The sequence below is a fragment of the Burkholderia seminalis genome, from assembly GCF_001718535.1.
In the GTDB taxonomy this organism is placed as follows: domain Bacteria; phylum Pseudomonadota; class Gammaproteobacteria; order Burkholderiales; family Burkholderiaceae; genus Burkholderia; species Burkholderia seminalis.
In genome coordinates, this window is the sequence record NZ_CP013398.1 from 570199 (window position 1) to 626761 (window position 56563).

55 protein-coding genes (2 of these 55 running past the window's edge) are annotated in these 56563 nt (G+C 67.4%); 34 read left to right on the top strand and 21 right to left on the bottom strand.

Annotation, left to right across the window (positions count from 1 at the left end; genetic code table 11):
- Together WJ12_RS02560 and WJ12_RS02565 are read right to left on the bottom strand one after the other, a co-directional pair.
- A protein-coding gene (locus WJ12_RS02560; RefSeq protein ID WP_034186371.1) for a CNP1-like family protein crosses the window boundary here: on the bottom strand, nt 1-353 show its 5' portion. It extends 256 nt beyond the left edge of the window; 353 of the gene's 609 nt are visible here — the first part of the coding sequence; the start codon lies at nt 351-353; its stop codon lies beyond the left edge, outside the window.
- Between the two features lie 13 nt (nt 354-366).
- Nucleotides 367-1014 (bottom strand): RNA pyrophosphohydrolase, encoded by a 648-nt coding sequence (locus WJ12_RS02565; RefSeq protein WP_034186372.1) that lies wholly within the window; start codon nt 1012-1014, stop codon nt 367-369.
- 218 nt (nt 1015-1232) lie between these two features.
- Here WJ12_RS02565 and WJ12_RS02570 point away from each other — a divergent pair, with 218 nt between their 5' ends.
- Both WJ12_RS02570 and WJ12_RS02575 read left to right on the top strand, forming a co-directional pair.
- Complete coding sequence (locus WJ12_RS02570; protein ID WP_049030429.1) at nt 1233-2969, top strand: proline--tRNA ligase; 1737 nt, start codon at nt 1233-1235, stop codon at nt 2967-2969.
- 21 nt (nt 2970-2990) lie between these two features.
- Nucleotides 2991-3593: a MarC family protein gene (locus WJ12_RS02575; RefSeq protein ID WP_034186374.1), complete on the top strand. Its 603-nt coding sequence runs from the start codon at nt 2991-2993 to the stop codon at nt 3591-3593.
- 82 nt (nt 3594-3675) lie between these two features.
- On the opposite strand, the gene WJ12_RS02580 is transcribed toward WJ12_RS02575, so the two are convergent.
- Nucleotides 3676-4227: a hypoxanthine-guanine phosphoribosyltransferase gene (locus WJ12_RS02580; RefSeq protein WP_034186375.1), complete on the bottom strand. Its 552-nt coding sequence runs from the start codon at nt 4225-4227 to the stop codon at nt 3676-3678.
- A gap of 95 nt (nt 4228-4322) precedes the next feature.
- On the bottom strand, nt 4323-5690 hold the full coding sequence (gene ffh, locus WJ12_RS02585; protein WP_034186376.1) for a signal recognition particle protein: 1368 nt from the start codon (nt 5688-5690) through the stop codon (nt 4323-4325).
- Between the two features lie 89 nt (nt 5691-5779).
- On the opposite strand from ffh, the gene WJ12_RS02590 reads away from it, so the two are divergent.
- The 7 genes from WJ12_RS02590 (at nt 5780) to WJ12_RS34260 (ending at nt 13719) form a co-directional block, all read left to right on the top strand.
- Entirely contained in the window at nt 5780-6673 is an 894-nt protein-coding gene (locus tag WJ12_RS02590; protein ID WP_034186377.1) for a cytochrome C assembly family protein, read from the top strand.
- Between the two features lie 13 nt (nt 6674-6686).
- Entirely contained in the window at nt 6687-7004 is a 318-nt protein-coding gene (locus tag WJ12_RS02595; RefSeq protein WP_059558063.1) for a PP0621 family protein, read from the top strand.
- Nucleotides 7001-7591 (top strand): 1,6-anhydro-N-acetylmuramyl-L-alanine amidase AmpD, encoded by a 591-nt coding sequence (ampD, locus tag WJ12_RS02600; RefSeq protein WP_034186379.1) that lies wholly within the window; start codon nt 7001-7003, stop codon nt 7589-7591. Before WJ12_RS02595 ends, ampD begins: the two co-directional genes overlap by 4 nt.
- 456 nt (nt 7592-8047) lie before the next feature.
- Nucleotides 8048-11053, top strand: a complete 3006-nt coding sequence (locus WJ12_RS02605) for a ribonucleoside-diphosphate reductase subunit alpha (RefSeq protein WP_059558061.1) — start codon at nt 8048-8050, stop codon at nt 11051-11053.
- A 365-nt stretch (nt 11054-11418) separates the two neighbouring features.
- The gene (locus tag WJ12_RS02610; RefSeq protein ID WP_034186381.1) at nt 11419-12630 is read left to right on the top strand and encodes a ribonucleotide-diphosphate reductase subunit beta; all 1212 of its coding nucleotides are present in this window, start codon (nt 11419-11421) and stop codon (nt 12628-12630) included.
- Nucleotides 12631-12713: 83 nt separating this feature from the next.
- Nucleotides 12714-13040 (top strand): hypothetical protein, encoded by a 327-nt coding sequence (locus tag WJ12_RS34255; RefSeq protein WP_080287729.1) that lies wholly within the window; start codon nt 12714-12716, stop codon nt 13038-13040.
- Between the two features lie 28 nt (nt 13041-13068).
- A complete protein-coding gene (locus tag WJ12_RS34260) occupies nt 13069-13719 on the top strand; it encodes a histone H1-like DNA-binding protein (RefSeq protein WP_034186382.1) in 651 nt (216 codons plus the stop codon).
- A gap of 213 nt (nt 13720-13932) precedes the next feature.
- On the opposite strand, the gene WJ12_RS02620 is transcribed toward WJ12_RS34260, so the two are convergent.
- The 10 genes from WJ12_RS02620 to WJ12_RS02665 form a co-directional block, all read right to left on the bottom strand.
- Nucleotides 13933-14406 carry an outer membrane lipoprotein gene (locus WJ12_RS02620; protein WP_034186383.1) on the bottom strand — a complete coding sequence of 158 codons (474 nt, stop codon included), beginning with the start codon at nt 14404-14406 and terminating at the stop codon, nt 13933-13935.
- Between the two features lie 19 nt (nt 14407-14425).
- Complete coding sequence (locus WJ12_RS02625; protein WP_034186384.1) at nt 14426-15364, bottom strand: carbohydrate kinase family protein; 939 nt, start codon at nt 15362-15364, stop codon at nt 14426-14428.
- A gap of 85 nt (nt 15365-15449) precedes the next feature.
- Nucleotides 15450-15953: a thiol peroxidase gene (tpx, locus tag WJ12_RS02630; protein WP_034182673.1), complete on the bottom strand. Its 504-nt coding sequence runs from the start codon at nt 15951-15953 to the stop codon at nt 15450-15452.
- 74 nt (nt 15954-16027) lie between these two features.
- Nucleotides 16028-17377, bottom strand: coding sequence for a zinc-ribbon and DUF3426 domain-containing protein (locus WJ12_RS02635; RefSeq protein ID WP_059558057.1), 1350 nt, complete (start codon nt 17375-17377; stop codon nt 16028-16030).
- A 45-nt stretch (nt 17378-17422) separates the two neighbouring features.
- Nucleotides 17423-18325, bottom strand: a complete 903-nt coding sequence (gene prmA, locus WJ12_RS02640) for a 50S ribosomal protein L11 methyltransferase (RefSeq protein WP_034186386.1) — start codon at nt 18323-18325, stop codon at nt 17423-17425.
- A 2-nt stretch (nt 18326-18327) separates the two neighbouring features.
- Nucleotides 18328-19695, bottom strand: coding sequence for an acetyl-CoA carboxylase biotin carboxylase subunit (accC, locus tag WJ12_RS02645; RefSeq protein ID WP_034186387.1), 1368 nt, complete (start codon nt 19693-19695; stop codon nt 18328-18330).
- Between the two features lie 87 nt (nt 19696-19782).
- On the bottom strand, nt 19783-20256 hold the full coding sequence (gene accB, locus WJ12_RS02650; RefSeq protein WP_034186388.1) for an acetyl-CoA carboxylase biotin carboxyl carrier protein: 474 nt from the start codon (nt 20254-20256) through the stop codon (nt 19783-19785).
- Between the two features lie 66 nt (nt 20257-20322).
- Nucleotides 20323-20775, bottom strand: a complete 453-nt coding sequence (gene aroQ, locus WJ12_RS02655; protein ID WP_059558055.1) for a type II 3-dehydroquinate dehydratase — start codon at nt 20773-20775, stop codon at nt 20323-20325.
- A gap of 194 nt (nt 20776-20969) precedes the next feature.
- The gene (locus WJ12_RS02660; RefSeq protein ID WP_059558054.1) at nt 20970-21521 is read right to left on the bottom strand and encodes a TlpA family protein disulfide reductase; all 552 of its coding nucleotides are present in this window, start codon (nt 21519-21521) and stop codon (nt 20970-20972) included.
- A 7-nt stretch (nt 21522-21528) separates the two neighbouring features.
- Nucleotides 21529-22173 (bottom strand): hypothetical protein, encoded by a 645-nt coding sequence (locus WJ12_RS02665; RefSeq protein WP_034186444.1) that lies wholly within the window; start codon nt 22171-22173, stop codon nt 21529-21531.
- 247 nt (nt 22174-22420) lie between these two features.
- Here WJ12_RS02665 and mpl point away from each other — a divergent pair, with 247 nt between their 5' ends.
- From mpl to WJ12_RS02755, 18 genes are all read left to right on the top strand, one after another.
- Nucleotides 22421-23806, top strand: a complete 1386-nt coding sequence (gene mpl / locus WJ12_RS02670) for a UDP-N-acetylmuramate:L-alanyl-gamma-D-glutamyl-meso-diaminopimelate ligase (protein WP_034186390.1) — start codon at nt 22421-22423, stop codon at nt 23804-23806.
- Nucleotides 23803-24372, top strand: coding sequence for a YqiA/YcfP family alpha/beta fold hydrolase (locus WJ12_RS02675; protein ID WP_034186391.1), 570 nt, complete (start codon nt 23803-23805; stop codon nt 24370-24372). The genes mpl and WJ12_RS02675 overlap by 4 nt, the downstream gene beginning before the upstream one ends.
- A gap of 80 nt (nt 24373-24452) precedes the next feature.
- On the top strand, nt 24453-26540 hold the full coding sequence (locus tag WJ12_RS02680) for a ribonuclease catalytic domain-containing protein (protein ID WP_059558052.1): 2088 nt from the start codon (nt 24453-24455) through the stop codon (nt 26538-26540).
- Nucleotides 26537-27403, top strand: a complete 867-nt coding sequence (gene aroE / locus WJ12_RS02685) for a shikimate dehydrogenase (RefSeq protein WP_034186393.1) — start codon at nt 26537-26539, stop codon at nt 27401-27403. The genes WJ12_RS02680 and aroE overlap by 4 nt, the downstream gene beginning before the upstream one ends.
- A gap of 14 nt (nt 27404-27417) precedes the next feature.
- On the top strand, nt 27418-28155 hold the full coding sequence (mtgA, locus tag WJ12_RS02690) for a monofunctional biosynthetic peptidoglycan transglycosylase (protein ID WP_059558051.1): 738 nt from the start codon (nt 27418-27420) through the stop codon (nt 28153-28155).
- Nucleotides 28156-28579: 424 nt separating this feature from the next.
- Nucleotides 28580-30190: a S10 family peptidase gene (locus WJ12_RS02695; RefSeq protein WP_059558049.1), complete on the top strand. Its 1611-nt coding sequence runs from the start codon at nt 28580-28582 to the stop codon at nt 30188-30190.
- An 82-nt stretch (nt 30191-30272) separates the two neighbouring features.
- Entirely contained in the window at nt 30273-30674 is a 402-nt protein-coding gene (locus tag WJ12_RS02700) for an EF-hand domain-containing protein (protein WP_034186396.1), read from the top strand.
- 349 nt (nt 30675-31023) lie between these two features.
- Nucleotides 31024-31923, top strand: a complete 900-nt coding sequence (locus tag WJ12_RS02705) for an IclR family transcriptional regulator (protein WP_034186397.1) — start codon at nt 31024-31026, stop codon at nt 31921-31923.
- On the top strand, nt 31920-32945 hold the full coding sequence (locus WJ12_RS02710; protein WP_034186398.1) for a 2-dehydro-3-deoxygalactonokinase: 1026 nt from the start codon (nt 31920-31922) through the stop codon (nt 32943-32945). Before WJ12_RS02705 ends, WJ12_RS02710 begins: the two co-directional genes overlap by 4 nt.
- Before the next feature lie 22 nt (nt 32946-32967).
- Nucleotides 32968-33645 carry a 2-dehydro-3-deoxy-6-phosphogalactonate aldolase gene (locus WJ12_RS02715; protein WP_034186399.1) on the top strand — a complete coding sequence of 226 codons (678 nt, stop codon included), beginning with the start codon at nt 32968-32970 and terminating at the stop codon, nt 33643-33645.
- Nucleotides 33645-34424, top strand: a complete 780-nt coding sequence (locus tag WJ12_RS02720; RefSeq protein WP_069245730.1) for an SDR family oxidoreductase — start codon at nt 33645-33647, stop codon at nt 34422-34424. The genes WJ12_RS02715 and WJ12_RS02720 overlap by 1 nt, the downstream gene beginning before the upstream one ends.
- A 102-nt stretch (nt 34425-34526) precedes the next feature.
- A complete protein-coding gene (locus WJ12_RS02725; protein ID WP_049030988.1) occupies nt 34527-35522 on the top strand; it encodes an arabinose ABC transporter substrate-binding protein in 996 nt (331 codons plus the stop codon).
- Between the two features lie 68 nt (nt 35523-35590).
- Nucleotides 35591-37102: an L-arabinose ABC transporter ATP-binding protein AraG gene (araG, locus tag WJ12_RS02730; RefSeq protein ID WP_069245537.1), complete on the top strand. Its 1512-nt coding sequence runs from the start codon at nt 35591-35593 to the stop codon at nt 37100-37102.
- Nucleotides 37103-37171: 69 nt separating this feature from the next.
- Entirely contained in the window at nt 37172-38188 is a 1017-nt protein-coding gene (gene araH / locus WJ12_RS02735; RefSeq protein ID WP_034186402.1) for an L-arabinose ABC transporter permease AraH, read from the top strand.
- Nucleotides 38189-38216: 28 nt separating this feature from the next.
- Nucleotides 38217-39014: an SDR family NAD(P)-dependent oxidoreductase gene (locus WJ12_RS02740; protein WP_034186403.1), complete on the top strand. Its 798-nt coding sequence runs from the start codon at nt 38217-38219 to the stop codon at nt 39012-39014.
- Nucleotides 39015-39065: 51 nt separating this feature from the next.
- Nucleotides 39066-40127 (top strand): aldose 1-epimerase, encoded by a 1062-nt coding sequence (locus tag WJ12_RS02745; protein WP_034186404.1) that lies wholly within the window; start codon nt 39066-39068, stop codon nt 40125-40127.
- Nucleotides 40128-40166: 39 nt separating this feature from the next.
- The gene (gene pyrF / locus WJ12_RS02750; protein WP_034186405.1) at nt 40167-41009 is read left to right on the top strand and encodes an orotidine-5'-phosphate decarboxylase; all 843 of its coding nucleotides are present in this window, start codon (nt 40167-40169) and stop codon (nt 41007-41009) included.
- A gap of 195 nt (nt 41010-41204) precedes the next feature.
- Entirely contained in the window at nt 41205-42263 is a 1059-nt protein-coding gene (locus tag WJ12_RS02755) for a hypothetical protein (protein ID WP_034186406.1), read from the top strand.
- Nucleotides 42264-42298: 35 nt separating this feature from the next.
- On the opposite strand, the gene WJ12_RS02760 is transcribed toward WJ12_RS02755, so the two are convergent.
- From WJ12_RS02760 to thiL, 3 genes are read right to left on the bottom strand one after another with little or no spacing between them, the layout of a single operon-like run.
- A complete protein-coding gene (locus WJ12_RS02760; RefSeq protein ID WP_069245538.1) occupies nt 42299-42799 on the bottom strand; it encodes a CinA family protein in 501 nt (166 codons plus the stop codon).
- Nucleotides 42800-42830: 31 nt separating this feature from the next.
- The gene (locus WJ12_RS02765; RefSeq protein WP_034186408.1) at nt 42831-43376 is read right to left on the bottom strand and encodes a phosphatidylglycerophosphatase A family protein; all 546 of its coding nucleotides are present in this window, start codon (nt 43374-43376) and stop codon (nt 42831-42833) included.
- Nucleotides 43366-44364: a thiamine-phosphate kinase gene (gene thiL / locus WJ12_RS02770; RefSeq protein ID WP_059558041.1), complete on the bottom strand. Its 999-nt coding sequence runs from the start codon at nt 44362-44364 to the stop codon at nt 43366-43368. The genes WJ12_RS02765 and thiL overlap by 11 nt, the downstream gene beginning before the upstream one ends.
- A 134-nt stretch (nt 44365-44498) precedes the next feature.
- Between thiL and WJ12_RS02775 the strand changes: the two genes are divergently transcribed.
- From WJ12_RS02775 to WJ12_RS02790, 4 genes are all read left to right on the top strand, one after another.
- The gene (locus WJ12_RS02775) at nt 44499-46841 is read left to right on the top strand and encodes an NADP-dependent malic enzyme (protein ID WP_269465996.1); all 2343 of its coding nucleotides are present in this window, start codon (nt 44499-44501) and stop codon (nt 46839-46841) included.
- 376 nt (nt 46842-47217) lie between these two features.
- A complete protein-coding gene (locus WJ12_RS02780; protein WP_034186411.1) occupies nt 47218-47649 on the top strand; it encodes a guanyl-specific ribonuclease in 432 nt (143 codons plus the stop codon).
- Between the two features lie 16 nt (nt 47650-47665).
- Entirely contained in the window at nt 47666-48229 is a 564-nt protein-coding gene (locus WJ12_RS02785; protein ID WP_034186412.1) for a barstar family protein, read from the top strand.
- 210 nt (nt 48230-48439) lie between these two features.
- Nucleotides 48440-49147 (top strand): hypothetical protein, encoded by a 708-nt coding sequence (locus tag WJ12_RS02790; protein WP_049028426.1) that lies wholly within the window; start codon nt 48440-48442, stop codon nt 49145-49147.
- Nucleotides 49148-49225: 78 nt separating this feature from the next.
- Here WJ12_RS02790 and WJ12_RS02795 read toward each other — a convergent pair whose 3' ends face one another.
- From WJ12_RS02795 to speE, 3 genes are all read right to left on the bottom strand, one after another.
- Nucleotides 49226-49993, bottom strand: coding sequence for a 16S rRNA (uracil(1498)-N(3))-methyltransferase (locus WJ12_RS02795; protein ID WP_059558087.1), 768 nt, complete (start codon nt 49991-49993; stop codon nt 49226-49228).
- Between the two features lie 17 nt (nt 49994-50010).
- Complete coding sequence (locus WJ12_RS02800) at nt 50011-50427, bottom strand: VOC family protein (RefSeq protein ID WP_034186414.1); 417 nt, start codon at nt 50425-50427, stop codon at nt 50011-50013.
- A 118-nt stretch (nt 50428-50545) separates the two neighbouring features.
- Nucleotides 50546-51403, bottom strand: coding sequence for a polyamine aminopropyltransferase (speE, locus tag WJ12_RS02805; RefSeq protein WP_059558038.1), 858 nt, complete (start codon nt 51401-51403; stop codon nt 50546-50548).
- A gap of 215 nt (nt 51404-51618) precedes the next feature.
- Between speE and tkt the strand changes: the two genes are divergently transcribed.
- Both tkt and gap read left to right on the top strand, forming a co-directional pair.
- Nucleotides 51619-53691: a transketolase gene (gene tkt / locus WJ12_RS02810; protein ID WP_069245539.1), complete on the top strand. Its 2073-nt coding sequence runs from the start codon at nt 51619-51621 to the stop codon at nt 53689-53691.
- Nucleotides 53692-53778: 87 nt separating this feature from the next.
- Nucleotides 53779-54789, top strand: a complete 1011-nt coding sequence (gene gap / locus WJ12_RS02815; protein WP_006485712.1) for a type I glyceraldehyde-3-phosphate dehydrogenase — start codon at nt 53779-53781, stop codon at nt 54787-54789.
- Between the two features lie 96 nt (nt 54790-54885).
- On the opposite strand, the gene WJ12_RS02820 is transcribed toward gap, so the two are convergent.
- Nucleotides 54886-55767, bottom strand: a complete 882-nt coding sequence (locus WJ12_RS02820) for a LysR family transcriptional regulator (RefSeq protein ID WP_059558037.1) — start codon at nt 55765-55767, stop codon at nt 54886-54888.
- 151 nt (nt 55768-55918) lie between these two features.
- Between WJ12_RS02820 and WJ12_RS02825 the strand changes: the two genes are divergently transcribed.
- Nucleotides 55919-56563, top strand: the 5' portion of a protein-coding gene (locus tag WJ12_RS02825) for an SDR family NAD(P)-dependent oxidoreductase (protein ID WP_034186418.1). Its footprint extends 129 nt past the window's final position; only the first 645 of its 774 coding nucleotides appear in the window; the start codon lies at nt 55919-55921; its stop codon lies off the right edge, out of view.

The following is a 56563-nucleotide window of genomic DNA, read 5'->3' on the forward strand; positions in this document are numbered from 1 at the left end:
GCGCCGGCCGGGCTCGTGATGACGACCGCGTAGCGCACGACGCCATCGGAGCCGACGTCGAGCGACTTCGCGTCGACGAAGAACTTGAGCGGCGTGTTCTGCGATACGTTGAACGGCAGCAGGTCGCCCGTTTGCGGCAGCGGCGGCAGCGTGTCGACCGTGTTTTCCTTCCAGTTCCCCTGGCGGTCCAGCAGATAGACGAACTCGCTGTCATCCTTGTTGGACGGCGCTTTCGAATTCGCGCAGCCGGCCAGGGCAGCCATCGCGGCGATCGATGCGAGCGCGAGAGCAATCGCTTTCAATATGCATTCCTCGTAAAAAAAGGGCGCGACACCATGGTCGCGCCCGGTCATGCAGTCCGACTCGTCATTTGCCGACGATCACGTGGGGCGGCATCTCGTCGAGCGTGCTCGCCTCCACTTCGATCTCCGAACACACTACCGATGTGTCGACAATCGTCAGCGTCTGCTGGGCCTGTACGCCAATGACGCGCGGATAGCGCGACATTCGCGGCCCGCGCGGCTTCTCGGCTCGCTGCGCCGGGCGGCGCAGGAAGCGCGACAGTTCCGTCAGCGCCAACTGATAGACATCCCGCTTGAACTCGATCACCGCATCGAGCGGTACCCAGTACTCGTTCCAGCGCCACGCATCGAACTCCGGGTGATCGGTCGCGCGCAAGCAAATGTCGCAATCGCGTCCAACCATCCGCAGCAGGAACCAGATCTGCTTCTGGCCGCGGTAATGACCGCGTACTTCGCGTTTGATGAACTTGTCAGGCACCTCGTAACGCAACCAGTCGCGAGTGCGGCCGATTATCTTGACGTGTTCCGGATGCAGGCCCGTTTCCTCGTGCAGTTCCCGGTACATCGCCTGCATGGGGGTCTCGCCGTACTTGATCCCACCTTGAGGAAACTGCCAGGAATGCTCGCGGAGCCGCTTGCCCCAAAACACCTCGTTGCGCGCGTTCAAGAGGATGATGCCGACGTTCGGGCGAAAGCCTTCACGATCCAGCATACAACCACCTTCGAATCCTTTAAAATTGCTTTGATTATAAACAGATAACGGGCGCTGCGCACCGTGACGGAGCGAAACCGCGCGGGGTGCACCGACTGAATTGTCCCTGATTAGTCTGCTACGTCATCTGCGCCATCGTCGTTCGTCGCGCGCAGCTTTTTCACCTTGAAACTTTTTCGGGCGCCCCGCCTGGGGGCGCCGTTTTTGGAACCGTCCGCATGAAAGCTTCCCGTTTCTTTATCGGCACCCTGAAAGAAGCTCCCGCCGACGCGGAGATCGTCAGCCACAAGCTGATGGTCCGCGCCGGCATGATCCGTCGCGTCGCCGGCGGCATCTATAACTACCTGCCGGTCGGCTTGCGTTCGATTCGCAAGGTCGAGGCGATCGTGCGCGAGGAAATGAACCGGGCGGGCGCCATCGAGCTGCTGATGCCGGCCGTGCAGCCTGCCGAGCTGTGGCAGGAATCGGGCCGCTGGGAACAGTACGGCCCCGAGCTGCTGCGCTTCAAGGACCGCAAGGACAACGACTTCGTGATCGGGCCGACGCACGAGGAAGTCATTACCGACATCGCGCGCAACCAGATCAAGAGCTACCGGCAGATGCCGGTGAACTTCTACCAGATCCAGACGAAGTTCCGCGACGAGATCCGTCCGCGCTTCGGCGTGATGCGCGGCCGCGAATTCATCATGAAGGACGCGTATTCGTTCGACAAGGACGCGGCCGGCCTGAACGAGTCGTATCGCAAGATGTACGACGCGTACGTGCGCATCTTCACGCGCCTCGGCCTCGAGTTCCGCGCGGTCGCGGCCGACAGCGGCTCGATCGGCGGCAATTTCTCGCACGAGTTCCACGTGATCGCCGACACCGGTGAGGACGCGATCGCCTACTGCCCGACCTCCGACTTCGCGGCGAACATCGAAGCGGCCGAAGCGCTGCCGCTGATCGCCGAACGCGCGGCGCCGGCGCAAGCGCTGGAAAAGGTCGCGACGCCCGGCAAGGCGAAGTGCGAAGCCGTTGCCGAACTGCTGGCGATCCCGCTCGAGCGCACGATCAAGTCGATCGTGCTCGCGACCGACAACGAAGGCGCCGAGCCGACGATCTGGCTGGTGATGCTGCGCGGCGACCACGACCTGAACGAGATCAAGGTGTCGAAGCTGCCGGGCCTGAAGAACCACCGCTTCGCGACCGAACAGGAAATCGTCGAGTGGTTCGGCACGCCGCCGGGCTACCTCGGCCCGGTCGGCACGAAGAAGCCCGTGAAGGTGATCGCGGACCGTACGGTCGCGAACATGAGCGACTTCGTCGTCGGCGCGAACGAGGTCGACTATCACATCGCCGGCGTGAACTGGGGCCGCGACCTGCCGGAGCCGGACGTCGCCGACGTGCGCAACGTGAAGAAGGGCGACGCGTCGCCGGACGGCAAGGGCGTGATCGACATCTGCCGCGGGATCGAGGTCGGCCACGTGTTCCAGCTCGGCACCAAGTATTCGGAAGCGATGGGTGCGACGTTCCTCGACGAGTCGGGCAAGCCGCAGCCGATGCTGATGGGCTGCTACGGCGTCGGCGTCACGCGCATTCTCGGCGCGGCGATCGAACAGAACTTCGACGACAAGGGCATCATCTGGCCCGAGTCGATCGCGCCGTTCGAAGTCGTGCTGTGTCCGATGGGCTATGACCGCAGCGAGATGGTGCGCGAGACGGCCGACAAGCTGTACGCGGAACTCGTCGCGGCCGGCATCGACGTGATCCTCGACGACCGCGGCGAGCGCCCGGGCGTGATGTTCGCCGACTGGGAACTGATCGGCGTGCCGCATCGCCTGGTGATCGGCGAGCGCGGCCTGAAGGAAGGCAAGATCGAGTACCAGGGCCGCCGCGACGCCGAAGCGACGCTGTTGCCGGCCGACGCGGCTGCGGCGACGGTCGCGGAGAAGATCCGCGCCGCGCTCGCCCGCTAAGCTCGGCGCCCGGGGGACACGATGGAATACACGTTCCTGTCGGCCACCGTGCTCCTGGTGCTGATCACCGATCCGCTCGGCAACATCCCGCTGTTCATTTCGGCGATGCGGGACGTGCCGCGCGAGCGGCGCGTGAAGCTGATCCTGCGTGAAGTGGGGATCGCGTTCGTGATCCTGCTGTTCTTCATGGTGGTCGGCGACCGCTTCCTGCGGATGATGAGCCTCACCGACCTGTCGCTGCGGCTCGGCGGCGGGATCGTGCTGTTCCTGATCGCGCTGCGGATGATCTTCCCGCACCCGGACGGCGCGCTCGGCAGCGATCCGCGCGCGGGCGGCGAACCGTTCATCGTGCCGCTCGCGATTCCGGCACTCGCCGGGCCGTCCGCGCTGGCGACGGTGATGCTGCTGACGTCGCAGGCGCCCGGCAAGATGCTCGAGTGGGCCGGCGCGCTGACGGTCACGATGCTCGTCTGCGCGATCACGCTGGTGCTGGCCGAGCGGATCCAGCAATGGCTCGGCGAGCGGACGGTCGCGGCGTTCGAGCGGCTGATGGGCCTCGTGCTCGTCGCGATCTCGGTCGAGATGCTGCTGGCCGGCATTCGCGCGTTCGTGCACCAGTTGTAGGGCAGGCCGCGTACGCACGAAAAAAAGCGGCGCGCCGGGAAACCGGCGCGCCGCTTTTCTTATGGGGCCGGCAGGGCGGCGATCAGACGTCGGCGGTCAGCGCGCGGATCGTCGGCAGGTTGCGCCAGTAGCCCTTTGCGTCCATCCCGCAGCCGAACACGTAGCGGTCCGGCACCGAGAAGCCGCAGAAGTCGGGGTGCAGCGGCTTCGCCTTCGCGAGCGTCTTCTCGCACAGCACGGCCGACATGAAGCGCTGCGCGCCCATGTCGAGGATCCGGTCGCGGATCGCGGCCATCGTCTCGCCCTCGTCGAGGATGTCGTCGAGCACGAGCACGATCCGGTCCTTCACCGATTCGCGCGGCGCGACGCGCCAGTGCATTTCCGGGCTGCCCTGCGTCGTGTTGCGGTAGCGGGTCAGGTGGATGTAGTCGAATTCGAGCGGGAAATCGAGATGCGGCAGCAGCATCCCGGTAAACACCGCGGCGCCGCCCATCACCGAGAGAACGAGCGGGAACGCGTCGCCGATCTCGGCGCGGATCGCGTCGGCCATCTTGGAGATCGACGCGTTGACGGCATCGGCCGACACGATCTCTTCGGAGTGGTTGAAAATGTGGAGGGCTTCTTCGCGGTTCATGTGTTCTGGCGGGCAGTCGGTATACAAATAAGAATGAAGCAGAACGGCGGGCGCGCGCTACAGCAAAAACCCGCGCGCCCGGCCGGCGGGCGGAATCAGCGCATGCCGGGCATCATGCCCTTCAGGCCGCGCATCATCTTCTGCATGTTGCCGCCCTTCAGCTTCTTCATCATCGTACGCATCTGATCGTACTGGTTCAGCATCCGGTTGACTTCCTGCACCGGCACGCCCGCGCCGGCTGCAATGCGGCGCTTGCGCGTCGCCTTGATGATTTCGGGTTTGGCGCGCTCGGCCGGCGTCATCGAGCTGATGATGCCTTCCATCCGGCGGATCTGCTTTTCGGCCTGGCCCATGTCGGCCCCGGCGGCCGCCTGCTGGAACTGCGCGGGCAGCTTGTCCATCAGCGACGACAGGCCGCCCATGTTCTTCATCTGCGAGATCTGCGCGCGGAAATCGTTCAGGTCGAAGTCGCCGCCTTTCTTGACCTTGTCGGCCAGCTTCTGCGCGGCCTGCACGTCGACGCCGCGCTGTGCCTCCTCGACGAGCGCGAGGATGTCGCCCATGCCGAGGATCCGGTTCGCCATCCGGTCGGGGTGGAACACTTCCAGGCCGTCGAGCTTCTCGGCGACGCCGACGAACTTGATCGGCTTGCCCGTGATGTGGCGCACCGACAGCGCGGCGCCGCCGCGCGAGTCGCCGTCGAGCTTGGTCAGCACGACGCCGGTGAGCGGCAGCGTGTCGTTGAACGCCTTCGCGGTGTTGACCGCATCCTGGCCGAGCATCGCGTCGACGACGAACAGCGTTTCGGCCGGCTTCAGCGTGCCGTGCAGCGCGGCGATTTCCTGCATCATCGCCTCGTCGATACCGAGGCGGCCGGCCGTGTCGACGATCAGTACGTCGTGGTAGTGGCGCTTCGCCCAGTCGACGGCCGCAATTGCGATGTCGACGGGTTTCTGGTCGGGCGTGGACGGGAAGAAGTCGGCGCCGACCTGTTCGCTCACCGTTTTCAGCTGCATGATCGCGGCCGGGCGATACACGTCGCACGACACGGTCAGCACCTTCTTCTTGTACTTCTCGCGCAGCAGCTTCGCGAGCTTGCCGGCGGTCGTGGTCTTGCCCGCGCCCTGCAGGCCGGCCATCAGGATCACGGCGGGCGGCGTGACCGCGAGGTTCAGCTCGGCGGCCTTGCCTTCGTAGTCGCCGCCGATCACGGCGGTCAGTTCCTTCTGGACCACGCCGACGAGCGCCTGGCCCGGCGACAGGCTGCTGATCACTTCTTCGCCGAGCGCCTTTTCCTTGACCTTGGCGATGAATTCGCGGACGACGGGCAGCGAAACGTCGGCCTCGAGCAGCGCGAGACGCACCTCGCGGAGCATCTCCTGCGTGTTCGCCTCGGTGAGCCGGGCCTCGCCGCGCAGCGTCTTGACGACGCGCGCCATCCGTTGAGTGAGATTGTCGAGCATGGGGAGCGATGGACAGTGGGGCCCGAAGGCGCGGCGGAACCGAACAAAGGGAGCCGTCGCGGGAAGGGGGCCTAGTGTAAACTTCGAACATGGATATTGTACTGTATGCCCTCACCGCATTCCTGTACGGCGGCCTCGCCGTCGCAGGCTGGCGCACGCACCGCCAGGGTGCGACGCCGCTCGTCGCGAGCGTGCCGGCCGTGCCGGTTCCCGCGTCCGCCGCGTCGGGGATGAGCGGGGCCGGCCGCGCGCTGCTGTTCGCCGCGCTCGTCGCGCACGGCGTACTGCTCCACATGACGATCTTTCCGAACGACGCGATGGTGTTCGGCTTCGCGTTCGCGCTGTCCGCGATGTTCTGGCTCGGCGCCGGCATCTACTGGATCGAGAGCTTCTTCTTCCCGCTCGACAGCCTGCGCCTGCTGGTCTTGCCGCTCGCGTGCGGCGCGTCGCTGCTGCCGCTCGTGTTCGGCGGCGTGCGGGTGCTTCCTTATGCCGCGGCACCGCTGTTCAAGCTGCACTTCCTGATTGCGAACATCGCGTACGGGCTGTTCGCGATCGCCGCGCTGCACGCGATCCTGATGCTGATGGTCGAGCGGCGGCTGCAGTCGCTGCGCAGCGGCGGGCGCGACGGCTCGACGGGCTGGATCGCGAGCTGGCTCGAAACGCTGCCGCCGCTGCTCACGCTCGAGAAGCTGCTGTTCCGCCTGATCGGCGCCGGCTTCGTGCTGCTCACGCTGACGCTCGCGTCGGGCATCCTGTTCAGCGAGCAGATCGACGCGCGCGCGCTGCGGCTCGACCACAAGACCGTGTTCGCGATCCTGTCGTGGCTGATGTTCGGCGGCCTGCTGGTTGCCCGCAAGACGTCGGGCTGGCGCGGCCGCGGCGCCGCGCGCTGGGTGCTCGTGTCGTTCGCCGCGCTGCTGCTCGCGTATGTCGGCAGCCGGTTCGTTTTCGAGGTGCTGCTGCACCGTTCCGTGGTTTGACCGCAGGTTTCCGATGCGACAGATTCTTCTCCTGATCCTTCTCTTCTTCGCGGGTTCGTGGCTCGCGCGCAAGCTGCGCCACGCGCAGGAGCATGCGCAGGCGCGCACCGGCCGCGGCGCCGGTTATGACGGCGCGTCCGGCACCGGCGGCCCCGGAGCCGCGCGGCCGAACGGCGACGCGCGATCGCTGCCCGAGCCGATGGTGCGCTGCGCCGAATGCGGCGTGCATGCGCCGAAGGGCGAAGCGGTCGCCGCGGGCGGCGACTACTTCTGCAGCGCCGAGCACGCGCAGCGCCACGCCGCGCGCGCGAACGGTCGCGACGTGCGATGAGCGACGCGCCGACGTTGTCGGTCGACGCGAACGGCTGGGTGCGCGAAGCGCGCCATGCGCCGTCGCCGAACTTCGAGAGGCGGCCCGCGGGCGCGGTGCCGACGCTCGTGGTCGTCCACAACATCAGCCTGCCGCCCGGCGAATTCGGCGGCGACGCGATCGAGTCGCTGTTCCTGAACCGCCTCGACTGCGATGCGCACCCGTATTACCAGCGCCACCTGCGCGGCGTGCGCGTGTCCGCCCATTTCCTGATCCGCCGCGGCGGCGAGCTCGTGCAGTTCGTGTCGTGCGACGAGCGCGCGTGGCACGCGGGCTCGTCCGAGTTCTTCGGCCGGACGCGCTGCAACGACTTCTCGATCGGCATCGAGCTCGAAGGCGCGGACGACGTGCCGTTCGACGACGCGCAATACGCGGTGCTCGCCGCGCTGTCCCGCGCGCTCGCCGCGCGTTACCCGGTCGACGCATTCGCCGGGCACTCGGACGTCGCGCCGGGCCGCAAGACCGACCCGGGCCCGCACTTCGATTGGCAACGCTTCGCGAGCGATGCCGGTTTTTCCGCCGAATACTTTCCTTTCCGTCAGCACTGATCGCGGGGTTTTTTGAGCGGAGAAAGTTTTTTCTCCGACCAATGCCTTGTCGTGTCTGCGCGTGAGCGATGTCAAGACCTTCACCGCAAATTATCCGTTTTGACCTCGTCCGAATGTCCACTATACTTGGTGCCAGTTGAGCAGTTCTGTACTAGATATAGTGTGTGTCGCAGGGGAAAACCCGAGCGGCACCGGCCGGCGGGCAACGCCGGCGGACAGGGTTCTCAGGGCGGCGCGTCAGGCCGGGCGGTCCGGGCGTCGCGATCAGCGCAGCGAACATCGACGGGGCAGGGTAGACATGACGAAGCACACGACCGGCCAGGTTGTCGCGCATCGACCGAACCGGCTTCCCCGGCGCATCGCTCGCCTCTTACCGCTCGCGCACCGCGTTGCGCAGCGTTCGTTTTAATCCGCGGTTCTTTCTCTCCGCACCATCCAACACCAGGAGCTTTGCACATGCAAACCACCGACAACGCGACGTCCCAGTACGAGAGCGCCTCGAGCCGTCCGCTCGGCGGGACCGACCAGGGCGCGAAGGCGCTCGCGCCGCAGGCCACGTTCGCCGACTACAAGGTGATCCGCCGCAACGGCAGCGTGGTGTCGTTCGAACCCTCGAAGATCGCGATCGCGGTGACCAAGGCTTTCCTGGCCGTCAACGGCGGGCAGGGCGCGGCTTCGGCGCGCGTGCGCGAGCAGGTCGAACAGCTGACGCACAACGTCGTGCGCGCACTCGTGCGCAGCCGCCCGAACGGCGGTACGTTCCATATCGAAGACATCCAGGACCAGGTCGAACTCGCGCTGATGCGCGGCGGCGAGCACAACGTCGCGCGTGCGTACGTGCTGTATCGCGAGAAGCGTCACCTCGAGCGCCAGCATGCGGGCGAGGACGCAGCGGCAGCGGGCGGCGAGTCGAGCACCGGCATCAACGTCGTCGACAACGGCGTCACGCGCCCGCTCGACCTGAACGCGCTGCGCGCGCTGATCGTGTCGGCATGCGACGGCCTCGGTGCTGCGGTTAACCCTGACCCGATCGTCGCGGAGACGGTGAAGAACCTGTACGACGGCGTGCCGATGAGCCAGGTCTACGACTCGGCGATCCTCGCGGCGCGCACGATGATCGAGAAGGACCCGGCCTACAGCCAGGTCACGGCCCGCATCCTGCTGCACACGATCCGTCGCGAGATCCTCGGCGAGGAAGTCGTGCAGGCCGAGATGTCGACCCGCTACGCGGAATACTTCCCGCAGTTCCTGAAGCGCGGCGTCGACGCCGGCCTGCTCGACGACAAGCTGCTGCAGTTCGACCTGAAGCGCCTCGGCGAAGCCCTCGACGCGAACCGCGACCTGCAGTTCGGCTACCTGGGCCTGCAGACGCTGTACGACCGCTACTTCCTGCACGTCGAAGGCACCCGCATCGAAATGCCGCAGGCATTCTTCATGCGCGTCGCGATGGGCTTGTCGCTGAACGAGATCGACCGCGAAACGCGTGCGATCGAGTTCTACAACGTGCTGTCGAGCTTCGACTTCATGAGCTCGACGCCGACGCTGTTCAACTCGGGCACGCACCGCTCGCAACTGTCGTCGTGCTACCTGACGACGGTCGCGGACGATCTCGACGGCATCTATGAAGCGCTGAAGGAAAACGCGCTGCTGTCGAAGTTCGCCGGCGGCCTCGGCAACGACTGGACGCGTGTGCGCGCACTCGGCTCGCATATCAAGGGCACGAACGGCAAGTCGCAAGGCGTGGTCCCGTTCCTGAAGGTCGTGAACGACACGGCCGTCGCGGTGAACCAGGGCGGCAAGCGCAAGGGCGCGGTCTGCGCGTACCTCGAATCGTGGCACCTCGACATCGAGGAGTTCCTCGAGCTGCGCAAGAACACCGGTGACGACCGTCGCCGTACGCACGACATGAACACGGCGAACTGGATTCCCGACCTGTTCATGAAGCGCGTGATGGAAGGCGCCGACTGGACGCTGTTCTCGCCGTCGACCTGCCCGGACCTGCACGACAAGTTCGGTGCCGACTTCGAGAAGGCTTACACGGCTTACGAAGAGAAGGTCGCGCGCGGCGAGATCAAGCTGTTCAAGAAGATCCCGGCGCAGCAGCTCTGGCGCAAGATGCTCGGCATGCTGTTCGAGACGGGTCACCCGTGGATCACGTTCAAGGATCCGTGCAACGTCCGCTCGCCGCAGCAGCACGTCGGCGTCGTCCACTCGTCGAACCTGTGCACGGAAATCACGCTGAACACGAGCGACACCGAAATCGCGGTGTGCAACCTCGGCTCGGTGAACCTCGTCGCCCACCTGGTGAAGCAGGCCGACGGCAGCTACGCGCTCGACCACGACAAGCTGAAGCGCACGATCAGCGTCGCGATGCGCATGCTCGACAACGTGATCGACATCAACTATTACGCGGTGCCGAAGGCGCGTAACTCGAACCTGAAGCACCGCCCGGTCGGCATGGGCATCATGGGCTTCCAGGACTGCCTGCACCTGCTGCGCACGCCGTACGCGTCGGAAGCGGCGGTCGAGTTCGCCGACCGGTCGATGGAGGCGGTCTGCTACTACGCGTACTACGCGTCGACCGAGCTGGCCGAAGAGCGCGGCCGCTACTCGAGCTACCGCGGCTCGCTGTGGGATCGCGGCATCCTTCCGCAGGACACGCTGAAGCTGCTGACGGAAGCGCGCGGCGGCTACGTCGAGGTCGACACGTCGGAGTCGCTCGACTGGACGACGCTGCGTTCGCGGATCGCCGCGCACGGCATGCGCAACTCGAACTGCGTCGCGATCGCGCCGACGGCGACGATCTCGAACATCATCGGTGTGTCGGCCTGTATCGAGCCGACCTTCCAGAACCTGTACGTGAAGTCGAACCTGTCGGGCGAATTCACGGTGGTGAACGAGTACCTGGTGCGCGACCTGAAGGAACGCGGCCTGTGGGACGAAGTGATGGTCGCCGACCTGAAGTACTTCGACGGCATGCTGTCGCGCATCGACCGCATCCCGGCCGACCTGCGCGCGATCTACGCGACCGCGTTCGAAGTCGACCCGACGTGGCTGGTCGAAGCGGCATCGCGTCGCCAGAAGTGGATCGACCAGGCGCAGTCGCTGAACATCTACATGGGCGGCGCGTCGGGCAAGAAGCTCGACGAGGTCTACAAGCTCGCATGGCTGCGCGGCCTGAAGACGACCTACTACCTCCGCACGATGGCGGCGACGCACGTCGAGAAGTCGACGGTCGCACACGGCGCGCTGAACGCCGTGCCGACGGGCGGCGCGGGCAACGGCGGTTCGGGCAGCGGCGGCGCGCAAGGCGCGGCAGGCGGCTTCGGTGCGGCGGGTGGCGATGTGTCGTCGGGCGCGATCAATGCAGCGCCGGCACTCGCGCCGGTCGAGGCGGACGGTCCGGTGTGCACGATGCGTCCGGGCGATCCGGGCTTCGACGAGTGCGAAGCGTGCCAGTAACGCAGTGCGCCTGACCTGAGAAGCAGGCAAAGGCGGCGCACACGACGACCGATCGAGGTTGAAGTGTGCGCCGCTCTCAACTAAAAAAATGATAAGGAATCTGTAACGCGCCACCTGCGTTGCAGGCAGTGACAAGCGATCGAAACATCCCCGACGGCGTCGCGTTTCGATCGGCGTTCGATGCGTCGGGCGCACCTCGCGATACATGCGCAACTCACTTCGCGCGCTGCATGAACGACGATGCGTTGCTCAAAGTGTTGTATCGAGGTCGCAACGCGAATCGAAAAAAGGATTTTTCGTGAGCGAACCCTTTTATCGCTCAGGAAAAGATGGTACAAACCGTTCTAAATTGATGGTGAGAATTTATGCTCAACTGGGATGACGAGAAGACTGCCGTAACCCCCGCGAGCGGAGCGCAGCAAAACGCGTTGCGCACCTCCGCCGGGATGGCTGTCGGAATGCAGGCCGCTGCGCCTGCCGCCCATCAGGTCCGTGACATTTTCGAAGGCGATCTTGCGGTGCCGCCGCAAGCATCGGCTGTTCCCGCCGGCGGTACGGAAGCGCGGGTCAATGTCGCCGACAAGCGCATCATCAACGGCCAGACTGACGTGAATCAGCTGGTGCCGTTCAAGTACAAGTGGGCGTGGGAAAAGTATCTGGCCGGTTGCGCGAACCACTGGATGCCGCAGGAAATCAACATGTCCCGCGACATCGCTCTGTGGAAGGACCCGAACGGTCTGACCGAGGACGAGCGCCGCATCGTGAAGCGCAACCTCGGCTTCTTCGTGACGGCCGATTCGCTCGCGGCGAACAACATCGTGCTCGGCACGTACCGCCACATCACGGCGCCCGAGTGCCGGCAGTTCCTGCTGCGCCAGGCGTTCGAGGAAGCGATCCACACGCACGCGTACCAATACATTGTCGAATCGCTCGGTCTCGACGAAGGCGAGATCTTCAACGCGTACCACGAGGTCACGTCGATCCGCGCGAAGGACGAATTCCTGATCCCGTTCATCCACACGCTGACGGACCCGGCCTTCAAGACCGGCACGCTCGAAGCGGATCAGAAGCTGCTGAAGTCGCTGATCGTGTTCGCCTGCATCATGGAAGGCCTGTTCTTCTATGTCGGGTTCACGCAGATCCTCGCACTCGGCCGCCAGAACAAGATGACGGGTGCTGCAGAGCAATATCAGTACATCCTGCGCGACGAGTCGATGCACTGCAACTTCGGCATCGACCTGATCAACCAGATCAAGCTCGAGAATCCGCATCTCTGGACCGCGGAATTCCGCGCCGAGATCCGCGAGCTGTTCAAGCAGGCTGTCGAACTCGAATACCGCTACGCCGAAGACACGATGCCGCGCGGCGTGCTGGGTTTGAACGCGTCGATGTTCAAGAGCTACCTGCGTTTCATCAGCAACCGCCGTTGCCAGCAGATCGGCCTCGATCCGCTGTACCCGAACGAGGAAAACCCGTTCCCGTGGATGAGCGAGATGATCGACCTGAAGAAGGAACGCAACTTCTTCGAGACGCGTGTGATCGAGTATCAGACGGGGGGCGCGCTGTCCTGGGAATAACCCGCAGCAGCGAACCCGTCACATGATGTGAGCAGCCGGCGGCCTCTCGGCCCCGGCCCAAGGTTTAGGAGCAAGAACGCCTGATGCAAAGCATGCCCGGTGCCTTAACGGCCCAACGATACGACAGGCACTTTGCGAACCCTTCAGTGGGATGGGCAAACTTCCCTCCGGATAAAGCGGACGGCCGTGTGGCGGTCCGCTTGATCAAGCGATTAGGGGTAGCGGCGCGCGGTGCGCCGGCTACCGACTTGATTTGGCGCGCGAGGCCGAGTGGTCACGCGCGCCATACCGTATTCATTAGCGTAAGCGCGCGGTATCTGCGTACGCCGATGAATAGCCCGCTTCGAAGCGCACGTCCTGAACAGCGTCCGCGGGAAGCGGGTTTTGACGAAGGGTGTAGTTTGAACTGACTCTCATCTGAACCTGAAGGAGAACAACATGGCTACTGCCAAGAAGAAACCGGCTGCTAAGAAGGTTGCTGCCAAGAAGACCGTTGCGAAGAAGGCTGCTGCTCCGGCGAAGAAGGCCGCTGCAGTGAAGAAGGTCGCAGCGAAGAAAGTCGCCGTGAAGAAGGTTGCTGCGAAGAAGGCAGCACCGGCGAAGAAGGCCGCAGCGAAGAAGGTCGCAGCCAAGAAGGTCGCAACGAAGAAGGTTGCAGCCAAGAAGGTCGCAGCAAAGAAAGTCGCCGTGAAGAAGGTTGCTGCGAAGAAGGCGGCACCGGCGAAGAAGGCTGCTGCGAAGAAAGTTGCAGCGAAGAAGGTCGCCGTGAAGAAGGTTGCTGCGAAGAAGGCAGCACCGGCTAAGAAGGCTGCTGCGAAGAAGGCGGCACCGGCGAAGAAGGCTGCCGCGAAGAAGGCTGCGCCTGCGAAGAAGGCTGCCGCGAAGAAGGCTGCGCCTGCCAAGAAGGCTGCCCCTGCGAAGGCGGCTGCTGCGCCGGCGAAGAAGGCTGCTGCACCGAAGAAGGCCGTCGTGAAGAAGGCTGCGCCGGCAACGACCGCGTCGACCGCATCGGTTGCGCCGGCATCGGGCGTGAAGACCGCGCTCAACCCGGCAGCGGCATGGCCGTTCCCGACCGGCAGCCGTCCGTAATCGCGGCTGACCAGCACCACCCGGACACTCACGTGGTGTCCGCGGGTTGAGTAGCGCTACTCAATCAGTCCCGCCATCTGGCTCAGGTGGCGGGATTTTTTTCGTCCGTACTCGCCGAGGTGCTGGCTGCGGCGAGTACGGACGAAAAAAAACGCATGTGCAGCGTCGCACATGCGTTCGACCGCGGCTTGCGCCGCGTGCTGAGGATACCGGTTAGTGCGTGACGCGCGTGACGCCGCCGCTCGACAGCAGTCGTACGCGCTCGCCTGCACGGAACGCTTCGCCGCTGGCCGCCTGCGTGATCGAGCGCAGATCGCCGTTGTCGAGGCGCACGGTGATTTCGACACCGTTCGCCGTGCTGAGGTTTTCGCCCACGGCGTTACCCGCGACCGCGCCGACGAGGCCGCCCGCGATCGCCGTCAGGATCGAGCCCTTGCCGCCGCCGATCGCGCTGCCTGCGACCGCGCCGAGTGCGCCGCCGCCGAGCGTGCCGATCGCGCTGCCGCCGCCGTCGGACTGGATGCGTACCGCGCGGACGCTTTCGACCGTGCCCATGCGGACCGTCTGTTCGCGCTGCGCCTGGCCGACGCTATAGACATCGGCGGAACCGGGTGCCGTGAAGCAGCCGGCGAGCGTCAGCGTGGCCGTCAGCATGGCCGCGAGCGTGAGGGTTTTGTTCGTCAACATCTTTGCTCTCCCACAATATTCATTTGAGACTGTAACCGAATGCAGTCTCGAAGCGTGCGTCGATTTCCGCGCGCGTCAGTACGTAACTCTGGGGCCCCTGGTGGGCGATCTTGAGCGAGCCCATCAGGCTGGCGAGGCGCCCCGTGGTCGCCCAGTCGAGGCCATGCTCGATGCCGTACAGCAGGCCGCCCCGGAAGGCGTCGCCGCAGCCGGTCGGATCGGCGATGCGCTCGGCCGGTACGACAGGAATCTGCTCCGTGCCCTGCTTGTGGCGGATGGTCGCGCCGTGCTCGCCACGCGTAATGACGAGGGCGTCGACCCGGCTGGCGATTTCATCTTCGGACCATCCCGTCTTGTCGCTCACCAGCTTGGCCTCGTAGTCGTTGACCGCCACATAGGTCGCAAGTTCAATGCTGCGGCGCAGCGTCGCACCGTCGAACAGCGGCAGACCCTGGCCCGGGTCGAACACGAACGGCACACCGGCCTTGGCCAGTTCTTCCACGTGCTGCACCATCCCGTCGAAGCCGTCCGGGCCGACGATCGCGAGCTGGATGTCCGGCGCGTCGCCCGCATGGTTCAGGTGCGACTGCATCATCGCGCCCGGGTGGAACGCGGCGATCTGGTTGTTGTCGAGATCGGTCGTGATCATCGCCTGCGCCGTATACGTATCGGGCAGCACGCGAACGTGGTCGCGGCGCAGGCCGAGCTGGTCGAGCCGGTCGAGATACGGCTGCGCGTCGAGCGCGCCCATCGTCCCCATCATGCGCGCATCGCCGCCCAGCAGGTGCAGCGCATACGCGATGTTGCCCGCGCAGCCGCCGAATTCGCGGCGCATCGTCGGCACGAGGAAGCTCAGGTTGATGAGGTGCACCTGGTCGGGCAGGATGTGCTCGCGGAACCGCCCTTCGAAGGTCATGATGGAGTCGTAGGCGATCGAGCCGCAAATCAGCGTAGCCAAGGTGTGCGTTCCTGTAGAAATGAGGGACCCTGCGCGACAACGCCGCGCGAAGGGCGCGGCGCGGCAGGGGAAAGCGGTAGAAAGCTTACTTCAGTGCGGCGAGCGCTGCATCGTAGTTCGGCTCGTCCTTGATTTCGCCGACGAGTTCCGCGTGGATCACCTTGTCCTGCGCGTCGAGCACGACGACGGCACGGGCGGTCAGGCCGTTCAGCGGGCCGCTCGTCACGTCGACGCCGTACGCGTTCGCGAACGCGCGGCCGGTGCGGAACGTCGAGGCCGTCACGACGTTGGCGAGACCCTCGGTCGTGCAGAAGCGCGTGGCGGCGAACGGCAGGTCGGCGGACACGACGACCACGACCGTGTTGTCGAGCGACGACGCGGCTTCGTTGAACTTGCGGGTCGACGTCGCGCAGGTCGGCGTGTCGAGGCTCGGCACGATGTTCAGCACTTTGCGCTTGCCGGCGAAGCTGGCGAGCGACAGGTCGGCGAGGTCCTTGCCGACCAGCTTGAAATCGGCGGCTTGGGCGCCGACGGCCGGGAACGTGCCGGCGAGATCGATCGGGTTGCCACCCAGCGTAACTTTGCTCATGTTCGTGCTCCGAAATAGCGCGCCGCTTGAGGCGCGCGGGTTGAGACGGGCGCGCATGCGCGCGCCGCGGTGCGTCACGGATAGAAGATCTGGACGCGGAAATTCGAGGCGGGCGTGCCGTTCGTTTCGAGGCGGACGACCATCGTCTGCGTGGTGCCGGGCGGCAGCCCGGCGTCGATCGGCGTGCCCGGACGCACGTAGTCGCGCGGTGCGAGCACGCGGCGCACGGTGACGCGATTGGCGTCGTCGAGCAGCGTGAGTTCGAGCGACGGGTACGCGAGCGCGACGCGGTAGCGGTTCGTCAGCGGTACCTTCAATTCGAGTTCGCGCGGCCCGTCGAGCTGGCGCAGGTCGGTCGCGTCGAGCCGCAGGCCGTCGATCGCGCGCGGCGGCGCGACCGTGCAGCCGAGCGGCGCGCAAGCCTGCCGGAACCAGCCCTGCGTGACGGGCCAGTCGATCATCAGCGTTTCGCGTTGCCACCACGCGAGCTGCGTGACGAGCAGCACGGCCAGCACCGCCGCGACGAGGCCGCCGAAGAAACCGCCGAGCATCCCGCGCTGCTGCGGCGCGCGCGTCTCGCGCGTGACGGCGAAGTGCGGGCGGTCGTCGTCGGACAGTGCGGCCGGGAATGGTGCCGCCGGCTCGGCTGCCGCCGCGGGCGCGGCCTGATCATGACGGGGGAACGCGTCGGATCCGGTTGCGGGTTCGGGTTCGGGTTCGGTGACGGCCGGCGCCGGCGTGAACGCAAAACGCGGCTCGCGCGGTGCGCGTTCGTCGTCCGGCACGGCGAAGTGCGCGTGGCCGGCGGGTTCGGCGGCATCGGGCGTGGCTTGCGGTTCCGACGGGAGGTGGGCGACGAAGCGCGGCTCGCGCGGGTCGCGCTCGATCGGCGCGGGCAAGGCAGCGGTGTCGTGTTCCGTCGGCTGCGAATGCGGTTCGGCCGGTTGCTCGACGCCAGTCGAAGCGGCGTCGAGTTCGGTCGGGGACGGGAACGGCACGGGCGTGCCCGACAGATGAACGACGCCGGCTTCCGCGGCCGGGAGCGCGAGCGGCACCAGCGGCTCGACGCGGACGGTCTCGACGCTGTGCTGCAGCGACGGATCGACGCCGGCGTCGAGCCACGGCGCCCACATGTCCCAGCCTTCCGGCTTGTAATCGGTGTGGGACGGCGACGCGGCCGGCGCGTCGGCGGTGAACAGCCGTGCGGGCGGGGCCTGATGATGCGCGTCGCCGTGGTCCGGCGCCGCAGCCGCGTCGGTCAGGGCCGGTTCGGGCTGCGGCGCGTGCCCGGGAACGAGCGATTCGGACGCGTTGAAGACTTCGTGGCAATGGCCGCAGCGCACGAGCCCGTCATGCAGCGAGAGCTGTTCCTGCTGCAGCCGGAAGACGGTTTCGCAATGAGGGCAGCGCGTCGCAAGAAGCATGTCGAGCCGGGCGGCCTGCTGGCCAGAGTGAAGGACAGCGCTATTCTAATGGCTTTCCCGCCGGGTTCCGGCGAGGCATACCCAACCTTCGTGTTCACGCCAGACCGAGATGTCGACGTAGCGCGCGTAGACGGCCGCGACTTCGTCCGCCTGGCGTGCGAGCACGCCCGACAGCGCGATGCGCCCGCCCGGTTTGACCTTCGATGCGAGCATCGACGCCATCAGCTTCAGCGGGTTCGACAGGATGTTCGCGACGACGATGTCGAACTCGCCGTCCGGGCATGCGTCGGGCAACCCGTACGTGACTTCCGCACGGTTGCGCTCGCTGTTCTGCCGCGCCGATTCGACGGCTTGCGGATCGATGTCGATGCCGATGACGGGGTTCGCCCCGCATTTCTTCGCGAGGATCGCGAGAATGCCCGAGCCGCAGCCGTAGTCGAGCACCGACTGGCCGGGCTTCACCGACTGTTCGAGCCACTCCATGCACAGACGGGTAGTGGGGTGGCTGCCGGTGCCGAATGCGAGGCCCGGATCGAGTTCGAGGACGAGCGCATCGGGATCGGGCGCGTCGTGCCACGACGGCACGACCCAGATCCGCTCGCCGATCGGGATCGGCTCGAACTGCGATTGCGTGAGCCGCACCCAGTCCTGTTCCTCGACTTCGCGGACGACGAACTTCGGCGTTTCGGCGATGCCGATCTCGTTCGCGGCCGCGGCGAGCAGCACGGCCGGCTCATGGTCGGCCGACAGCAGCGCGACCACGCGCGAGTGCTGCCACGCGGTGCGGTCGGGCACGAGGCCCGGCTCGCCGAAGAGCGGCTGTTCGTCGGGCGTGTCGGCGTCGGCGTCCTCGACGGACACCGACAGCGCGCCGAGGTCGAGCAGCGCGTCGGACAGCGCCTCCGCATGCTCACGGGCCAGTTCGACGACGAGTTCGCGATAGCTCATGCTTACGCTTCTTCCGGTGCGACCTGCTGCTTCTGCGCGAGCCGGTTTTCGAGATAGTGGATGCTGGTGCCGCCTTCGACGAACTTCGAGTCGATCATCAGCTCGCGGTGCAGCGGGATGTTGGTCTGGATGCCTTCGACGACCATTTCCGACAGCGCGATGCGCATGCGGCGGATCGCCTGCTCGCGCGTCGCGCCGTAGGTGATCAGCTTGCCGATCATCGAATCATAGTTCGGCGGCACGAAATAGCCATTGTAGGCATGCGAGTCGACGCGCACGCCGGGGCCGCCCGGCGTATGCCACGACGTGATCCGGCCCGGCGACGGCGTGAACTTGAACGGATCCTCGGCGTTGATCCGGCATTCGATCGCATGTCCGCGGAACTGGATGTCGCGCTGGCGCAGCGCGAGCTTCTCGCCGGCCGCGATGCGGATCTGTTCCTGCACGATGTCGACGCCCGTGATCAGCTCCGATACCGGGTGCTCGACCTGCACGCGCGTGTTCATCTCGATGAAGTAGAACTCGCCGTTTTCGTACAGGAATTCGAACGTGCCCGCACCGAGGTAGCCCATCTTCTTGCAGGCGTCCGCGCAGCGGTCGCCGATGCGGTCGATCAGGCGGCGCGGAATGCCGGGCGCCGGCGCTTCCTCGATCACCTTCTGGTGGCGGCGCTGCATCGAGCAGTCGCGCTCGCCCAGCCAGATCGCGTTCTTGTACGCGTCCGACAGCACCTGGATCTCGATGTGACGCGGGTTCTCGAGGAACTTCTCCATGTACACCTGCGGGTTGCCGAACGCACGGCCGGCTTCCTCGCGGGTCATGTTGACCGCGTTGACGAGCGCAGCCTCGGTGTGCACGACGCGCATCCCGCGCCCGCCGCCGCCGCCGGCCGCCTTGATGATGACCGGATAGCCGATCGCGCGCGCAATCTTGACGATCTCCTTCGGATCGTCCGGCAACGCGCCTTCCGAGCCCGGCACGCACGGCACGCCGGTCTTGATCATCGTCTGCTTCGCGGTGACCTTGTCGCCCATCATCCGGATCGTTTCCGGGCGCGGGCCGATGAACGTGAAGCCCGACTGCTCGACGCGCTCCGCGAAATCGGCGTTTTCCGACAGGAAGCCGTAGCCGGGGTGGATCGCCTCGGCATCGGTGACTTCCGCGGCGCTGATCAGCGCCGGCATGTTCAGGTAGCTCAGGTTCGACGGAGCCGGGCCGATGCAGACGGCTTCGTCCGCGAGGCGCACGTACTTGGCTTCCTTGTCGGCTTCCGAGTAGACGACCACCGTCTTGACGCCGAGCTCGCGGCACGCGCGCTGGATGCGCAGCGCGATTTCACCGCGGTTGGCAATGAGGATTTTTTCAAACATAGCGAGTATTCGTCTCTTCGAGGGGCGCGCGAACGGCGCCAGGCGAGCATCTCGGCGGCGCGCGGCCGGGACGGCCGCGCGGCGGGCTTAGCCGATCACGAAAAGCGGCTGGCCGTATTCGACGGCCTGGCCGTTCTCGACGAGGATTTCCTTGATCACGCCGGCCTTGTCCGACTCGATCTCGTTGAGCAGCTTCATCGCTTCGATGATGCAGATGGTCTGGCCTTCCTTGACCGTGTCGCCGACCTGGACGAACGGGTCCGCGCCCGGCGACGGCGCGCGATAGAACGTGCCGACCATCGGCGACGTCACGACGTGGCCTTGCGGTGCGGCCGGTGCGGCGGGGGCGCCCGCGGCCGGCGCGGCAGCGCCTTCGGTCGGCAGCGCGGCCGACGGAGCGGGCGCGCTGACTTGCGGGGCATACCCAGCCGTCGGCTGCACGTAGACCGGCGGTGCGTTCTTGACGATGCGCACCTTGCCTTCGCCTTCCGTCACTTCCAGCTCGGAGATGCCGGATTCGGAAACGAGGTCGATCAGAGTTTTCAGCTTACGAAGATCCATCGGGAATTCCCCTTTCAATACGTGAAAGCGCCGGTTAGGGGCCGGCGCTGAATCTAGATCGCGAAATCAGCCGCGCGACGTGCCTTGCAGCTTGTCCAGCGCGTACTCGAGCGCGTACAGATAACCTTTCCAGCCGAGCCCGCAGATCACGCCTTCGGCCTGGTCGGAAAAGTAGGAGTGGTGCCTGAACGCTTCGCGGCGATGCACGTTCGACAAGTGAACCTCGACGAACGGGATGCCAACGCCGGCGAGCGCGTCCCGGATCGCAACGCTCGTGTGCGTGTACGCGGCCGGATTGATCAGGATGAAATCGGTCTGTTCCTCCCGCGCGGCCTGGATGCGGTCGACCAGCGCACCTTCATGGTTACTCTGGAACGACGACAACTCGGCGCCGGCTTCCCGGGCGCGCGCGGCAAGCGCCTGATCGATCTGAGCGAGCGTGACGCGGCCGTACACCTCCGGTTCCCGGGTGCCGAGAAGGTTCAGGTTGGGGCCGTGCAGCACCAGCAATCGTGTCATGGTCGCTTCTATTTCTGCGGAATTGCGCGAACTTTAGCGCTATTTAGAGAAATTTGTCTAGTTTTGCCGAACGGCCGGGCGCGACGGACCTGCAAGAATTACCGGCATGGAGGCAAAGTATCGGCGAATTCACGCGAAATTGCGGCGATCGACAGGCAAATCGCCGCCAACGTGCGGGCCGCCGTTCGGGCCGGTTACAGCGCGTCGAGCGTCTTTTTCAGCTCGGCCGGCTGGATTTGTCCCAATTTTGTCTCGCGAATCTTGCCGGTTTCGTCGATCACGACCGTAAACGGCAGCGCGCCGGCGGTATTTCCAAAATTACGGGCCAGATCGGCGCCTGCGTAACCGCTGACGAAGACCGGATAGTCGACCTTCACCTTCTGCAGGAAGTTCTTCACGTTCTGCTCGGAATCGACGCCGATCCCGATGAAACGGATGCCTTTCTGCTTGTACTGGTGCGACAGTGCGACGAGCTCGGGCATTTCCTCGACGCAGGGGCCGCACCACGATGCCCAGAAATTGACGACGACCTTCTGGCCCTTGAAAGCGGCCAGCGAGGCCGGCTTGCCGTCGGTGCCCGTTAGCGACGACGCCCACAGCTGGTCGACCGGGTTGCCGTGCGCGGCGGGCGCGGCGACGGCGACGCCGTCGTCGGCACTGCCGCGGAACCAATGGCCGGCGGTCAGTCCGCCGGCGACGGCGGCGGCCGCGACCACCGCGAGCGCCAACATGCGTTTCATCATCATCGTTGAATCATTCCGGTTCGGAAGGGGTCTTGCCTGCCTCGACGAGCGCGCGCAGCGCGGCGGCATCGGCGCGGGCGACGCGGCCGCGCGCGTCGGCCTTGACCGCGCCGCGCAGGTCGTCGCTCGCATAGAGCGCGAGATGGATGCCGATCGCGTCCATGTCGCGCCGCGGGCGCCACAGGAAACTGAGCGTCTCGACGTCGGCGCGGCCCGCGAAGTGCCGCGTCTCGGAGACGTCGTACTGGACGTTCTGGTTCAGCAGGTAGATGGCGACGTCCTTCGGGTTGTCGGTGAATGCCTGCAAATGGATATCCGAATGGGCGTTCGCGGTGCCGTTCAGCACGGCGCCCGTCACATAGGGATGGAACTCGGCGAGCCGGCGCATCCAGTCGAGCGCGATCTCGCGCAGGCGGCGCAGTTCGTCCGGCTGGGTATCGCTCTGGAACAGCGCGAGGTATTCGCGCAGTTCTTCCTCGATCTGGTCGTTATCCGGCAGCCATTCGCCGGCAACGCGCGAATCGCCCAGCAACTGGCGCGCGGCCTTGCGCTTCGCGCCGGCATAGTCCAGGCCGTCCTCCGCGATCAGGCGGGCGGCGGATTGGGCGATTTCCTCGCGGACGCGCCGCGGGTCGAGAAGGGATTTGCGAGACATGATCCGGCAATCATACTCGATCGCCGACGGGCCCGAGCACGGGTACGGCGGGCCGCCGCCCGACGCCCGGCCGGGGTTCGCCCGCATCGTTCGGGCCGCCGGGCAGCGCAGGCCGTCAGTTACAATAGCCATCTTTGTGTCGCGGCAAAAGTCGTGGGTCGGCGCCGGTCGCGCGGTCCGTCCGGCGCGCCGCACATGCATCCTTTCCGAATCGACGGCGCCCGGCGGCGCGAAAGCATTCATCTCTATGCACATCCATATTCTTGGCATCTGCGGCACCTTCATGGGCGGTCTCGCCGTACTCGCGCGCGAAGCGGGCCACACGGTGACGGGTTGCGACGCGGGCGTCTATCCGCCGATGAGCACCCAGCTCGAGGCACAGGGCATCACGCTGATCGAAGGCTACGGCGCCGAACAGATCGACCTGAAACCGGACCTGTTCGTGATCGGCAACGTCGTCACGCGCGGTAATCCGCTGATGGAGGCGATCCTCGATCGCGGCCTGCCGTACGTGTCGGGCCCGCAGTGGCTCGGCGAGCACGTGCTCGCCGGCAAGTGGGTGCTCGCGGTCGCGGGCACGCACGGCAAGACGACCACGTCGTCGATGCTCGCGTGGCTGCTGGAGGACGCAGGCCTGAACCCCGGTTTCCTGATCGGCGGCGTGCCGCTGAATTTCGGCGTGTCGGCACGGCTCACCGACTCGAGCTTCTTCGTGATCGAGGCCGACGAGTACGACACGGCGTTCTTCGACAAGCGTTCGAAGTTCGTCCACTACCGGCCGCGCACCGCGGTGCTGAACAACCTTGAATTCGATCACGCCGACATCTTCCCGGATCTCGCCGCGATCGAGACGCAATTCCACCATCTCGTGCGCACCGTGCCGGGCGTCGGCCGGATCGTCACGAACGGCCGCTCGGACGCGCTCGAACGCGTGCTGGCGCGCGGCTGCTGGAGCGAGGTCGAGCGCTTCGGCGTCGACGGCGGCTGGCAGGCGCTGCCGGCCGAGGACGGCGTGCCGGTCGACGAGCGCTTCGCGGTGTACTCGCAGGCCGAGCGCGTCGGCGAAGTCGCGTGGCAGGTGCAGGGCGACCACAACCGGATGAACGCGCTCGCGGCGATCGCCGCCGCGCGCCACGTCGGCGTGCCGCCCGCGCAGGCGGCGGCGTCGCTCGCGTCGTTCCGCAACGTGAAGCGCCGGATGGAAGTGCGCGGCAGCATCGACGGCGTGACCGTCTACGACGATTTCGCGCACCATCCGACCGCGATCGAAACCACGATCGCCGGCCTTCGTGCGCGCATCGGCCGCCAGAATGCCCGCATCCTCGCCGTGCTCGAGCCGCGCTCGAACACGATGAAGCTCGGCGTGATGAAGTCGCAATTGCCGGCCAGCCTCGCCGATGCCGATCTCGTGTTCGGCTACGGCGCCCCGACGGGGCGCGACGCGCTCGGCTGGAATCTCGGCGAGTCGCTGGCGCCGCTGGGCGACAAGGCACGCGCGTTCGACGATCTCCACTTGCTGGTGAAGGCCGTCGTCGAGGCCGCGCGCCCGGGCGACCACGTGCTCGTGATGAGCAACGGCGGCTTCGGCGGCGTGCACCAGAAGCTGCTCGATGCGCTCGGGAGCCGCACGTGATCCTGTATCTGCACGGCTTCCGGTCGTCGCCGGAATCGCAGAAATCGCGGCTGCTCGCCGCGCGCATGGCCGAACTCGGCCGTACCGGCGAGTGGCGGTGCCCGTCGCTGTCGGTGTCGCCGCTCGAGGCGATCGCGGTGGCCGAAGCGGAAGTGGCGGGCGCGCGCGACGTGACCGTCATCGGCAGCTCGCTCGGCGGCTATTACGCGACGTGGCTGGCGGAAAAGCACGGCTGGAAGGCCGTGCTGCTGAATCCGGCCATCGTGCCGCAACGCGATCTCGAGCAGCACCTGGGCGAACAGCCGCTGTGGCACGGCGGCGGCACGATCGTCGTCGAGCGCCGTCACCTGCATGAGCTCGACGCGCTGCGCGTGCCGGCAATCACGCGCGCCGAACGCTACTATCTGTTCGCGGCGACCGGCGACGAAGTGCTCGACTATCGCGAGATGCTGGCGCATTACCCGGGTGCGAAAACGCGCGTGATCGAAGGCAGCGATCACGGGATCAGCGAATTTGCCGACTATGTCGACGACGTTCTCGCATTTTGCGACGGAAAGACGTCATAAATCGGCCCTGTGCCGATCGAATTCCCATCATCATGCGGTGCCGCCGACGCGGCGCCGGGCAGTCTGAACGAGAGTACTGAGTGAACGTTTTCTTCGAGGAATCGGGCAGTTTCAAGGCGGGCAGCGTGCTGTCGCGCCAGGGCGATGCATTTCAGGTCGAGTTGCCCGGCGGGCGGCGCGCGAAGGTCCGCGCGAAAGACGTGCTGATCGAATTCGAGAAGCCGGCCGCGAGCGAGCTGATGCAGGAGGCCGACACGGCCGCGCAGCAGATCGACCTGGATTTCCTGTGGGAATGCGCGCCGGCCGACGAGTTTGCGTATACGGCGCTGGCCGCCGAGTATTTCGGCGCGGCCTACGGCCCGGTCGAGCGCGCGGCGCTGGTGCTGCGGCTGCATGGCTCGCCCGTCTACTTCCGCCGCAAGGGGCGCGGCCAGTATCAGCGCGCGCCGGAAGAGCAGCTCAAGATGGCGCTCGCGTCGCTCGAGCGCAAGCGCCAGCAGGCGCTGGTCCAGGCGCAGTACGAAGAGGAACTGAAGGCCGGCAAGCTGCCGGACGCGTTCGCGGGCAAGGTGCTCGGGCTGCTGACGCGGCCGGACAAGAACGCGATCGAATACAAGGCGATGGAAGCGGCGGCCGGCGCGCGCGGCGTGTCGCCGGCGCGGCTGATGCTCGACTGCGGCGGCATCGCGTCGCCGCGTGCGCTGCACGAGGCGCGCTTCCTCGCGGAATTCTTCCCGCACGGCACGGGCTTTCCGCCCGTCGCGGTCGGCCCGCTGCCGGACGATCTGCCGCGCGCGAACGTCGAGGCATTTTCGATCGACGACATCACGACGACCGAGATCGACGATGCGTTCTCGGTCGAGCACCTGTCCGACGGCCGCGTGCGGATCGGCGTGCACATCGCGGCGCCGGCGCTCGGCATCGTGCGCGGCGACGCGGTCGATGCGATCGCGCGCACGCGCCTGTCGACCGTCTACATGCCGGGCGACAAGATCACGATGCTGCCGGACGACGTCGTCGACGTGTTCACGCTGAAGGAGGGCGATTACCGTCCGGCGCTGTCGCTGTACATCATCGTCAACCGCGAAACGCAGGAGATCGTCGCGAACGAGACGCGCGCCGAGCTCGTGTTCGTGAAGAACAACCTGCGCCACAACACGCTCGACGAGCTCGTCACCGAAGAGACGCTCGCGGCCGGCACCGGCGACTATCCGCACAAGGACGACATCGCCGTGCTGTGGCCGCTCGCGCAGGCGCTGTTCGAGAAGCGCCAGGTCGCCCGCGCGGGCTACGGCCTGAAGCGCGAGGTGCAGCGCAACACCGACTACAACTTCTACGTCGAAGGCGAGCACGTGTCGATCACGCCGCGTCGCCGCGGGTCGCCGCTCGACCTGATCGTGTCGGAGCTCGCGATCCTCGCGAACTCGACCTGGGGCGCGTTCCTGCACGACCACACGGTGCCGGGCATCTATCGCTCGCAGCGCGGCTTCGGCGCGCCGGGCCCGAAGCGCACGCGAATGCAGACGACGGCCGCGCCGCACGAAGGCCTCGGCGTGGCCCAGTACGCATGGAGCACGTCGCCGCTGCGCCGCTACGTCGACCTCGTGAACCAGTGGCAGCTGCTCGCGTGCGTGCAGCATGGCGTCACCGCGAAGCTCGCCGCGCCGTTCAAGCCGAAGGACGCCGACCTGTACGCGGTCGTGCAGGGTTTCGACGATACCTATACGGCCTATGCCGATTACCAGCGCCGCATGGAGTACTTCTGGTGCTTGCGCTGGCTCGCGCAGGAGCAGAAGAAGCAGGTGGTCGCGAGCGTCGTGAAGGGTGATCTCGTGCGCCTGGAGGACATTCCGCTGCTGCTGCATGTGCCGGGGCTCGGCGTGCATGCGCGCGGCACGCGCGTGCTGCTCGACGTGATGTCGCTCGACGAGCTGACGATCGAGGCGTCGGTGCGCCTGCTGAACGTGCTCGACGTGCCGACCGTGACGAGCGGCGACGCGGCCGACGAAGAGGATGACGCCGAAGGCGGCGACGACACGCTGGTCGACGCGGAAGACGCGTCTGCGGAAACCGAAGCCGAAGCGCTGGCCGAAGCGGACGGCGCGGCATCGGAGGCGGGCGGCGAAGCCGCGAACGGCAACGACGGCGAAGAAGGGCGCGCATCATGACCGCGGCGGTGTCGACGAGCGGTGCCGACCGCTATGTCGTGTTCGGCAACCCGGTGGCGCACAGCAAGTCGCCGTTCATCCACGCGCAGTTCGCCGCGCAGACGGGCGAGCCGATCGAGTATGCGCACCGGCTTGCGCCGGTCGACGGCTTTGAAGCCGCCGTGCGCGCCTTCGTCGCCGAAGGCGGCCGCGGCGCGAACGTGACGGTGCCGTTCAAGCTCGAGGCGCATGCGCTGGCCGACTCGCTGTCGCCGCGCGCGGCGGCGGCGGGGGCGGTGAACACGCTGCGCATCGATGCCGACGGCCGTATTCACGGCGACAACACCGATGGCGTCGGCCTCGTGCGCGACATCGAAGCGAATCTCGGCGTGTCGCTCGCGGGCGCGCGCATCCTGCTGCTCGGCGCGGGCGGTGCGGCGCGCGGCGTCGTGCTGCCGCTGCTCGACCGCGCGCCGCTGTCGATCACGATCGTGAACCGCACCGCGAGCAAGGCCGAGGCACTCGTCGGCCAGTTCATGCAGGCCGCGCACGATGCGGGCTGCACGCTCGCGGGCGGCGGCCCCGACGTCGTGCGCGCGGAGCCGTACGACGTGGTGATCAATGCGACGGCCGGCAGCCTCGACGCCGCGTTGCCGGAATGCGACGCGGCCGCGTTCGGCGCGGGCACGCTCGCATACGACATGATGTACGGCGCGCAGCCGACCGTGTTCATGCAGCACGCGGCGTCGCTCGGCGCGCGCACGGCCGACGGGCTCGGGATGCTCGTCGAACAGGCGGCCGAATCGTTCTTCATCTGGCGCGGCGTGCGGCCGGACGGCGCACCGGTGCTGGCCGCGCTGCGCCAGGCGCTCGCGGCGAGCTGACCGGAGCGCGGCACGTGGTGGCGGTGAGCAGCACGCAGCGCACGCGATCGGTGAGCCTCGCTCGCTGGATCGCCTATGCGGGATCGGTGTTCGCGCTCGCGTGGCTCGCGACGCAGCTGTTCTATCTTGTGCAGATCGCGTTGTGGTCGTTCGTGAACCCGGGCTCGACCGCGTTCATGCGCACCGACGCGTGGTGGCTGTCGCGCGCGACGCCGCCCGCGCAGATCCAGCACCAGTGGGTGCCGTACGACCAGATCTCGCGCAACCTGAAGCGCGCGCTGATCGCGTCCGAGGACGCGACCTTCGCGACCAACAACGGCTACGACGTCGACGCGATCCTGCAGGCGTGGGAGAAGAACAAGGCGCGCGGCAGGATCGTCGCGGGCGGCTCGACGATCACGCAGCAACTCGCGCGCAACCTGTTCCTGTCGCGCGAGAAGAGCTACATCCGCAAGGGGCAGGAGCTCATCATCACGTGGATGCTCGAAGCGGTGCTCGACAAGGAGCGCATCTTCGAGATCTACCTGAATTCCGTCGAATGGGGCCGCGGCGTGTACGGCGCCGAGGCGGCCGCACGCTATTACTACAAGGTTCCCGCGAGCCGGCTCGGTGCATGGCAGTCGGCGCGTCTCGCGGTGATGTTGCCGAAGCCGCGCTGGTTCGACGCGCATCGCGGCTCGGCCTACCAGGCACAGCGCGCGGCGGTCATCGCGCGCCGGATGGGGACGGCCGAACTGCCGCAATCGGAGTGAGCGGCGCGAGCGCGCCGTCGCATTGTCCGTTCCGTCGCCCGTGCGCCATTGCTGCGCCGCAGCGCATTCGTGTCGCGCGCATGTCGGGCCACATCCATTAGACGAATTCGTCTATTTCGCTTTCCTGAGCAATGCGGGCGACCGTGCGTTTTTGTTTGCCTGCATGGCACGAATTTCGCCCTTTTTTAGTCGCTGCGGGTAAACGCGAAAGCCGATGAAAGCCACGTGAAATGCAACGTTTCGTGATTCGAAGCATTCCTGAAAGGTGTGCGCCGCACCGTCGGCCGGCCAAATATTTCAAAATTTTTCAAAGCTGACGGGCTCGCGTATATTGGCCAGCGCCTCGGCTCATCGGCCGCAAGCGAGGCGGGGGGCGGCTTATCCGGCTGCTCGACACAAAAAACATCCGAGAAGGAAAGCAACGATGCCAGCGAGCAAAGCGAAGCTGTTGTTGGGGGTAGTGTTTTCTTCGCTGATCCTGACGGCCTGCAACGACGACGTCACATCGTCCGCCGCTGCGAGCGCCGCCAATTCAGCCGATCCCGCCGCTCAGGCGGACCGGGCGTACAACGATCCGAACAGTTATTCGTCGAGTGCGAACGCGTCGCTCGACCCTTCCGCCGCGGTTGAAAAGGCCGCCGTCACGCATCACCAGATCACGCTGAACGGCAAGACGATCCGCTACACGGCCACGGCCGGCCACCTCGTCGCGCGCAATCCGCAGACCGGCGCGCCCGAAGCCTCGTTCTTCTACGTCGCCTACACGGCCGACAACCAGCCCGCGGCGAAGCGGCCCGTCACGTTCCTGTACAACGGCGGCCCGGGCTCGGCATCGGTGTGGCTGCACCTCGGTTCGTTCGGCCCGCGCCGGATCCAGACGGGCGACCCGAACGCGAATACGTCGACGTTCCCGTTCGTCGACAACCAGGAAAGCCTGCTCGACACGACCGACCTCGTGTTCGTCGATGCGATCGGCACCGGCTTTTCCGAAGCGATCGCGCCGAACACGAACCAGACGTTCTGGGGCGTCGACCAGGACGGCGGCGCCTTCCGCGATTTCGTCACGCGCTACCTGACCGTAAACCAGCGCACCGGTTCGCCGAAATACCTGTTCGGCGAATCGTACGGCACGCCGCGCACCGACGTGCTCGCGAACCTGCTCGAGACGGCCGGCGTGAAGCTCGACGGCATCGTGCTGCAGTCGTCGATCCTGAACTACAACACGAACTGCGACATGGCGAGCGACTACGTCGGCAACTCGAACAACGGGTCGAGCCCGGTGAGTTGCGCGGGCTTCGTGCCGTCGTACGGGGCCGTCGGCGCGTACTATCAGCTCGACAATCCGAACCCGTCGAACCTGCCGCAGTATGCGGACCAGATGCGCCTGCTGACGGCCGGCAGCTACGCGCCCGCCGTGAACGCGTACCTCGCGAGCCATACGCCGCCGCCGCCGAACCTCGTGACGACGATGGTGAATGCGACCGGCGTGAAGCAGTCGCTGTGGAATGCGGACTTCAACGTGATCCCGACCTTCTTCGACAACAGCTTCCAGCTGTCGCTGGTCCCGGGCACGCTGATCGGCCGCTACGACGCGCGCGTGAACGTGCCCGTGTCGAGCCCGCTCGCGGCGGACGGCGATCCGTCGAGCTCGTTCATCACGAAGCCGTTCACCGACACGATCGGCCGCTACCTGCCGAACGAACTGAAGTACACCGCGCAGTCGGCCTACTCGGTGAGCAGCAACGCGATCAACACGTGGGACTGGACGCACGACGGGCTCGCGATGCCCGACACGATTCCCGACCTCGCCGCGGCGCTGACGCTGAACCCGCAGCTGAAGGTGCTGTCGTTGAACGGGTATCACGACATCGCGACGCCGTTCTACCAGACCGAGCTCGACCTCGCGCGGCTCGGGACGCAGCCGAACCTGACGATCAAGGACTATCAGGGCGGACACATGGTCTATCTCGACGATACGTCGCGTCCGCAGGAGAAAGCCGACCTCGTGACCTTCTACAACGCGGCCGCGCACTGATGCAGCGCCGGGCCGGCGTCGGGCGCCCGCGATGGCGCCGTCCGCCGGCCGTCGACGACCTCATTCCAGACTGGAGCCTGATATGAAGAACCGTTTCATCGTCGTTGCCGCGGCGCTCGCATGGGTCGGCGCCGCAGCATCCGTATCCGCGTTCGCGCAGGCGAGCGATGCCGCCGCACCGGCGCGTGCGCGCCAGGCGCAGCTCGGCGATCCGTACGTGCCGCCGGCCGCGCGCCGCGCGACCGCCGGCACGCAGACGACCGGCGCCGCGCTGCATGCGCAGGTGGTGCGCAAGCTCGCGAGCCAGTTCAGCGCGGCCGACACGCAGAACACGGGCTCGATCACCGAGTCGCAGGCGCGCGCGGCCGGCCTCGGCTATGTCGCGAATCACTTCCGGCAGATCGATGCGGGCGGCAACGGCCGCGTGTCGTTCGCCGACGTGCAGCGCTACATGCAGGCACGCAGCACGAGCAGCCAGCAGTAAGCGCGGCGGATCGTGAACCAACGGGGGCGGAACCCGCGACACGGCGGGTTCCGCCCCCGTGTTCATGGCGCGGCCGTTGCCTCGCACCCGCGGCCGGTTTCCGCCGGATTCTCATTATCTGGACAACGCATTCAAATATTGGAGCCGAGTGCGCGCGCTCCTACAATCCGAAGCACATCGACAGCTTCGGACCCACGCATCGCGCGGCGCCCGTCGCACACGGAGACACCTTCCATGAAGTTCGCCGGGCGCTTTACTCGGTGCATCGACCGCCGCCACGCCGCAGCACGGGACCTCGTTCCGGCGCCGCGCGTGCGGCTTCACCGATTCCGTTGAAGAAGCCCGTTCCATGACCAAGATGCCCGATTCCCTTGCCCTCGACGCCCGGCGCGCGACGCCGGCCGATGTCTCGCTGACCGACAGCATCGGCGCGACCAGCACGCCGCTCGATCTCGCCGCGCAGCAGGCCGGCACGCAGACGCTGCTGCGCGGCCTCGCGATCCTCGAGGCGATCGCGAACGGCGCGCGCGACATGCGTGCGATCGGCGCGGCGCTCGGGACGACGCGCAGCACGACGCACCGTCTCGTCAGCAGCCTCGTGCAGGCGCGCTACCTGCGCCAGGTGCAGGGCGGCTACCTGCTCGGCCCGAAGCTGATCGAGCTCGGCACGATCGCGCTCGAGCAGATGCCGCTCACCGCGGTGGCGCGGCCGCATCTCGAAGCGCTCGCGGAAGCGACGCTCGACACGATCCACCTCGGCGTGCGCGACGGCGACGACGTGCTGTACATCGACAAGATTCCCGGCACGCGCGGCCTCGAGATGCGCTCGCGCGTCGGCCACCGGATGCCGCTCGCGTCGACCGGCATCGGCAAGGCAATGATGCTCGACCTCGATCCGGACCTGTGGCGTTCGCTGTTCGAGGCCGCGCGACGCGCGCTGGCCGGCGTCAATTTCAAGCCCGACAACCGGCCCGAGACGAGCGCGTTCCTGCAGCGCATGGCCCACTACGCGGCCGGCGGCTATACGTTCGACCTCGAGGAGAACGAGGCGTCGATCCGCTGCGTGGCCGCACCGATCCGCGACGCGTCGGGCGCGATCGTCGCGGCCGTGTCGGTCGCCAGCACCATTCCGTACATGCCGCACGACCGGATGGACGAACTGATTCCGCTCGTGCAGCGCGAAGCGCGAGCCATTTCCGCGGAACTGGGCTGGAGCCCGCCGCAGGGTACCCGCAGGATCAAACGATGACCACTTCGACCCGGCCCGCTCCGGACGCCAGCACCGCCTTTCCGTCGCTGATCGCGCTCGACTGGGGCACGACGTCGCTGCGCGCCTACCTGTACGACGCGCGCGGCGCGCTGCTCGACACGCGCAGCCGCGCGGCGGGCGTGATGCATGTGCCGGGCGGCGGCGCGCGCGCGTTCGACGCCGTCTTCGAGGAAGCGTGCGGCGACTGGCTCGACCGCACGCCCGGCCTGCCGGTGCTTGCCGCCGGGATGGTGGGCAGCGCGCAGGGCTGGCGCGAGGCGCCGTACGTCGCGGTGCCGGCCGGCGCCGACGCGCTCGTCGCGGGCCTCATCACGGTGACGACGTCGCGCGGCGCGACGGTCTCGATCGTGCCCGGCGTGATCGCGACGGGCGAACTGCCCGACGTGATGCGCGGCGAAGAAACGCAGATCGTCGGCGCACTCGCGAGCGATCCCACGCTTGGCGCCGATCGTTCAGGGGTACTGATCGGCTTGCCGGGCACGCATGCGAAATGGGCGTGGGTGAAGCACGGGTTGATCGAACGTTTCCAGACCTTCATGACGGGCGAGCTGTTTGCCGTGCTGCGCGATCACACGATCCTCGGCCGCACGATGCGCGCGGGCGCCTCGCCCGACCGCGACGCATTCGTGCGCGGCGTGTCGGTCGCGCGCGGCGCGCAGCGCACCGGGCTGCTCGCGACGATTTTCAGCACGCGCACGCTGGGGCTGACCGACCGGCTCGCGCCCGATGCGCAGGGCGACTACCTGTCGGGCCTGCTGATCGGTCATGAACTCAATGCGCTCGACGCGATGCTCGCGGAGCGCGGCATCGCGCTCGCGGACCAGCCGCTCTTGCTGATCGGCGACGACGGCTTGTGCGCGCGCTACGTCGACGCGCTCGAGGTATTCGGCCATGCGCATGCGCGCGTTGCCGCGCATGCGACCGAGCGCGGCCTGTGGCGCATCGCGTCGCGTGCCGGGCTCGTGCGCGCGGACGGCGAGCCCGTCTGCGCCGACCAATGAACTGCTTGCAGAGGAATCTTCGATGCCGTCCGACCTGACCTTGCCCGCGCCGTACACGCCCCACGCCGCCCTGATGCGCGCGTTCGACGCGTGTCCGCTGATCGCGATCATGCGCGGCATCACGCCCGCCGAGGCGGCCGACCACGGCCGCGCGCTGTACGAGGCCGGCTTCCGGATCGTCGAAGTGCCGCTCAACTCGCCGGATCCGTTCGACAGCATCGCGGCGCTGCGGCGCGCGCTGCCGGACGACGCGATCGTCGGCGCGGGCACCGTGCTGCGTGCCGAGTACGTCGACCGCGTGCAGGACGCGGGCGGCGCGCTGATCGTGATGCCGCACAGCGACGCGGCGGTGATTCGCCGCGCCCGCGAGCGCGGCCTCGCGAGCGCACCGGGCGTCGCGACGCCGACCGAGGCGTTCGCGGCCCTGACGCACGGTGCCGACGTGCTGAAGATGTTCCCGGCCGAACAGCTCGGCGTGCCGGTCGTGAAGGCATGGCGCGCGGTGATCGACCGCGCGGTGCCGCTGATCCCGGTCGGCGGCATTTCGCCCGACAACATGGCGCCGTTCCTCGACGCGGGCGCGAACGGCTTCGGCCTCGGCTCGGCGCTGTACCGGCCCGGCCAGTCGGCCGACACGACGGCGGCGAACGCGCGCGCGTTCCAGGCCGGCTTGCGCGTCGCGCGCGGCGGAGCGGCATGATGGGCCGCCTCGCGGGCAAGGTCGCGATGGTGACGGGCGCGGGCCGGGGTATCGGCGCCGCGATCGCCCGCGCGTTCGTTCGCGAGGGCGCGGCCGTCGCGCTCGTCGATCTCGACTTCCCGCAGGCGCAGCACACGGCCGCCGCGATCGCGCGCGAATTCGACGGCGCACGCGTGTTGCCGCTGCAGGCCGACGTCGCGCGGCAGGACGCGGTGCGCGATGCGCTCGCGCGGACCGAAGCGGCGTTCGGTCCGCTCGACGTGCTCGTGAACAACGCGGGCATCAACGTGTTCGCCGATCCGCTGACGATGACCGACGACGACTGGCGCCGCTGCTTCGCGGTCGATCTCGACGGCGTGTGGCACGGTTGCCGCGCGGCGCTGGAGGGAATGGTCGAGCGCGGCCGCGGCAGCATCGTGAACATCGCGTCGACGCATGCATTCAGGATCATCCCGGGCTGCTTTCCGTACCCGGTCGCGAAGCACGGCGTGCTCGGTCTCACGCGCGCGCTCGGCATCGAATACGCGGCGCGCAACGTGCGCGTGAACGCGATCGCGCCGGGCTACATCGAGACACAGCTCACGCGCGACTGGTGGGACGCGCAACCCGATCCGTCCGCCGCGCGCGCCGCGACGCTCGCGCTGCAGCCGATGAAGCGGATCGGCCGGCCGGAGGAGGTCGCGATGACGGCCGTGTTCCTGGCGTCCGACGAGGCACCGTTCATCAATGCCGCCTGCATCACCGTCGACGGCGGGCGCGCGGCGCTGTACCACGACTGACGCAACGATTCGAAAGACCGCACGTGCGACGGCCGCGCGCACGCTGCGTCGAAACCAACAAGCGGCTGCATCCTGTTCGATGAAAACAAGGAGACACTGGAGATGAAACGCAGAACGTTCGTAACGCTGGCGGCCGCGGCCGCGGTGGTGATGGGCAGCCCGGTCGCGCACGCGGCCGACCCGGTCAAGATCGGTTTCCTGGTGAAGCAGCCGGAAGAGCCGTGGTTCCAGGACGAGTGGAAGTTCGCCGAAATCGCGGCGAAGCAAAAGGGCTTCACGCTCGTGAAGATCGGCGCGCCGTCCGGCGAGAAGGTGATGAGCGCGATCGACAACCTGTCCGCGCAGAAGGCGCAGGGCTTCATCATCTGCACGCCCGACGTGAAGCTCGGGCCGGGTATCGTCGCGAAGGCGAAGTCGCACAACCTGAAGATGATGACGGTCGACGACCGCCTCGTCGACGGCGCGGGCAAGCCGATCGAGTCGGTGCCGCACATGGGGATCTCCGCGTACAACATCGGCAAGCAGGTCGGCGACGGCATCGCGGCCGAGATCAAGAAGCGCGGCTGGGACATGAAGGACGTCGGCGCGATCGACATCACCTACGAGCAGCTGCCGACCGCGCACGACCGCACGAGCGGCGCGACCGACGCGCTGGTGGCCGCCGGCTTCCCGAAGGCGAACGTGATCGCGGCGCCGCAGGCGAAGACCGACACGGAAAACGCGTTCAACGCGGCGAACATCGCGCTCACGAAGAACCCGCAGTTCAAGCACTGGGTCGCGTACGGGCTGAACGACGAGGCCGTGCTCGGCGCGGTACGCGCGGCCGAAGGGCGCGGCTTCAAGGCCGACAACATGATCGGCATCGGCATCGGCGGGTCCGACTCGGCGCTGAACGAGTTCAAGAAGCCGCAGCCGACGGGCTTCTACGGCACCGTGATCATCAGCCCGAAGCGCCACGGCGAGGAAACCTCGGACCTGATGTACACGTGGATCACGCAGGGCAAGGCGCCGCCGCCGCTGACGCTGACGACGGGCATGCTCGCGACGCGCGACAACGTGTCGAAGGTACGCGACGAGATGGGGCTCGCGTCGAAGTAAGCGGCCCGCCGGCTGCCGCGGCGATGCGGCGGCCGGCGGTCGATCGATTTCGGAAGTGGAGAGACGACGTGTCAGCGGCACTGCGTTTTGACAATATCGGCAAGGTATTTCCCGGCGTGCGCGCACTCGACGGCATTTCGTTCGACGTGCAGGCGGGCGAAGTGCATGGCCTGATGGGCGAGAACGGCGCGGGCAAGTCGACGCTGTTGAAGATTCTCGGCGGCGAATACCAGCCCGATGCGGGCAGCGTGCTGGTCGACGGCCAGCCCGTGCAGTTCGCGAATGCGGCCGCGTCGATCGCGGCCGGCATCGCGGTGATTCACCAGGAGCTGCAGTACGTCCCCGACCTGACGGTCGCGGAAAACCTGCTGCTCGGCCGCCTGCCGAACGCGTTCGGCTGGGTGAGGAAGCGCGAGGCGAAGCGCTACGTGCGCGAGCGGCTCGCGGCGATGGGCGTCGACCTCGACCCCGACGCGAAGCTCGGGCGGCTGTCGATCGCGCAGCGGCAGATGGTCGAGATCTGCAAGGCGCTGATGCGCAATGCGCGCGTGATCGCGCTCGACGAACCGACCAGTTCGCTGTCGCATCGCGAGACCGAGGTGCTGTTCAAGCTCGTCGACGACCTGCGCGCGCAGGGCCGCGCGCTGATCTACATCTCGCACCGGATGGACGAGATCTACCGGCTCTGCAATGCGTGCACGATTTTCCGCGACGGGCGCAAGATCGCGTCGCACGAGTCGCTCGGCGACGTGCCGCGCGAACGGCTCGTCGCCGAGATGGTCGGGCGCGAGATTTCGGACATCTACCATTACGCGCCGCGCGCGCTCGGCGACGTGCGGTTCTCCGCCGAAGGCATCGACGGCCATGCGCTGCGCGAACCCGCGAGCTTCTCGGTGCGCGCGGGCGAGATCGTCGGCTTCTTCGGGCTGGTGGGCGCGGGCCGCAGCGAACTGATGCGGCTCGTGTACGGCGCGGACCACCGGCGCGCGGGCGTGCTGACGCTCGACGGCGCGCGCATCGACGTGAAGCGCACCGGCGACGCGATCCGCCACGGCATCGTGCTGTGCCCCGAGGACCGCAAGGAAGAAGGGATCATCGCAATCGCGTCGGTCGCGGAGAACATCAACATCAGTTGCCGCCGCCATTCGCTGCGCGCGGGGCTGTTCATCAACCGCAAGGCCGAAAGCGAAACGGCCGACCGCTTCATCCAGCGGCTGAAGATCAAGACGCCGAACCGGCGCCAGAAGATCCGCTTCCTGTCGGGCGGCAACCAGCAGAAGGCGATCCTGTCGCGCTGGCTGGCGGAGCCCGACCTGAAGGTCGTGATCCTCGACGAGCCGACGCGCGGGATCGACGTCGGCGCGAAGCACGAGATCTACGACGTGATCTACCGGCTCGCGGAGCGCGGCTGCGCGATCGTGATGGTGTCGTCGGAGCTGCCGGAAGTGCTCGGCGTGTCCGACCGCATCGTCGTGATGCGCGAAGGCCGGATTGCCGGCGAGCTGCCGCGCGAACGGGCGAACGAGCACGCGGTGCTGAGCCTCGCGCTGCCGCAGACGAGCGCGGTCGAGGCAGCCTGACGCGACCGGCGACAATCGAATCGAACCTGCGCGGCGCGGGCCGCGCGAAGCAGGAGCAGGAGACACACCATGCAAGTCAACGAAAACCTCGCCAGCGCCGCCGTGAAGCCGACGGCCGACGCGCTGGTTCCACAGCAGGGCGACCGCCAGAAGTGGTGGCAGCACCTGACCGAATACAGCCTGATCGCGATCTTCGCGGTGATGTTCATCACGATGTCGCTGACGGTCGATCATTTCTTCTCGATCGACAACATGCTCGGCCTCGCGTTGTCGATCTCGCAGATCGGCATGGTCGCGTGCACGATGATGTTCTGTCTCGCGTCGCGCGACTTCGACCTGTCGATCGGCTCGACCGTCGCGTTCTCCGGCGTGCTGTGCGCGATGGTGCTGAACGCGACCGACAACACGTTCGTCGCGATCGTCGCGGCGGTCGCGGCCGGCGCCGCGATCGGCTTCGTGAACGGCGCGGTGATCGCGTACCTGCGCATCAACGCGCTGATCACGACGCTCGCGACGATGGAGATCGTGCGCGGGCTCGGCTTCATCGTGTCGAAAGGGCAGGCGGTCGGCGTGTCGTCGGATACCTTCATCGCGCTCGGCGGGCTCACGCTCTTCGGCGTGTCGTTGCCGATCTGGGTCACGCTGCTGTGCTTCATCGCGTTCGGCGTGCTGCTGAACCAGACGGTATACGGCCGCAACACGCTCGCGATCGGCGGCAACCCCGAGGCATCGCGGCTCGCGGGGATCAACGTCGAACGCACGCGCGTCTACATCTTCCTGATCCAGGGCGCGGTGACGGCGCTCGCGGGCGTGATCCTCGCATCGCGCATCACGTCGGGCCAGCCGAACGCCGCGCAGGGCTTCGAACTGAACGTGATTTCCGCGTGCGTGCTCGGCGGCGTGTCGCTGATGGGCGGCCGTGCGACGATCTCCGGCGTCGTGATCGGCGTGCTGATCATGGGCACCGTCGAGAACGTGATGAACCTGTTGAACATCGACGCGTTCTACCAGTACCTCGTGCGCGGCGCGATCCTGCTCGCGGCCGTGCTGCTCGACCAGCTGAAGAACCGCGGCGTACGCGACTGACCGACCGGTTTCCACGGAGACGAACCGCATGACCATCGACACTTCCGCGCACGGCGCGAGCGCCGCGCGATACGCGCGATACCCGAGCCTCGAGGATCGCGCGGTGCTGATCACGGGCGGCGCGACCGGCATCGGCGCGGCGTTCGTCGAGCACTTCGCCGCGCAGGGCGCGCGCGTCGCGTTCGTCGACCTCGACGCGGCCGCGGGCGCCGCGCTGGCGGACAGCCTCGCGCACGTGCGCCACGCGCCGCTGTTCATCCAGTGCGACCTGACCGACATCGACGCGCTGCGCCGTGCGATCGACGCGATCCGCGCGCGCATCGGCGCGATCGCGGTGCTCGTGAACAACGCGGCGAACGACGCGCGCCACGCGATCGGCGACGTGACGCCCGACGCGTTCGACGCGGGCATCGCGGTGAACCTGCGCCACCAGTTCTTCGCCGCGCAGGCGGTGATCGACGACATGAAGCAGCAGGGCGGCGGCGCGATCATCAATCTCGGCTCGATCAGCTGGATGCTGAAAAACGGCGGTTATCCCGTCTACGTGATGGCGAAGGCCGCCGTGCAGGGGCTCACGCGCGGGCTCGCGCGCGACCTCGGCCCGTTCGGCATCCGCGTGAATTCGCTGGTGCCGGGCTGGGTGATGACCGACAAGCAGCGCCGGCTGTGGCTCGACGACGCGGGCCGCGCGGCGATCAAGGCCGGCCAGTGCATCGACGCCGAGCTGCTGCCGGCCGACCTCGCGCGGATGGCGCTGTTTCTCGCGGCCGACGACAGCCGGATGATCACCGCGCAGGACGTGATCGTCGACGGCGGCTGGGCCTGACCCGTTCGCACCGACCTGCATCGTTTCCTCGACGAAGGAAAGGAGTTCGCCATGACCGCCCCGTCCTCGCACGCATCGTCGTCCACCAGCCAGTCGCGCCGCGCGCGCCTGGCCGCCGCCGCGCAGCCGGTCAGCCCCGGCCCGCAGACGGCTGCGTTCGCGCAGGGCGTCGGCGCCGCGCATGCGGCGGCCGTCACGCTGTCGAACGCGTCGTTGCGGCTCGACGTGCTGCCGCACCTCGGCGGCGGCATCGCGCGCTTCGACTGGCGCGGCGACAACGGCGCGCTGATGCCGGTGTTCCGCCGCTGCGAGCACCCGGAGACGGCGACGGACCCGAACGAGCTCGCGTGTTATCCGCTGCTGCCTTACTCGAACCGGATCGGCGACGGGCGCTTCGAATGCGACGGGCGCAAGATCGCGGTGCCGCGCAACCGCCGCGACGAGCCGCTGCCGATCCACGGCGACGGCTGGCTCGCGCCGTGGCAGGTGGACGATGCGACCGGCACGACGCTGCAGTTGTCGCTCGACCGCGCGGGCGGCGCGCCGTATGCGTTCCGCGCGATCCAGTCGTTCGAACTCGACGATGCGACGCTGTCGATCGCGCTGACGATCGAGAACGCGGGGCGCGCGCGGCTGCCGTTCGGGCTCGGCGTGCATCCGTTTCTCGTGCGCGACAGCGTGACCGAGCTGGCCGCGGCGGCCGGCGGGCTGTGGCTGTCCGGCGCCGATTTCCTGCCGGTGCGGCACGTGAGCGTGCCGCCGGCCTGGCAGTTCGGCGTCGCGTATCCGCTGCCGGCCGCGCTCGTCAATCACGCGTTCACCGGCTGGGGCGGCCACGCGACGGTGAGCTGGCCGCGCCGCGGGCTGTCGCTGACCGTCGCGGCGGACGCCGACGCGTACGTGCTCTACACGCCGCCGGGCGAGGATTTCTTCTGCTTCGAGCCGGTCGATCATCCGATCAATGCGGTGAACCTGCCGGGCGGCGCGGCCGCGCACGGGATGACGCTGCTCGCACCCGGCGAGCGCCTCACGCGGCGCTTCGCGTTCACCGTCGAACGCGCCGATGCACGCGGCCATGCCGCGACACGCGAGGGACGCCGGCGACGCGGGTAAAATACGCGGTCTACCAACGGTTTGCCGCGAGTACCCGCCATGTCTTCCCCGCTTACTTTCATCGAATCGCTGCGCGCCGCGTGGCAGCGCACCGACTCGCTGCTGTGTGTCGGCCTCGATCCCGAGCCGTCGCGCTTTCCCGTGCAGTTCGACGGCCAGCCCGACGCGATCTTCGAATTCTGCCGGCAGATCGTCGACGCGACCGCGCCGTACGCGAGCGCGTTCAAGCCGCAGATCGCCTACTTCGCCGCGCATCGCGCGGAAGACCAGCTCGAGCGCCTGATCGCGCACATCCACCTCCAGCATCCGGGCCTGCCCGTGATCCTCGACGCGAAGCGCGGCGACATCGGCAGCACGGCCGAGCAGTACGCGCGCGAAGCGTTCGAGCGCTATCGCGCGGACGCCGTCACGGTGAACCCGTACATGGGCTACGACTCGGTCGAGCCGTACTTCGAGCACGAAGGCAAGGGTGTGATCGTGCTGTGCCGCACGTCGAACCCGGGCGGTTCCGACCTGCAGTTCCTCGAAACGGGCGGGGCCGGCCATCCGGGCCGGCCGCTGTACCAGGTCGTCGCCGACCTCGCGGCGAACAAGTGGAACGCGAGGAACGGCCAGCTCGGCCTCGTGGTCGGCGCCACGTTCCCGAAGGAAATCGAGATCGTGCGCGGGATCGTCGGCGACATGCCGCTGCTGATCCCCGGCATCGGCGCGCAGGGCGGCGACGTGCAGGCGACCGTCAGCGCGGGCCGCACGGCCGACGGCACCGGCATGATGATCAACTCGTCGCGCGCGATCCTGTACGCGAGCAAGGGCGAGGACTTCGCCGAAGCCGCGGCGCTCGCCGCGCAGAAGACGCGCGACACGATCAACGCGCATCGCTGACATGCCGGCCGCCCGTTCGGGCGGCCACCGGCCGCGCCCGCGCCCGCGGGCCGCGCGCCTTCATCGCGTGTGTGCCGCGCTGGCGCACACGAGCAACTTCCCGTCGCTTCCGCACCGCATGCCCGCCGTTCATTCGCGCGATGCTGCCGCTTGTCATCGATCTGTAACGAAAATGTCAAGAAAGGGAGTGACGCCATGCCCAAGCTGTCCCGCCGTGTCCTGAGCGCGTTCGCCGCATCGTGGTGCATGACGTTCGCCCATGCGGCGGACCTGTCGCACTGGCCGGCCGACAGCGCGAAGGCGCTGAACGCGATGATCGCCGCGCACGCGCACCGCGGCGACTACGCGGTGTTCGACGCCGACAACACGACCTACCGCTACGACCTCGAGGAATCGCTGCTGCCGTACCTCGAGAACCGCGGCGTGCTGACGCGCGACACGCTCGACCCGTCGTTGAAGCTGATCCCGTTCAAGGATTCCGCCGACTACCGGGAGTCGCTGACGAGCTATTACTACCGGCTGTGCGAGATCGACGACCTCGTCTGCTACCCGTGGATCGCGCAGGCGTTCGCCGGGCAGTCGCTCGCCGATCTGAAGCGCCACGTCGACGCGATGCTCGCCGACGGCAAGCCGGTTCCGGTCCGCTACTGGCAGGGCGACAAGGTGGTCGACGGCGCGGTGAACCCGCCGCGCTTCTTCCGCGGCATGCAGGAGCTGTACACCGCGCTGCGCGAGAACGGCATCGACGTCTACGTGATGACGGCCGCGCACGAGGAGCTCGCGCGGCTCGTGCTGTCCGACCCGAAGTACGGCTACCACGTGAAGCCGCAGAACGTGATCGGCGTGACGACGCTGCTGCGCAACCCGGCGACCGGCGCGCTGACGACGTCGCGGCTGCAGATCAAGGCCGGCAAGTACGACGAGGCGGCGAACCGCAGCCTGGTGATCACGCCGTTCCTGATGAACCCGATGACGTGGTACGAAGGCAAGCTCGGTTCGATCGTCGGCTGGATCGACCAGTGGAAGAAGCCGGTGCTGGTCGCGGGCGACACGCCGGCGTCCGACGGCTACATGCTGCTGAACGCGACCGACGTCGCGCGCGGCGGCGTGCGCGTGTGGGTCAACAAGAAGGACAAGCAGATGACGCAGATCCGCGCGTGGTCGGACGAATCGGCCGCGAAGCAGAAATCGCTCGGCCTGCCGGTGACGGCGGACAAGAACTGGATCGTCGTGAAGCCCGACGCGATCCAGTAAGCGGCAAGCGGGGCGCGTCGCGCGCCCCGGCCCGGTCAGCCTTCGCGCTCGTCGAGCAGCTTCAGCAGCCCGCGCAGCGCATGCGCGGCCGCCTGCGTGCGGATCTGCTCGCGGTCGCCCTTGAACACGAGCGTCTCGACGTCGGTATGCAGCCGGTTGCTCCAGCCGAACGACACGGTGCCGACCGGCTTTTTCTCGCTGCCGCCGGCCGGGCCGGCGATGCCGGTGACGGACAGCGCGACCTGCGCGCGGCTGTTGCGCAGCGCGCCTTCGGCCATCGCGCGCGCGACGGGCTCGCTGACGGCGCCGTACTTGTCGATCAGGTCGGGCGGCACGCCGATCATCTCGATCTTGGCCTGGTTCGAGTACGTGACGAACCCGCGCTCGAACCACTGGCTGCTGCCGGAAATGTCGGTGATCGCCGCGGCGATCATCCCGCCGGTGCAGGATTCGGCAGTGGCGAGCGTCAGGTGCTCGTCACGCAGCTTGTTGCCTGCGCGGATCGCAAGCTGATGGACGACGGAATCGGTTGGCATGCGCGTCGGGATACGGGAGTCGGGAAATCGGTCAGCCGACGACGGAGCGCCACAGGGCGATCACGAGCAGCGTCATGAACGCGGCGACCAGGTCGTCGGCCATGATGCCGAGCCCGCCTTTCAGGCGGCGGTCGAAATAGCGGATCGGCGGCGGCTTGAGCATGTCGAAGAAGCGGAACGCGACGAACGCCCACAGCTGGCCGATGAAGGTCGCCGGCGTGACGAACAGCATCACGAGCCAGATCGCGACGATCTCGTCCCAGACGACGGCGCCCGGATCGGACCTGCCCGTCTTCCTCGCGGTGAAACCGGTGATCCACGTGCCCGCCGCGAAGCCGACGGCGATCAGCGCCCACCATTCGGGCACCGTCAGGTAGCGGTTGAGCACGACGAACGTCAGCCAGCCGAACAGCGAGCCGAACGTGCCGGGCATGATCGGCGCGAGCCCGCTGCCGAAACCGAGCGACACGATGTGCGCCGGGTGCGACAGCATGAAGCGCGCGGTCACGCGCTGCGGCGCGTCGGGTGCGGCGCCGGTCTCGGCCGCGGCAGGCGCGGGCGTCGGGTCAGTCTGCATGGAAGTGGTCGAAGCCGTGCAACGTGAGAGCGAGGGGCGCGCCGGCGGCGTCGTGCCACGCGATCGCGGGGAGCGCCGACGGCGCGGACATCGCGCGTATTGTACCGATTCGCGTGACCGGCACGCCGGCCGTTGCGCCGGCCGCCTCGACCGCCGCGCGGGCCGCGGCCGGCGCGGTGAAGCACAGTTCGTAGTCGTCGCCGCCCGCCAGCGTGCAACGGCGCTGCACGTCGGGCGGCAGCGTCGCGAGCGCGGCCGAGCGCGGCACCGCGTCGGCGTCGATCTCGGCGCGCACGTTCGAACGCGTCAGGATGTGCTGCAGGTCGCCGGCGAGGCCGTCGGAGAGGTCGAGCGCCGCGTGCGCGACGCCCGCGAGCGCCAGGCCGAGCGCGATGCGCGGCTCGGGCCGCTCGAGCGCGCGCCGGAACGCGGCCGCTTCGGCCGCGCCGGCCGCCCATTCGCCGCGCGCGACGCCGAGGCCCGCGCGGGCGTCGCCGAGCGTGCCGGACACCCACACGTCGTCGCCGTCGCGCGCGGCGTCGCGCCGCAGCGCCGCGTCGGGTGCGACTTCGCCGAACACGGTCACGCACAGGTTCAGCGGCCCGCTCGTCGTGTCGCCGCCGATCAGCTCGCAGCCGTAGCGCTCGGCGAGCGCGAACAGCCCGTTGCTGAAGGCCTCGAGCCACGCCGCGTCGGCGCGCGGCAGCGCGCAGGCGAGCGTGAACGCGCGCGGTTCGGCGCCCATTGCCGCGAGATCGGACAGGTTGACCGCGAGCGTCTTGTGGCCGAGCGCGTCGGGCGCGACATCGGGAAAGAAATGGCGGCCTTCCACCAGCATGTCCGTCGAAATGGCCAGCAATTTCCCGGATCGCGGCGTGATCAGCGCGCAATCGTCGCCGATCCCGAGCGTCGACGCGCGCGCCCCCTGCGCGGCGCGGCGCGTGAAGAAGCGTTCGATCAGCGAAAACTCGGAGAGGGCGGCTGGCACGTCGGGCGATCCGGAACGGTTGAAGGAACGGCATTGTACGAGGCGAACGGCGGCGCTTCTGCACCATCCGGTACATTTTTGTCGCGGCTGTTGCACCCGAATCGCAGGTCTGGCGGCCGATGATTGGCGCTACAATGCCGTCGAACAGTTATTCTAATCCGCCCGTCACGAGACACATGTCCACCCAAGCCTCCTCCAAAGCCAAGCTCCGCGAAGCCGCACTCGACTATCACGAATTCCCGACGCCCGGGAAAATTGCGATCGCCCCGACCAAGCAGATGATCAACCAGCGCGACCTCGCGCTCGCGTACTCGCCGGGTGTGGCGTACGCGTGCGAGGAGATCGTCGAGAATCCGCTCAACGCCGCGCGCTTCACCGCGCGCAGCAACCTGGTCGGCGTCGTCACGAACGGCACGGCGGTGCTCGGTCTCGGCAACATCGGCCCGCTCGCGTCGAAGCCGGTGATGGAAGGCAAGGCCGTGCTGTTCAAGAAGTTCGCGGGCATCGACGTGTTCGACATCGAGCTGAACGAGTCGGACCCGCACAAGCTTGTCGACGTGATCGCCGCGCTGGAGCCGACCTTCGGCGGGATCAACCTGGAAGACATCAAGGCGCCGGACTGCTTCATCGTCGAGCGCGAAGCGCGCAAGCGGATGAAGATCCCGGTGTTCCACGACGACCAGCACGGCACCGCGATCGTCGTGGCCGCGGCCGTCACGAACGGCCTGAAGGTCGTCAACAAGGACATCAAGAAGGTCAAGCTCGTCGCCTCGGGCGCGGGCGCGGCGGCGCTCGCGTGTCTCGACCTGCTGGTCGACATCGGCCTGCCGCTCGAGAACATCACGGTGACCGACCTGGCCGGCGTGGTTTACAAGGGCCGCACCGAGCTGATGGATCCGGACAAGGAGCGTTTCGCGCGCGAAACCGACGCCCGGACGCTGGCCGAAGTGATCGACGGCGCGGACATCTTCCTCGGCCTGTCGGCCGCGGGCGTGCTGAAGCAGGAGATGGTGAAGGGCATGGCCGAGCGTCCGCTGATCCTCGCGCTCGCGAACCCGACGCCGGAAATCCTGCCCGAAGCGGCGCTCGAAGTGCGCCCCGACGCGATTCTCGCGACCGGCCGCACCGACTACCCGAACCAGGTCAACAACGTCCTGTGCTTCCCGTTCATCTTCCGCGGCGCGCTCGACGTCGGCGCGACGACGATCACGCGTGAAATGGAGATCGCGGCCGTCAACGCGATCGCCGAGCTGGCCCAGCACGAGCAGAGCGACATCGTCGCGACCGCGTACGGCATCCAGGATCTGTCGTTCGGGCCCGAATACCTGATTCCGAAGCCGTTCGATCCGCGCCTGATCGTGAAGATCGCGCCGGCCGTCGCGCAGGCCGCGATGGACGGCGGCGTCGCGACGCGCCCGATCGAGGACATGGAAGCCTACAAGCAGCACCTGCAGCAGTTCGTATATCACAGCGGCACGACGATGAAGCCGATCTTCCAGATCGCGCGCGCCGCGTCGGAAGAGAAGAAGCGCGTGGTGTTCGCGGAAGGCGAGGAAGAGCGCGTGTTGCGCGCCGTTCAGATCATCGTCGACGAGAAGTTGGCCAAGCCGATCCTGATCGGCCGCCCGTCGGTGATCGAGCACCGTATCCAGCGCTACGGCCTGCGCCTGACGCCGGGCACCGATTTCACGGTCGTCAACACCGAGCACGACGAGCGCTACCGCGACTTCTGGCAGACGTACTACAAGATGATGGCGCGCAAGGGCATCAGCGAGCAGCTCGCGCGCGTCGAGATGCGCCGCCGCACGACGCTGATCGGCTCGATGCTGGTGAAGAAGGGGGAAGCGGACGGGATGATCTGCGGCACGATCAGCACCACGCACCGCCACCTGCACTTCATCGACCAGGTGATCGGCAAGCGCCCGGGCTGCAGCGTGTACGCGGCGATGAACGGCCTCGTGCTGCCGGGCCGCCAGATTTTCCTCGTCGACACGCACGTGAACGTCGATCCGACCCCGGAGCAACTGGCCGAGATCACGATCATGGCGGCAGAGGAAGTGCGCCGCTTCGGCATCGAGCCGAAGGTCGCGCTGGTGTCGCACTCGAATTTCGGCACGAGCAACGCGCCTTCGGCGAAGAAGATGCGCGATACGCTCGCGATCCTGCAGGAAACCGCGCCGGAGCTGAAGGTCGACGGCGAAATGCACGGCGACGTCGCGCTCGACGCCGCGCTGCGCAAGGAAATCCTGCCGGAATCGACGCTGGAAGGCGAAGCGAACCTGCTGATCCTGCCCAACATCGACGCCGCGAACATCGCGTACAACCTGCTGAAGACGGCCGCCGGCAACAACATCGCGATCGGGCCGATCCTGCTGGGCGCCGCGCAGCCGGTGCACGTGCTGACCGAATCGGCGACCGTTCGCCGCATCGTCAACATGGCGGCGCTGCTGGTCGCCGACGTGAACGCGGCGCGCTGAGCCAAAACGAACGCGCCAGGCCGGTCGAACCGGCGTGGCGCGTCGGGAAAATTGTAAACAAAGGCAAAAAGAGGCGTGCCCGCAACGGGCACGCCGCCGGGCAGGGCGCAAACGCGCTTCCCGCAAGCAACAAGCAGCATCTCTCCACTCCAGACAGCGAGCGCGGCAGGGAGGCAGGTCCTGCCAACAGCGAGATGCCATCCGGATTTTATCCTATGTAAGATAAATGTAGTGTAATTTCGGTAAGAAATGCGCGATTCCGGGTATCGCGACGCTTTCGATTCCCAAACGGACATTGATTCGCGCGGCCAATAACGCTACGCTAACGCCTTTGTTGGTCGTCAACTACTTGATTTAACAGCGGGAACCCTGGTTCATGGCACGCAAGTGGCTCCGCAACGGCGCGCTCGCGTCCGTCTTCGCGATGTTCGCGATGGGTATCGTCGGCACGCCGACGGGCAGTCTGGTTTCCGCCGCTTACGCACGGGAGGCCGTTCCGGCCGACGTGGCCGCCAGCGGGCTCGATACGATTCCGGTTGCCAGTCTTCCGCGCGAGGCCGTGACCACGCTGGGCCTGATCGGCGCGGGCGGCCCCTATCCGTACGAGAAAGACGGCGTCGTATTCGGCAACCGCGAGCGGATCCTGCCGAAGGCGAAGCGCGGCTACTACCATGAGTACACGGTGCCGACGCCGCGTGCCCGCAATCGCGGGGCGCGCCGGATCGTCTGTGGCGGGCCCTTGCGCCGGATCGACAACTGTTACTACACGGGCGACCACTACAACAGTTTTAAACGTATTGTTGAATGACTTCGGGACGAATGGCATGAGCGACTCCATCTACGCGCACGATACGGCGGCGGCGGATCTGTTCGCTGCCGGCGACGGCAATCTGTTTCAGCGCGTGATCCAGCTGCACGCGGCGGCGCAGGCTGGCAGCACGCCGGAGCAACAGGAAGCCGAACCCGGGCTTTCATCGAACGAGGAGCCTATGAGCCTTTTCACGACCGTGCGACCCAATCTCGTGCAGTCGATCCGCGCGTTCCGCGTGCAGGATCTCGCCGACGAAGCCACCCGGCTCGGCCAGCACTTCCTGTTCGCGTATTGCGGCGCCGCGCAGTCGAAGCAGGAAGTGATGGAAACGATCGCGACGTCGTTCCTGTTCCCGAAGCATTTCGGGAAGAACTACGATGCACTGTACGACTGCCTGACCGACCTCGTCGCGAAGGCCGGCGCGCAGCCCGGTTTCGTGATCGTTCTCGAAGGGCTGCCGATCGCGCAGAAATTCGACAAGGAAGGGCGCGAGACGCTGCTCGACGTGTTCCGCGAGGCGGCCGAGTTCTGGGCCGAGCGCAAGGTCGCGTTCCGCGTGTTCTACTCGTTCGCGTAAGCACGCACCGGCCCGCGGCCGATCCGGCAGGAAGCCCGCCTCGAGCGGGCTTTTTTGCGCCTGCGCGATGCGTCCGGGCCGGTGCGCGCGCCGCTTGCCGACATCCGCCTTTCATCCGGCGCCGTTTTTCGGGACAATCCGGTCGGCCCGGCTGTGGCAGCCGCCGTACCGGGTGCGTACAACAAACCATCGAGAGAGGGCTGTCTTCCCATGAATATTTCCCGTTCCGCACGCGCCGTCGTGCTGCCCCTGCTGGTCGCGGCCGGCGCCGCGCATGCCGCGCCGCTGACGCCCGAGCAGACCGTCGACCTTTACATCGGCGCGCTCGTCAACGGCGACGTGTCGAAAGCGCGCGAATTCAACGACGCGGTTCGTGAGAGCTACAGCGGCAAGGACGCGCTCGACATCGGCGTGCTGTCGACGATGGGCGAGTCGATGCGCAGGGACATGGCCGACGGGATACTGGCGCCGATGCCGCCGAAGGCCAGTGCCGCGTTGCGTCCGTCGGTCGAGAGCATGGCCGCCGCGTATCAGCGCGCGCTCAATCGCTCGACATGCAAGACGACCGGGTCATCGCAACAACCGAACCCGGACGTCGAGGGCGCGACGATCGCGACAGTCGAATTCGCGTGTCGCGTGGCCGATGCGGGGCCAGGCGCGAAGGCGCTGGAGGCGAAGCTGGGGCCGAATCGGCGCCTGAAGAGCGAGGCGGCGCGCATTGCGTCGCTCAAGACGATCTTCTCGGGCATCGCGCAGGTGCTGGACGACGCACCGGTGACGCATCCGGTGGCGGGCAAGATCGACATCTACAGCCTCAAGGAAGGCGGCTGGACGACCGGTAGTCCGGGGGACGTGCTGACGCCGGTGGTCGACGCGTTGTCCGATTCGATGCCGCACGGCTCGTCGAGCGACAAGTAACGTGCGACGAACCGCGGCGTCCGCGTCGCGTGCGAGCGGGGAAGGGCCGTGCTGCCTCGCGGCGGCACACCCTGCTCGTCACCACCCGCCCCAACGCGCGGCCAGCGCCGCGAGCACGGCCGCGCCGGCCGTTTCGGTGCGCAATACGCGCGGCCCGAGCGACAGCGCGGTGAAGCCGCGGGCGCGCGCCGCGTTTTCCTCGTCGGGCGACAGCCCGCCTTCGGGGCCGATCAGCAGCGTGACGGCGGCGGCGGGCGGCGTGCCGGGCAGCGACGCGAACGGGATGCTCGCGCGCGGCGACAGCAGCAGCCGCAGTTCGCCGTCGGCCGGTGCGGCCGGCAGCGCGTCGAGCCACGTATGGAAGCCGGCGACCGGCGCGACGCCGGGCACACGGTTGCGTCCGCACTGCTCGCACGACGCACGCACGACGCCGCGCCAGTGCGCGACGCGCTTGTCCGCGCGTTCGCCGGACAGCTTCACGACGCCGCGCGCGGTCGACAGCGGCACGACCGCCGCGACGCCAAGCTCGACGGCCTTCTCGATCACCCAGTCCATCTTGTCGCCGCCGGCGATTCCCTGCGCGAGCGTCACGCGATAGGGCGGCTCGGCTTCGGCCGGTTCGAACGTTTCGATCTGCGCGATCGCGTTGCGCTTGTCGATCTCGACGAGCCGGGCGCGGTACTGGCCGCCGGTGCCGTCGAACAGCGCGAGCACGTCGCCCGGCTGCAGGCGCAGCACCTGGGCGTGGCGCGCGACGTCGGCCGGCAACGCGAGCGTGGCGTCGGCGCGCAACGCGGCGTCGACGAAAAAGCGCGGCACGGCCGCGGTGGTGGTGGCTTCGTTCATGCGTGTTGCGGTGTCGGTCATGCGTCGAGACGGTGTCCAAGCGCCCATCGGTAGCCGTCGAGATCCTCGATCTGCGCGAAGCGGTCGCCCCAGAACTGGTCCTGCGGCGCGCTCAGCGATTTCGCGCCCGCGTCGAGCGCGCGCTGCCAGGTGGCGTCGACGTCGTCGACATACAGATAGAAGGATTGCGGCGCGGTCATGTTCGCGCTTCTCGGCGTGAGCGCGGTCGAGCCGAACGCGCCTTCGGGCGCGAACATCACGATCAGCTGGCCGCGGTAGGTCATCTCGACGTGCATGATCGCACCGTCCTCGTCGTGCACGTCGCGCAGCGCGAAGCCGAAGGCGGCCTTGAAGAAATCGATGGCCGCGCGCGCGTTGCGTACGGCCAGGTAGGGCGTCAACCAAGGCACGTTGGCCGGACGTGGATCGGTCATGAAAATCTCCTGTGGGACCAGGTGGGCGCTGCATCCGGGTCATTCCGGTTCCGCGTTTCGCACGGCGAACCATGCGCAACCCCACGGGAAAAACGGAACGATGCGGCCGCCCGGACGCTCAGCGGCGAACGCCCAGTGTATCGCGCAGCGCGCGCGGCAGGGCAAAGAGGGACGCATGCAACCGCGCATCGTAGTAGCGCAGGTCGTGGACGCGGCGGGCCGCGAGGCGATCGTCGATGTCGTGCGCGAACAGCGCGGCCGCGTCGAGCGTGTCGCTCGCGATCGCCATCAGCCACTGCGAGCCGTACAGCGGCACGTGCGCGGACAACGGATCGACGACCGCGAAGCTCGCGCGCAGGTCGTCGAGCAGCGCGGCGATGCGCGCGGCGTGGAATATCGGCGAGCCGAGGTGCATCGAAATCGCGCCGCACGGCGTGAGAATGCGCTTGAGGCGTGCGTAGAACGCACGCGTGTAGAGGCCGGCCGCCGGCGAATCGGGCGGCGTGAGATCGAACACGACGAGATCGAAATGCTCGACGGTCGACTCGACGAAGTGCGCGGCGTCGCCGATCACGACCTCGACGCGCGGGTCGTCGAGCGCGCCCTGGTGCACGTCGTCGAGATAGCGGCGCGCCATCCCGACCACCTCGTCGTCCAGCTCCGCGATCACGATCCGCTCGATGCACGCGTGCTTGAGCAGCTGGCGGGCCGCGCCGCCGTCGCCGCCGCCGAGCACGAGCGCCTTCTTCGGCGACGGGTGCGCGAGCGCGGCCGGGTGCGTCATGCACTCGTGATACACGTACTCGTCGCCGACCGACGTCATCGGCCGGCCGTCCAGCGTGAACAGGCGGCCGAGCTGCGGGGTTTCCCAGACCTCGATCTGCTGGTGCGAGGACGCGACGCGCGCGAGCCGCCGGGCATTCGGGAAGCCGTAGGTGGCGTGGGGCGTAGGGTGGAAGAGAAGCGTGGTGCTCACGGGCGGACCCTTGGGGCAGGCAGTTCCGACGTCTGAATTATAGGAGGCGGGCGGTTCGACGGAAAACCGTGCCGGAACACTACGCGCCGACAAGGGAAATGTCAGCCCATCTGTTAAAATGACGAGCTTTGCAGCCCCGTCCGTAGGCTCCGTCCGCTTCGCGTCCGTCAGGCGCCGCACCACGCGCCGGGAACGATCGACGCTCGCGCTTCCGGATGCCGCCGTGCCCCCGTTTCCTCGACTCGTTCTCCGGACTCGACATGACGACTTCGTCTCCCGCCTCCACCACCCTGATGGCCAACGCGATCCGTGCGCTCGCGATGGACGCCGTCCAGCAAGCGAACTCCGGTCACCCCGGCATGCCGATGGGCATGGCCGAAATCGGCGTCGCGCTCTGGTCGCGCCATCTGAAGCACAACCCGACGAACCCGCACTGGGCCGACCGCGACCGCTTCGTGCTGTCGAACGGTCATGGCTCGATGCTGCTGTACTCGCTGCTGCACCTGACCGGCTACGACCTGCCGATGGAAGAGCTGAAGAACTTCCGCCAGCTGCACTCGAAGACGCCGGGCCACCCGGAATACGGCATCACGCCGGGCGTCGAGACGACCACCGGCCCGCTCGGCCAGGGCCTCGCGAACGCGGTCGGCATGGCGCTCGGCGAAGCGCTGATGGCTGACGAGTTCAACCGTGACGGCGCGAAGATCGTCGATCACCACACGTACGTGTTCCTCGGCGACGGCTGCCTGATGGAAGGCATCTCGCACGAAGCCTGCTCGCTCGCCGGCACGCTGAAGCTGAACAAGCTGATCGCGCTGTACGACGACAACGGCATCTCGATCGACGGCGACGTGGTGAACTGGTTCCACGACGACACGCCGAAGCGTTTCGAAGCGTACGGCTGGAACGTGATCCCGAACGTGAACGGCCATGACGTCGACGCGGTCGACGCGGCGATCGCGAAGGCGAAGCTGTCGGACAAGCCGACGCTGATCTGCTGCAAGACGGTGATCGGCCAGGGCGCGGCCACGAAGGCCGGCGGCCACGACGTGCACGGCGCGGCGCTCGGCGCGGAAGAAATCGCGAAGACGCGCGAAGCGCTCGGCTGGAAGTGGGAGCCGTTCGTGATTCCGCAGGAAGTCTACGCCGCATGGGACGCGAAGGAAGCCGGCAAACGCGCCGAAACCGAATGGGACGCGACGTTCGCCGCCTATCGCGCGAAGTTCCCGGCGGAAGCCGCCGAATTCGAGCGCCGGATGGCCAACAAGCTGCCGGCCGACTGGGCTGAAAAGGCCGCGGCGATCATCGCCGGCGCGAACGAGCGCGCCGAAACGGTCGCGACCCGCAAGGCGTCGCAGCAGGCGATCGAAGGCCTGGCCGCCGCGCTGCCCGAACTGCTCGGCGGCTCGGCCGACCTGACCGGCTCGAACCTGACCAACTGGAAGGCGTCGAAGGCGGTCCGCGCGAATCCGGAAGGCCCGGGCGTCGTGCTGGGCAACCACATCAACTACGGCGTGCGCGAATTCGGCATGAGCGCCGCGATCAACGGCCTCGCGCTGCACGGCGGCCACAAGCCGTTCGGCGGCACGTTCCTGACGTTCTCCGACTACAGCCGCAACGCGCTGCGCGTGGCCGCGCTGATGAAGGTGCCGTCGATCTTCGTGTTCACGCACGATTCGATCGGCCTCGGCGAGGATGGCCCGACGCACCAGTCGATCGAGCACGTGTCGAGCCTGCGCCTGATCCCGAACCACGACGTGTGGCGTCCGGCCGACACGGTCGAGACGGCCGTCGCGTGGACCCACGCGGTCGCCGCCGACCGACCGTCGAGCCTGATCTTCAGCCGCCAGAACCTCGCGTTCAACCCGCGTACCGATGCGCAGATCGCGAACATCGAGAAGGGCGGTTACGTGCTGAAGGACTGGGACGAAGAGATCGTCGCGCGCAAGATCATCCTGATCGCGACGGGCTCGGAAGTCGAACTCGCGATGAAGGCCGTCGAGCCGCTCGCGCAGCAGGGCATCGCGGCCCGCGTCGTGTCGATGCCGTCGACCAACGTGTTCGACCGCCAGGACGCCGAATACCGTGAGCGCGTGCTGCCGCACGGCGTGCGCCGCGTCGCGATCGAAGCGGGCGTGACGGCCTTCTGGCACAAGTACGTCGGCCTGGAAGGCGGCGTCGTCGGGATCGACACGTTCAGCGAATCGGCGCCGGCCGGCGTGCTGTTCAAGTACTTCGGCTTCACCGTCGAGCACGTCGTCGAGACCGCCAAGGCCGTACTGGCCTGACAACATACGCGACGCGCGCCACCCGTCGCGCGCGTCGCACCGTGAAGCTGCACGAAACGAATTTTTTCAGCCATCAGGAGATAGACCATGACGATTCGCGTCGCAATCAACGGCTACGGCCGTATCGGCCGCAACACGCTGCGCGCGTTTTATGAAAACGGCAAGAAGCACGATCTCGAGATCGTCGCGATCAACGACCTGGGCGATGCGAAGACCAACGCGCACCTGACCCAGTACGACACCGCGCACGGCAAGTTCCCGGGCGAAGTGTCGGTCGACGGCGACTACCTCGTCGTGAACGGCGACAAGATCCGCGTGCTGGCGAACCGCAACCCGGCCGAACTGCCGTGGGGCGAGCTGGGCGTCGACGTCGTGATGGAATGCACGGGCTTCTTCACGACGAAGGAAAAGGCGAGCGCGCACCTGAAGGGCGGCGCGAAGAAGGTCATCATCTCGGCGCCGGGCGGCAAGGACGTCGACGCGACGATCGTCTACGGCGTGAACCACGACGTGCTGAAGGCCGAGCACACCGTCATCTCGAACGCATCGTGCACGACGAACTGCCTCGCGCCGCTCGTCAAGCCGCTGAACGACAAGATCGGCCTCGAAACCGGCCTGATGACGACGATCCACGCATACACGAACGACCAGGTGCTGACGGACGTCTATCACGAAGACCTGCGCCGCGCGCGTTCGGCCACGCACAGCCAGATCCCGACGAAGACCGGCGCGGCGTCGGCCGTCGGCCTCGTGCTGCCGGAACTGAACGGCAAGCTCGACGGTTACGCGATCCGCGTCCCGACGATCAACGTGTCGATCGTCGACCTGTCGTTCATCGCAAAGCGCGACACGACGGTCGAGGAAGTCAACGCGATCATGAAGGAAGCATCGGAAGGCGCGCTGAAGGGCATCCTCGGCTACAACGACGCACCGCTGGTGTCGATCGACTTCAACCACAACCCGGCTTCGTCGACGTTCGACGCGACGCTGACCAAGGTGTCGGGCCGTCTCGTCAAGGTGTCGAGCTGGTACGACAACGAGTGGGGTTTCTCGAACCGCATGCTGGATACCGCTGTCGCATTCGCGAACGCGAAGTAATCCCGCACGTTGCGCGGCCGCCGCGAGGCGGCCTGCGCGGCGAACGAGCCCGGCCGGTTTTTCCGGTCGGGCTTTTTTGTTGCCGCGTTCGGTGGCTCACGCCGCGGTCACCTGCTCGAGCGTGGCGGCGAACGCACGCTTCAGCGGGCTGTCGAGATCGGTCCACGCGAGGCCGATGCCGGTGCGGTGCCCGGCCAGGTCGAGCGGCCGCGCGAGCACGTTCGGCGGCAGCGCGCTCGCGGCTTCCGCCGGGATCAGCCCGATCCCCATGCCCGCCGCGACGAGCGCGAGCATCGTCGTGAATTCGCCGAACTCCTGGGCAATCTCGAGCGTCGTGCCCGCGCGGCTCAGCGCGAGCAGCATGTCGTCGTGAAAGCCGGGCGCGTAGCGGCGCGCGAGCACGAACACCGGCTGGCCGCGCAGCGCGGCCGGCGGGATCGGGTCGTGCACCGCGAGCGGATGATCGAGCGGCAGCGCGACGACGAAGCCTTCTTCCAGGATCACGCGCGTGTCGATGCCCGCATACGCGGCCGGCAGCCGGATCATCCCGAAATCGATCCGCCGGTCGCGCAGTGCGGCGATCTGGTCGGGCGTCGGCATGTCCTTCAGGTCGAGCGCGATCAGCGGATAACGCTCGCGCATCGTGCGCAGCACGGCCGGCAGCAGCGCGGGCAGCACCGACGACACGAACGCGATCCGCAGCGTGCCGATTTCGCCGCGGCTCGACAGCCGCGCCATCTGCTCCGCGCGCGCGGCCTGCTGCAGCGTGGCGCGTGCTTCGGGCAGGAACACGCGCCCGGTGTCGCTCAGTTCGACCTTGTGCCGGTCGCGCTCGAACAGGCGCGCGCCGAGTGCTTCCTCGAGTGCCTTGATCTGCATGCTCAACGCGGGTTGCACGATGCACAGGCGCCGCGCGGCGCGCCCGAAATGCAGCTCTTCCGCGAGCGTGACGAAGGCGCGCAATTGCTTGAGTTCCATGGTCGGCGGGCCCCCGTGGGCGGTAATCAGATTTCATGATAACCGGATCAAAAACAAGCATTGGCGCGGGGCCCGGCCGCCGGTGGAAGATAACGTCGACGCGAGACCGGCCGCGACGGGCAGCCGGCTCCCCTGACATGAGGAGACATCGATGACCCATGCGCTTGACCGGTTCCGCCTCGACGGCCGCCGCGCACTGATTACCGGCTCCGGACGCGGGATCGGGCTGACGCTCGCCCGCGGACTCGCGGAAGCCGGCGCGGCGATCGTCATCAACGATCGCAATGAGGAGAAGGCCGCGACGCTCGCGCGCCGTTTCCGCGACGAAGGCTTCACGGCCGACCATGCGGTGTTCGACGTGGCCGAGCACGCGCAGGTGCGCGCGGCGATCGACGATGCCGAGGCGCGCATCGGCGCGATCGACATCCTCGTGAACAACGCGGGCATCCAGCGCCGCGCGCCGCTCGACACGTTCGATCCGGACGACTGGCATGCGCTGATGCGCGTGAACCTCGACGGCGTGTTCAACGTCGCGCAGGCCGTCGCGCGGCACATGATCGCGCGCGGCCACGGGAAGATCATCAACATCTGCTCGGTGCAGAGCGAACTCGCGCGGCCGACGATCGCGCCGTATGCGGCGACCAAGGGCGCGGTGCGGATGCTGACGAAGGGGATGTGCGCCGACTGGGCGCGCCACGGCATCCAGGCGAACGGCCTCGCGCCCGGCTATTTCGAAACCGAACTGAATCGCGCGCTGGTCGACGACGCGGCGTTCTCGGACTGGCTGTGCAAGCGC

What these genes read in the sequence shown, in the direction of transcription:
- WJ12_RS02660 (WP_059558054.1), bottom strand. Translation starts at nt 21,521, where the DNA reads ATGATGATGAAACGCATGTTGGCGCTCGCGGTGGTCGCGGCCGCCGCC.
- WJ12_RS02590 (WP_034186377.1), top strand. Translation starts at nt 5,780, where the DNA reads ATGGATATTGTACTGTATGCCCTCACCGCATTCCTGTACGGCGGCCTC.
- tkt (WP_069245539.1), top strand. Translation starts at nt 51,619, where the DNA reads ATGCCGCCGTGCCCCCGTTTCCTCGACTCGTTCTCCGGACTCGACATG.
- pyrF (WP_034186405.1), top strand. Translation starts at nt 40,167, where the DNA reads ATGTCTTCCCCGCTTACTTTCATCGAATCGCTGCGCGCCGCGTGGCAG.
- WJ12_RS34260 (WP_034186382.1), top strand. Translation starts at nt 13,069, where the DNA reads ATGGCTACTGCCAAGAAGAAACCGGCTGCTAAGAAGGTTGCTGCCAAG.
- WJ12_RS02745 (WP_034186404.1), top strand. Translation starts at nt 39,066, where the DNA reads ATGACCGCCCCGTCCTCGCACGCATCGTCGTCCACCAGCCAGTCGCGC.
- WJ12_RS02610 (WP_034186381.1), top strand. Translation starts at nt 11,419, where the DNA reads ATGCTCAACTGGGATGACGAGAAGACTGCCGTAACCCCCGCGAGCGGA.
- WJ12_RS02780 (WP_034186411.1), top strand. Translation starts at nt 47,218, where the DNA reads ATGGCACGCAAGTGGCTCCGCAACGGCGCGCTCGCGTCCGTCTTCGCG.
- WJ12_RS02575 (WP_034186374.1), top strand. Translation starts at nt 2,991, where the DNA reads ATGGAATACACGTTCCTGTCGGCCACCGTGCTCCTGGTGCTGATCACC.
- WJ12_RS02595 (WP_059558063.1), top strand. Translation starts at nt 6,687, where the DNA reads ATGCGACAGATTCTTCTCCTGATCCTTCTCTTCTTCGCGGGTTCGTGG.
- WJ12_RS34255 (WP_080287729.1), top strand. Translation starts at nt 12,714, where the DNA reads ATGCAAAGCATGCCCGGTGCCTTAACGGCCCAACGATACGACAGGCAC.
- accB (WP_034186388.1), bottom strand. Translation starts at nt 20,256, where the DNA reads ATGGATCTTCGTAAGCTGAAAACTCTGATCGACCTCGTTTCCGAATCC.
- WJ12_RS02820 (WP_059558037.1), bottom strand. Translation starts at nt 55,767, where the DNA reads ATGGAACTCAAGCAATTGCGCGCCTTCGTCACGCTCGCGGAAGAGCTG.
- WJ12_RS02705 (WP_034186397.1), top strand. Translation starts at nt 31,024, where the DNA reads ATGACCAAGATGCCCGATTCCCTTGCCCTCGACGCCCGGCGCGCGACG.
- ffh (WP_034186376.1), bottom strand. Translation starts at nt 5,690, where the DNA reads ATGCTCGACAATCTCACTCAACGGATGGCGCGCGTCGTCAAGACGCTG.
- araH (WP_034186402.1), top strand. Translation starts at nt 37,172, where the DNA reads ATGCAAGTCAACGAAAACCTCGCCAGCGCCGCCGTGAAGCCGACGGCC.
- WJ12_RS02760 (WP_069245538.1), bottom strand. Translation starts at nt 42,799, where the DNA reads ATGCCAACCGATTCCGTCGTCCATCAGCTTGCGATCCGCGCAGGCAAC.
- WJ12_RS02620 (WP_034186383.1), bottom strand. Translation starts at nt 14,406, where the DNA reads ATGTTGACGAACAAAACCCTCACGCTCGCGGCCATGCTGACGGCCACG.
- WJ12_RS02765 (WP_034186408.1), bottom strand. Translation starts at nt 43,376, where the DNA reads ATGCAGACTGACCCGACGCCCGCGCCTGCCGCGGCCGAGACCGGCGCC.
- aroQ (WP_059558055.1), bottom strand. Translation starts at nt 20,775, where the DNA reads ATGACACGATTGCTGGTGCTGCACGGCCCCAACCTGAACCTTCTCGGC.
- WJ12_RS02720 (WP_069245730.1), top strand. Translation starts at nt 33,645, where the DNA reads ATGGGCCGCCTCGCGGGCAAGGTCGCGATGGTGACGGGCGCGGGCCGG.
- WJ12_RS02695 (WP_059558049.1), top strand. Translation starts at nt 28,580, where the DNA reads ATGCCAGCGAGCAAAGCGAAGCTGTTGTTGGGGGTAGTGTTTTCTTCG.
- gap (WP_006485712.1), top strand. Translation starts at nt 53,779, where the DNA reads ATGACGATTCGCGTCGCAATCAACGGCTACGGCCGTATCGGCCGCAAC.
- WJ12_RS02635 (WP_059558057.1), bottom strand. Translation starts at nt 17,377, where the DNA reads ATGCTTCTTGCGACGCGCTGCCCTCATTGCGAAACCGTCTTCCGGCTG.
- WJ12_RS02790 (WP_049028426.1), top strand. Translation starts at nt 48,440, where the DNA reads ATGAATATTTCCCGTTCCGCACGCGCCGTCGTGCTGCCCCTGCTGGTC.
- WJ12_RS02605 (WP_059558061.1), top strand. Translation starts at nt 8,048, where the DNA reads ATGCAAACCACCGACAACGCGACGTCCCAGTACGAGAGCGCCTCGAGC.
- ampD (WP_034186379.1), top strand. Translation starts at nt 7,001, where the DNA reads ATGAGCGACGCGCCGACGTTGTCGGTCGACGCGAACGGCTGGGTGCGC.
- WJ12_RS02795 (WP_059558087.1), bottom strand. Translation starts at nt 49,993, where the DNA reads ATGAACGAAGCCACCACCACCGCGGCCGTGCCGCGCTTTTTCGTCGAC.
- WJ12_RS02570 (WP_049030429.1), top strand. Translation starts at nt 1,233, where the DNA reads ATGAAAGCTTCCCGTTTCTTTATCGGCACCCTGAAAGAAGCTCCCGCC.
- WJ12_RS02580 (WP_034186375.1), bottom strand. Translation starts at nt 4,227, where the DNA reads ATGAACCGCGAAGAAGCCCTCCACATTTTCAACCACTCCGAAGAGATC.
- WJ12_RS02665 (WP_034186444.1), bottom strand. Translation starts at nt 22,173, where the DNA reads ATGTCTCGCAAATCCCTTCTCGACCCGCGGCGCGTCCGCGAGGAAATC.
- WJ12_RS02565 (WP_034186372.1), bottom strand. Translation starts at nt 1,014, where the DNA reads ATGCTGGATCGTGAAGGCTTTCGCCCGAACGTCGGCATCATCCTCTTG.
- WJ12_RS02700 (WP_034186396.1), top strand. Translation starts at nt 30,273, where the DNA reads ATGAAGAACCGTTTCATCGTCGTTGCCGCGGCGCTCGCATGGGTCGGC.
- WJ12_RS02725 (WP_049030988.1), top strand. Translation starts at nt 34,527, where the DNA reads ATGAAACGCAGAACGTTCGTAACGCTGGCGGCCGCGGCCGCGGTGGTG.
- WJ12_RS02775 (WP_269465996.1), top strand. Translation starts at nt 44,499, where the DNA reads ATGCCGTCGAACAGTTATTCTAATCCGCCCGTCACGAGACACATGTCC.
- prmA (WP_034186386.1), bottom strand. Translation starts at nt 18,325, where the DNA reads ATGAGCTATCGCGAACTCGTCGTCGAACTGGCCCGTGAGCATGCGGAG.
- WJ12_RS02785 (WP_034186412.1), top strand. Translation starts at nt 47,666, where the DNA reads ATGAGCGACTCCATCTACGCGCACGATACGGCGGCGGCGGATCTGTTC.
- WJ12_RS02740 (WP_034186403.1), top strand. Translation starts at nt 38,217, where the DNA reads ATGACCATCGACACTTCCGCGCACGGCGCGAGCGCCGCGCGATACGCG.
- aroE (WP_034186393.1), top strand. Translation starts at nt 26,537, where the DNA reads ATGACCGCGGCGGTGTCGACGAGCGGTGCCGACCGCTATGTCGTGTTC.
- mpl (WP_034186390.1), top strand. Translation starts at nt 22,421, where the DNA reads ATGCACATCCATATTCTTGGCATCTGCGGCACCTTCATGGGCGGTCTC.
- accC (WP_034186387.1), bottom strand. Translation starts at nt 19,695, where the DNA reads ATGTTTGAAAAAATCCTCATTGCCAACCGCGGTGAAATCGCGCTGCGC.
- WJ12_RS02710 (WP_034186398.1), top strand. Translation starts at nt 31,920, where the DNA reads ATGACCACTTCGACCCGGCCCGCTCCGGACGCCAGCACCGCCTTTCCG.
- WJ12_RS02715 (WP_034186399.1), top strand. Translation starts at nt 32,968, where the DNA reads ATGCCGTCCGACCTGACCTTGCCCGCGCCGTACACGCCCCACGCCGCC.
- WJ12_RS02800 (WP_034186414.1), bottom strand. Translation starts at nt 50,427, where the DNA reads ATGACCGATCCACGTCCGGCCAACGTGCCTTGGTTGACGCCCTACCTG.
- WJ12_RS02755 (WP_034186406.1), top strand. Translation starts at nt 41,205, where the DNA reads ATGCCCAAGCTGTCCCGCCGTGTCCTGAGCGCGTTCGCCGCATCGTGG.
- tpx (WP_034182673.1), bottom strand. Translation starts at nt 15,953, where the DNA reads ATGAGCAAAGTTACGCTGGGTGGCAACCCGATCGATCTCGCCGGCACG.